Annotated in this window: 52 protein-coding genes (1 of these 52 running past the window's edge); 34 read left to right on the top strand and 18 right to left on the bottom strand. The window is 72.1% G+C overall.

The annotated features are described in order from the left end of the window. The 6 genes from dhaK to IQ251_RS17600 all read left to right on the top strand — a co-directional run. Positions 1-42, top strand: partial view of a dihydroxyacetone kinase subunit DhaK gene (dhaK, locus tag IQ251_RS17625; RefSeq protein ID WP_193929773.1) — the 3' end only. 954 nt of this gene lie to the left of the window's left edge; only the last 42 of its 996 coding nucleotides appear in the window; the start codon falls outside the window, past its left edge; its stop codon occupies positions 40-42. Between the two features lie 46 nt (positions 43-88). Next, on the top strand, positions 89-727 hold the full coding sequence (dhaL, locus tag IQ251_RS17620; protein WP_193929772.1) for a dihydroxyacetone kinase subunit DhaL: 639 nt from the start codon (positions 89-91) through the stop codon (positions 725-727). Beyond that, the gene (dhaM, locus tag IQ251_RS17615; protein WP_193929771.1) at positions 724-1,416 is read left to right on the top strand and encodes a dihydroxyacetone kinase phosphoryl donor subunit DhaM; all 693 of its coding nucleotides are present in this window, start codon (positions 724-726) and stop codon (positions 1,414-1,416) included. Before dhaL ends, dhaM begins: the two co-directional genes overlap by 4 nt. A 217-nt stretch (positions 1,417-1,633) precedes the next feature. Next, the gene (locus IQ251_RS17610) at positions 1,634-1,951 is read left to right on the top strand and encodes an Rv1322 family protein (protein ID WP_193929769.1); all 318 of its coding nucleotides are present in this window, start codon (positions 1,634-1,636) and stop codon (positions 1,949-1,951) included. A gap of 44 nt (positions 1,952-1,995) precedes the next feature. Beyond that, the gene (locus IQ251_RS17605; protein WP_193929768.1) at positions 1,996-2,745 is read left to right on the top strand and encodes an alpha/beta hydrolase; all 750 of its coding nucleotides are present in this window, start codon (positions 1,996-1,998) and stop codon (positions 2,743-2,745) included. A 49-nt stretch (positions 2,746-2,794) separates the two neighbouring features. Next, on the top strand, positions 2,795-3,598 hold the full coding sequence (locus IQ251_RS17600) for an alpha/beta fold hydrolase (RefSeq protein ID WP_370591481.1): 804 nt from the start codon (positions 2,795-2,797) through the stop codon (positions 3,596-3,598). Between the two features lie 16 nt (positions 3,599-3,614). Here the strand turns inward: IQ251_RS17600 and IQ251_RS17595 are convergent, their stop codons facing one another. Then, positions 3,615-5,060: a coiled-coil domain-containing protein gene (locus IQ251_RS17595; protein WP_228047389.1), complete on the bottom strand. Its 1,446-nt coding sequence runs from the start codon at positions 5,058-5,060 to the stop codon at positions 3,615-3,617. A gap of 165 nt (positions 5,061-5,225) precedes the next feature. Between IQ251_RS17595 and IQ251_RS17590 the strand changes: the two genes are divergently transcribed. Both IQ251_RS17590 and IQ251_RS17585 read left to right on the top strand, forming a co-directional pair. Continuing rightward, on the top strand, positions 5,226-5,609 hold the full coding sequence (locus IQ251_RS17590) for an SPW repeat domain-containing protein (protein WP_370591480.1): 384 nt from the start codon (positions 5,226-5,228) through the stop codon (positions 5,607-5,609). Between the two features lie 191 nt (positions 5,610-5,800). Then, positions 5,801-8,143: a penicillin acylase family protein gene (locus IQ251_RS17585; protein ID WP_193929765.1), complete on the top strand. Its 2,343-nt coding sequence runs from the start codon at positions 5,801-5,803 to the stop codon at positions 8,141-8,143. 59 nt (positions 8,144-8,202) lie between these two features. Here IQ251_RS17585 and mce read toward each other — a convergent pair whose 3' ends face one another. After that, a complete protein-coding gene (mce, locus tag IQ251_RS17580) occupies positions 8,203-8,649 on the bottom strand; it encodes a methylmalonyl-CoA epimerase (protein ID WP_193929763.1) in 447 nt (148 codons plus the stop codon). Between the two features lie 142 nt (positions 8,650-8,791). Here mce and IQ251_RS17575 point away from each other — a divergent pair, with 142 nt between their 5' ends. The 3 genes from IQ251_RS17575 (at position 8,792) to IQ251_RS17565 (ending at position 11,951) form a co-directional block, all read left to right on the top strand. Further along, positions 8,792-9,763, top strand: coding sequence for a hypothetical protein (locus tag IQ251_RS17575; protein ID WP_193929761.1), 972 nt, complete (start codon positions 8,792-8,794; stop codon positions 9,761-9,763). A 159-nt stretch (positions 9,764-9,922) separates the two neighbouring features. After that, positions 9,923-11,110, top strand: coding sequence for an acetyl-CoA C-acetyltransferase (locus tag IQ251_RS17570; protein ID WP_193929759.1), 1,188 nt, complete (start codon positions 9,923-9,925; stop codon positions 11,108-11,110). A gap of 79 nt (positions 11,111-11,189) precedes the next feature. Beyond that, on the top strand, positions 11,190-11,951 hold the full coding sequence (locus IQ251_RS17565) for a hypothetical protein (protein ID WP_193929757.1): 762 nt from the start codon (positions 11,190-11,192) through the stop codon (positions 11,949-11,951). Between the two features lie 5 nt (positions 11,952-11,956). Here IQ251_RS17565 and IQ251_RS17560 read toward each other — a convergent pair whose 3' ends face one another. The 4 genes from IQ251_RS17560 to IQ251_RS17545 all read right to left on the bottom strand — a co-directional run bounded on the left by IQ251_RS17560 (position 11,957) and on the right by IQ251_RS17545 (position 15,272). Next, positions 11,957-13,324: a DNA polymerase IV gene (locus tag IQ251_RS17560; protein WP_441007493.1), complete on the bottom strand. Its 1,368-nt coding sequence runs from the start codon at positions 13,322-13,324 to the stop codon at positions 11,957-11,959. Positions 13,325-13,373: 49 nt separating this feature from the next. Then, a complete protein-coding gene (locus IQ251_RS17555) occupies positions 13,374-13,781 on the bottom strand; it encodes a TipAS antibiotic-recognition domain-containing protein (RefSeq protein WP_193929755.1) in 408 nt (135 codons plus the stop codon). 173 nt (positions 13,782-13,954) lie between these two features. Next, positions 13,955-14,140, bottom strand: coding sequence for a hypothetical protein (locus tag IQ251_RS17550; protein ID WP_193929753.1), 186 nt, complete (start codon positions 14,138-14,140; stop codon positions 13,955-13,957). A 106-nt stretch (positions 14,141-14,246) separates the two neighbouring features. Continuing rightward, positions 14,247-15,272 carry a class I mannose-6-phosphate isomerase gene (locus tag IQ251_RS17545; RefSeq protein ID WP_193929751.1) on the bottom strand — a complete coding sequence of 342 codons (1,026 nt, stop codon included), beginning with the start codon at positions 15,270-15,272 and terminating at the stop codon, positions 14,247-14,249. A 180-nt stretch (positions 15,273-15,452) separates the two neighbouring features. On the opposite strand from IQ251_RS17545, the gene IQ251_RS17540 reads away from it, so the two are divergent. Then, positions 15,453-15,812 carry a DUF3817 domain-containing protein gene (locus IQ251_RS17540; RefSeq protein WP_370591479.1) on the top strand — a complete coding sequence of 120 codons (360 nt, stop codon included), beginning with the start codon at positions 15,453-15,455 and terminating at the stop codon, positions 15,810-15,812. Positions 15,813-15,842: 30 nt separating this feature from the next. Here the strand turns inward: IQ251_RS17540 and IQ251_RS17535 are convergent, their stop codons facing one another. Next, a complete protein-coding gene (locus IQ251_RS17535; protein ID WP_193929749.1) occupies positions 15,843-16,343 on the bottom strand; it encodes a MarR family winged helix-turn-helix transcriptional regulator in 501 nt (166 codons plus the stop codon). Between the two features lie 129 nt (positions 16,344-16,472). Here IQ251_RS17535 and IQ251_RS17530 point away from each other — a divergent pair, with 129 nt between their 5' ends. After that, positions 16,473-16,772: an MTH1187 family thiamine-binding protein gene (locus IQ251_RS17530; RefSeq protein WP_193929747.1), complete on the top strand. Its 300-nt coding sequence runs from the start codon at positions 16,473-16,475 to the stop codon at positions 16,770-16,772. A gap of 96 nt (positions 16,773-16,868) precedes the next feature. Here IQ251_RS17530 and IQ251_RS17525 read toward each other — a convergent pair whose 3' ends face one another. Next, positions 16,869-17,078: a hypothetical protein gene (locus IQ251_RS17525; RefSeq protein WP_193929745.1), complete on the bottom strand. Its 210-nt coding sequence runs from the start codon at positions 17,076-17,078 to the stop codon at positions 16,869-16,871. A 401-nt stretch (positions 17,079-17,479) separates the two neighbouring features. Between IQ251_RS17525 and trxA the strand changes: the two genes are divergently transcribed. Beyond that, positions 17,480-18,400, top strand: coding sequence for a thioredoxin (gene trxA, locus IQ251_RS17520; protein ID WP_228047388.1), 921 nt, complete (start codon positions 17,480-17,482; stop codon positions 18,398-18,400). A gap of 123 nt (positions 18,401-18,523) precedes the next feature. Here the strand turns inward: trxA and IQ251_RS17515 are convergent, their stop codons facing one another. Next, positions 18,524-19,939 (bottom strand): neutral zinc metallopeptidase, encoded by a 1,416-nt coding sequence (locus IQ251_RS17515; RefSeq protein ID WP_370591478.1) that lies wholly within the window; start codon positions 19,937-19,939, stop codon positions 18,524-18,526. 196 nt (positions 19,940-20,135) lie between these two features. Then, positions 20,136-21,413 carry a neutral zinc metallopeptidase gene (locus IQ251_RS17510; protein ID WP_370591477.1) on the bottom strand — a complete coding sequence of 426 codons (1,278 nt, stop codon included), beginning with the start codon at positions 21,411-21,413 and terminating at the stop codon, positions 20,136-20,138. A gap of 106 nt (positions 21,414-21,519) precedes the next feature. Between IQ251_RS17510 and glgP the strand changes: the two genes are divergently transcribed. Further along, positions 21,520-24,069 carry an alpha-glucan family phosphorylase gene (gene glgP / locus IQ251_RS17505; protein ID WP_193929740.1) on the top strand — a complete coding sequence of 850 codons (2,550 nt, stop codon included), beginning with the start codon at positions 21,520-21,522 and terminating at the stop codon, positions 24,067-24,069. 29 nt (positions 24,070-24,098) lie between these two features. Here the strand turns inward: glgP and IQ251_RS17500 are convergent, their stop codons facing one another. Continuing rightward, positions 24,099-25,256 (bottom strand): tetratricopeptide repeat protein, encoded by a 1,158-nt coding sequence (locus IQ251_RS17500; RefSeq protein WP_193929738.1) that lies wholly within the window; start codon positions 25,254-25,256, stop codon positions 24,099-24,101. Between the two features lie 346 nt (positions 25,257-25,602). Here IQ251_RS17500 and IQ251_RS17495 point away from each other — a divergent pair, with 346 nt between their 5' ends. The 4 genes from IQ251_RS17495 to hrpA all read left to right on the top strand — a co-directional run bounded on the left by IQ251_RS17495 (position 25,603) and on the right by hrpA (position 32,679). Continuing rightward, on the top strand, positions 25,603-26,391 hold the full coding sequence (locus tag IQ251_RS17495) for an ABC transporter ATP-binding protein (protein ID WP_370591476.1): 789 nt from the start codon (positions 25,603-25,605) through the stop codon (positions 26,389-26,391). Between the two features lie 123 nt (positions 26,392-26,514). After that, complete coding sequence (locus tag IQ251_RS17490) at positions 26,515-27,297, top strand: enoyl-CoA hydratase/isomerase family protein (protein ID WP_193929735.1); 783 nt, start codon at positions 26,515-26,517, stop codon at positions 27,295-27,297. Positions 27,298-27,408: 111 nt separating this feature from the next. Continuing rightward, on the top strand, positions 27,409-28,584 hold the full coding sequence (locus tag IQ251_RS17485; RefSeq protein WP_193929733.1) for a THUMP-like domain-containing protein: 1,176 nt from the start codon (positions 27,409-27,411) through the stop codon (positions 28,582-28,584). Between the two features lie 150 nt (positions 28,585-28,734). Continuing rightward, the gene (hrpA, locus tag IQ251_RS17480) at positions 28,735-32,679 is read left to right on the top strand and encodes an ATP-dependent RNA helicase HrpA (RefSeq protein ID WP_193929732.1); all 3,945 of its coding nucleotides are present in this window, start codon (positions 28,735-28,737) and stop codon (positions 32,677-32,679) included. Positions 32,680-32,997: 318 nt separating this feature from the next. Here hrpA and IQ251_RS17475 read toward each other — a convergent pair whose 3' ends face one another. Then, on the bottom strand, positions 32,998-33,840 hold the full coding sequence (locus IQ251_RS17475) for a DegV family protein (protein WP_193929730.1): 843 nt from the start codon (positions 33,838-33,840) through the stop codon (positions 32,998-33,000). Positions 33,841-34,128: 288 nt separating this feature from the next. On the opposite strand from IQ251_RS17475, the gene IQ251_RS17470 reads away from it, so the two are divergent. After that, entirely contained in the window at positions 34,129-34,911 is a 783-nt protein-coding gene (locus IQ251_RS17470) for an electron transfer flavoprotein subunit beta/FixA family protein (RefSeq protein WP_193929728.1), read from the top strand. 35 nt (positions 34,912-34,946) lie between these two features. Beyond that, a complete protein-coding gene (locus IQ251_RS17465; RefSeq protein ID WP_193929726.1) occupies positions 34,947-35,906 on the top strand; it encodes an electron transfer flavoprotein subunit alpha/FixB family protein in 960 nt (319 codons plus the stop codon). Between the two features lie 62 nt (positions 35,907-35,968). Here IQ251_RS17465 and rnhA read toward each other — a convergent pair whose 3' ends face one another. Then, positions 35,969-36,433, bottom strand: a complete 465-nt coding sequence (rnhA, locus tag IQ251_RS17460) for a ribonuclease HI (RefSeq protein WP_193929724.1) — start codon at positions 36,431-36,433, stop codon at positions 35,969-35,971. A 72-nt stretch (positions 36,434-36,505) separates the two neighbouring features. Between rnhA and IQ251_RS17455 the strand changes: the two genes are divergently transcribed. From IQ251_RS17455 to ligA, 8 genes are all read left to right on the top strand, one after another. Further along, a complete protein-coding gene (locus IQ251_RS17455; protein ID WP_370591475.1) occupies positions 36,506-37,879 on the top strand; it encodes an MFS transporter in 1,374 nt (457 codons plus the stop codon). 51 nt (positions 37,880-37,930) lie between these two features. Beyond that, the gene (locus IQ251_RS17450; protein WP_193929722.1) at positions 37,931-39,172 is read left to right on the top strand and encodes a cysteine desulfurase family protein; all 1,242 of its coding nucleotides are present in this window, start codon (positions 37,931-37,933) and stop codon (positions 39,170-39,172) included. A 3-nt stretch (positions 39,173-39,175) separates the two neighbouring features. Then, positions 39,176-40,264, top strand: coding sequence for a tRNA 2-thiouridine(34) synthase MnmA (gene mnmA, locus IQ251_RS17445; protein ID WP_193929720.1), 1,089 nt, complete (start codon positions 39,176-39,178; stop codon positions 40,262-40,264). A gap of 271 nt (positions 40,265-40,535) precedes the next feature. Continuing rightward, the gene (locus tag IQ251_RS17440; RefSeq protein ID WP_193929718.1) at positions 40,536-42,086 is read left to right on the top strand and encodes a fatty acyl-CoA synthetase; all 1,551 of its coding nucleotides are present in this window, start codon (positions 40,536-40,538) and stop codon (positions 42,084-42,086) included. A 47-nt stretch (positions 42,087-42,133) separates the two neighbouring features. Beyond that, complete coding sequence (locus IQ251_RS17435) at positions 42,134-43,159, top strand: uroporphyrinogen decarboxylase/cobalamine-independent methonine synthase family protein (RefSeq protein WP_193929716.1); 1,026 nt, start codon at positions 42,134-42,136, stop codon at positions 43,157-43,159. 90 nt (positions 43,160-43,249) lie between these two features. Then, positions 43,250-44,314 (top strand): DUF6461 domain-containing protein, encoded by a 1,065-nt coding sequence (locus tag IQ251_RS17430; RefSeq protein ID WP_193929714.1) that lies wholly within the window; start codon positions 43,250-43,252, stop codon positions 44,312-44,314. A 5-nt stretch (positions 44,315-44,319) separates the two neighbouring features. After that, positions 44,320-44,988: a hypothetical protein gene (locus IQ251_RS17425; RefSeq protein ID WP_193929712.1), complete on the top strand. Its 669-nt coding sequence runs from the start codon at positions 44,320-44,322 to the stop codon at positions 44,986-44,988. Positions 44,989-45,043: 55 nt separating this feature from the next. Then, a complete protein-coding gene (ligA, locus tag IQ251_RS17420) occupies positions 45,044-47,233 on the top strand; it encodes an NAD-dependent DNA ligase LigA (protein ID WP_193929710.1) in 2,190 nt (729 codons plus the stop codon). A gap of 1 nt (position 47,234) precedes the next feature. On the opposite strand, the gene IQ251_RS17415 is transcribed toward ligA, so the two are convergent. Next, on the bottom strand, positions 47,235-47,888 hold the full coding sequence (locus tag IQ251_RS17415; RefSeq protein WP_193929786.1) for an ACT domain-containing protein: 654 nt from the start codon (positions 47,886-47,888) through the stop codon (positions 47,235-47,237). 290 nt (positions 47,889-48,178) lie between these two features. On the opposite strand from IQ251_RS17415, the gene gatC reads away from it, so the two are divergent. Genes gatC through gatB form a run of 4 tightly spaced genes read left to right on the top strand, consistent with a single transcriptional unit; the run spans position 48,179 to position 51,709 of the window. Then, on the top strand, positions 48,179-48,478 hold the full coding sequence (gatC, locus tag IQ251_RS17410; RefSeq protein WP_193929708.1) for an Asp-tRNA(Asn)/Glu-tRNA(Gln) amidotransferase subunit GatC: 300 nt from the start codon (positions 48,179-48,181) through the stop codon (positions 48,476-48,478). Next, complete coding sequence (gatA, locus tag IQ251_RS17405; protein ID WP_193929706.1) at positions 48,478-50,013, top strand: Asp-tRNA(Asn)/Glu-tRNA(Gln) amidotransferase subunit GatA; 1,536 nt, start codon at positions 48,478-48,480, stop codon at positions 50,011-50,013. Before gatC ends, gatA begins: the two co-directional genes overlap by 1 nt. Continuing rightward, on the top strand, positions 50,010-50,207 hold the full coding sequence (locus IQ251_RS17400) for a hypothetical protein (protein WP_193929704.1): 198 nt from the start codon (positions 50,010-50,012) through the stop codon (positions 50,205-50,207). Before gatA ends, IQ251_RS17400 begins: the two co-directional genes overlap by 4 nt. Then, a complete protein-coding gene (gatB, locus tag IQ251_RS17395) occupies positions 50,204-51,709 on the top strand; it encodes an Asp-tRNA(Asn)/Glu-tRNA(Gln) amidotransferase subunit GatB (RefSeq protein ID WP_193929702.1) in 1,506 nt (501 codons plus the stop codon). The genes IQ251_RS17400 and gatB overlap by 4 nt, the downstream gene beginning before the upstream one ends. A gap of 61 nt (positions 51,710-51,770) precedes the next feature. Here the strand turns inward: gatB and IQ251_RS17390 are convergent, their stop codons facing one another. Both IQ251_RS17390 and IQ251_RS17385 read right to left on the bottom strand, forming a co-directional pair. Next, positions 51,771-52,523: an SDR family NAD(P)-dependent oxidoreductase gene (locus IQ251_RS17390; protein ID WP_193929784.1), complete on the bottom strand. Its 753-nt coding sequence runs from the start codon at positions 52,521-52,523 to the stop codon at positions 51,771-51,773. A 73-nt stretch (positions 52,524-52,596) separates the two neighbouring features. Further along, complete coding sequence (locus IQ251_RS17385; protein ID WP_370591474.1) at positions 52,597-53,751, bottom strand: PQQ-dependent sugar dehydrogenase; 1,155 nt, start codon at positions 53,749-53,751, stop codon at positions 52,597-52,599. Between the two features lie 182 nt (positions 53,752-53,933). Here IQ251_RS17385 and IQ251_RS20320 point away from each other — a divergent pair, with 182 nt between their 5' ends. Then, the gene (locus IQ251_RS20320; RefSeq protein ID WP_193929700.1) at positions 53,934-54,671 is read left to right on the top strand and encodes a DoxX family protein; all 738 of its coding nucleotides are present in this window, start codon (positions 53,934-53,936) and stop codon (positions 54,669-54,671) included. 119 nt (positions 54,672-54,790) lie between these two features. Here the strand turns inward: IQ251_RS20320 and ilvD are convergent, their stop codons facing one another. Further along, positions 54,791-56,635: a dihydroxy-acid dehydratase gene (gene ilvD / locus IQ251_RS17375; protein ID WP_193929698.1), complete on the bottom strand. Its 1,845-nt coding sequence runs from the start codon at positions 56,633-56,635 to the stop codon at positions 54,791-54,793. Between the two features lie 194 nt (positions 56,636-56,829). Beyond that, a partial coding sequence (locus IQ251_RS17370; RefSeq protein WP_228047368.1) for a PH domain-containing protein occupies positions 56,830-57,347 on the bottom strand: 518 nt, incomplete at its 5' end.

Here is a 57,347-nt window from a genome sequence, read left to right as displayed (position 1 = left end):
CTGTGGGACAGCCCGGTGCACACGGCGGCGCTGCGCTGGTGAGCCGGATGCCGATCGGGCGGACGCTGCGGTACGAGGAGTGGAGCGGATGAGTTGCACGGCCGACGATGTGGTCGCGGCGCTGCGCGCGGGAGCCGATGTGGTGGCCGCGCACCGCGGCGAACTCGTCGAGATGGACCGGGAGATCGGCGATGCCGATCACGGGGAGAACATGGACCGCGGTTTCCGCGCGGTGATGGCCAAGCTGGACACGTCGTCACCGGACACCCCCGCTGCGGCGTTGAAGCTCGCCGCGACGGTGCTGATATCGAGCGTGGGCGGCGCGTCAGGGCCGCTGTACGGAACGGCCCTGCTGCGTGCCGCGTCCGCAGCCGGGGACGCCGCTGAGCTCGACGGGCCGGCGGTCGCGGCGCTGCTCCAGTCCGGTTTGGACGGTGTGGTCGCGCGGGGGCATGCCGAGCTCGGCGACAAGACCATGGTCGACGTGCTGGTACCGGCGGCCGAGGCGGCGGGAAACGCGGCCGAGGGCGGCCAGGATTCGGCGGGTGTGCTGCGCTCGGCGGCGCAGGCCGCGCAGGAGGCCGCCGAGAACACCCGCCCGCTCGTCGCGCGCAAGGGCCGTGCCTCCTACCTGGGGGAACGCAGCGCGGGGCACGTCGATCCGGGGGCGCGTTCCACGGCGTTGCTGCTCGGGGCGTTCGCCGAGTCGGCGGGGGTGCGCTCATGAGCGTCGGGCTGGTCATCGTCTCGCACAGCGCGCAGCTGGCCGCCGGAGTCCGCGAGCTGGCCGCGCAGATGGCGCCGGACGTGCGGGTGCAGCCCGCAGGCGGGATGGGCAACGACGCGATCGGCACCGACTTCGAGCGGGTCTCGACGGCGCTGTCCGATGCCGACACGGGTAGCGGAGCGGTGCTGCTCTACGACCTCGGCAGTGCCCAGATGGTCGCCGAACTGGCGGTCGAGTCGCTGGGCGATCCGGGGAGCGCGGTCGTCGCCGAAGCGCCGCTCGTGGAAGGCGCCGTCGCCGCGGCGGTGGCCGCGCAGGGCGGGGCGGATGTGCGTGCCGTGGCGCGGGCGGCGGAGTCCGCGGCCGAGGCCGGGTCTGCCGGGTCTGCCGGGGCGGTCGCGGCGGCGCCCGAGCCCACCGGGCAGGTGGAGGAGGATCTGCAGCTGACCAACGAGGTGGGGCTGCACGCGCGTCCGGCCGCGCTGCTGGCGCGCAGTCTCGCCGGCCTGCAGGCCGAGGTCGAAGTCGTGCTCGGCGACAAGCCGCCGGTGCAGGCGACCAGTGTGCTCGGCCTCATGGGGCTCGGGGCGCAGCGCGGCGACACGGTGCGGCTGCGCGCCGACGGCCCCGACGCGCGGGAGGCCCTCGACCGGATCCGCGCCCTGGCCCAGCGCAACTTCGACGAGTAGCGCCGGTCGCAGCATGGGAACTTTCCTGTCACCCGTGACAGGAAAGTTCCCATGCTGCAGCTGCGTGACCGTGCGAGTGCGGAGGGTGTGCGGTGGTCGAGCACCGTCGTGCCGTGCCGGTCGGACCGGGGTGGGGCGTGGGAGTTGCTGCCGTCTCGGTCGCCCGGCCCCGAACCTGCCCGCCCCGCGGTCCGGAACCGGCGGCTACCGTGGGACCGTGCCCAGACGCAACCAGCCGCGCCGCCGTTCGGGCGGACCGCCGGAGAACCGCGATCGCCCGGGTCCGGGGGCCGGTTTCGGCGCCTCCCGGGTGGAGAGCGGCCCGGACGGCGAATGGATGGTGCGCACTGTGCCGGGTGCTCAGGCCACCAAGCTGTACCGCTGCCCGGGCTGCGATCACGAGATCCGGCCGGGGGTGGCGCATGTCGTGGCGTGGCCCGCCGCGGACCGCGGCAGCGCCGACGACCGGCGGCACTGGCACAACGGCTGCTGGCGGGCGCGGGAGCGCCGCGGCCCCACGCGGCGGTGGTCGTAGCAGTCACATCCGGTGGCCCCCACGTCCGTGGGATGATTGCTGCGATGAGCACCGAGATCCGCGCCAACACGATGCTGCCGGCCCGCCGCGAGCCGATCACCCTGCACACGGCGGACGGCGTCGAACTCGTCGGTGAGCTCGCGCTCCCCGAGTCCCGGGCGCCTCGGGCCACGCTGATCTGCCTGCATCCGCTGCCGACGCACGGCGGCATGATGGATTCGCACATCTTCCGCAAGGCGGCGTTCCGGCTTCCGGCCCTGGCCGATCTCGCGGTGCTGCGGTTCAACACCCGCGGTACGGCCAGCGAGGCCGGGCGCAGCGGCGGCAGTTTCGACGGTGGGGACTCCGAGCGCTTCGATGTGGCCGCGGCGCTGGAGTACGCGGAGTTCCACGACCTGCCCGAGGTGTGGCTGGTGGGCTGGTCGTTCGGCACCGACCTCGCGCTCGTGCACGGGCTGGACCCGCTGGTCGAGGGAGCCGTGCTCATCTCCCCGCCGCTGCGCTGGAGCGGCGCCGAGCACCTTCGAGCCTGGGCGGATTCCGGCAAGCCGATGCGCGGGCTGATCCCCGAGCACGACGACTACCTGCGGCCGGAACAGGCGCGCGAGCGGTTCTCGGTGATCCCGCAGCTGGTGGTCACCGGGTTCGACGACACCAAGCACCTGTGGGTCGGCAAGGCCGAGGCGGCACTGGACGCGATCGTGTCCACCGTGGCCCCGGACGTGCCCACGCCGCTTCCGCGCAGCTGGGACGGTCCGTCGGAGAACCGCCAGGTGACCATCGTGGACTCCTGATCGGCCCGCCTGTTCCGGGACGGGTGCCGAGTCGGGCACGATGGGCGACGTGCACTACATCGAATCGGGAGTCGGCGCCCCGCTGGTACTGCTGCACGCGTTCCCGCTGGACGCGCGGATGTGGAATCCGGTGCGGACCCGCCTGGAGGACCGCACGCGGATGATCGCCCCGGATCAGCGCGGTCTGGGGGAGAGCGCGCTGGACGGCTCGTCGGCGCACCCGCTCGCCGGCGGTGATCGGGCCGCGGCGCCGGACGTGGAGCTGGCGGCCGCCGATGTTCTGGAGCTGATGGACCGGCTGGAGCTGCCGCGCGCGGTGGTCGGCGGGTGTTCGATGGGCGGCTACGTGGCGATGGCGATGCTGCGCGCGGCACCGGAGCGGGTGGCCGGGCTGCTGCTGGTCGACACCAAGGCGACCGCGGATGGACCCGACCAGCAGGCGAACCGCCGCGCGGTGGCCGACCGCGCGGAGAGTTCCGGGACCGGTGACTGGCTGGCCGCCGACATGCTGCCGAACCTGCTGGGCGACACCACTCGGCAACAGCGCCCCGAGGTGGTCGAGCAGGTGCGCGGGCTCATCGAGGAGCAGCCGGCCGCGGGCGTGGCCTGGGCGCAGCGCGCCATGGCGGCCCGTCCGGACAGCACCGGGACGCTGCGCGGATTCGGTGGTCCCGCGCTGGTGGTTGTCGGTGCCGAGGACGGCATCACCCCGCCGCAGGAGGCCGCGAAGATGGCCGACCTGCTCCCGGACGGCGAGCTCGTCACGCTGCCGGAGGTCGGGCACCTGTCCGCGCTGGAGGATCCGGATGCGTTCACCGCGGCCATCGGGCCGTGGCTGAACCGGATCGGGTGACCCGCCGGGCGGCTGGTCAGGAACGCCCGGCGGTCCGGTCGGTCTCGGTCTGGTCGGCGCCGGTCTGCTGCCCCGGCGTGCTGGGCAGCTTGATCCGCCGGGTCGGCTCGTCGAACCCGGCGGCGGCCCCTTCCCCGGCGCGGTCGATCCGCTGGGTGGGGCCGTCCGGCCCGCTGCCGGACGCGGAGCGCCGGTCCGCCTTGAACGGGTCCTCCGGGTCGTCGCGCTCGTCCATCTCGACCGCGGCTTCGGCCTCCTTGCGCGCCTGTTCGCGGGCTTCGGCCGCGGCTTCCTGGAGCTTCTCCTCCTCGGTGTTCTCCTCGGCCAGCCGTTCCAGCAGCGGTGTCGTCTGCCCGAGCATCTCGGCGGCGTCGCGCAGTTTGGTCGCCACCGAGTCGCGCAGCTTCGTCAGCGAGTGGACCTGCTCGTCGGCCGTGGCCAGGCGCCGCTGCACCTCCTCGGTGGTCGAGCCCAGCCTGCGTTCGGCGTCGGCGCGGGTCGCGTCGACCAGGCGCCGGCTCTCCCGCTGGCCCTCGTCGAGCACCCGGGTGGCCTCCTCGGTGGCTTCGCGCACCATGAGCTCGGACTTCTCGGTGGCCTCCCGGACGATCCGCTCGGCTTCCTCGGTGCTCTCCTGCTCGCGCTGCTCGGCGGCCGCGGTGGACTCGGCGGTGAGCTTCTCGGCCTGCTCGGTGGCCTCGCGGACCAGCCGGCTCGCCTCGTCGGTGGCTTCCTGCACCCGGCGGTGGGCCTCGCCGGTCCCCTCGCGCAGCCTGCGGTTGGCTTCCTCGGTGGCTTCCCGGACGCGCCGCTCGGCGTCGGCCTTGCTGGTGGCCTCCTGCTCGGCGAGGGTGCGCATGGCCTCGTTGCGCCGGGCGGCCATGGCGATCTCGAAGTCCTCTTCCACCTGGGTGCGGCGGGCTTCGGATTCCTGCTCGGCGCGCTGGCGGTTCTCCTCGGCTTCCCGGGTGATGCGCTCGGCCTCGTCCTTGGCCTTGTCCATCAGCGAGCGGTGTTCGGTCTCCATCTCGCTGCGCCGCGTGTCGACCTCGGAGATCAGCTGCTCGTAGCGGGTGCGCAGGTCGTTGGCCTCGGCCTCGGAGCGCGAGCGGGTCTCGGCCGCGTCCTTGTCGGCGCGGGCGCGGATGTCGTTGGCCTCGTCCTGGGCCAGCCGCAACATCCGCTGCAACCGCTCGCTGAGCCCTTCCAGCGTCGTCGGCGGCTTGGCGAGCCGCTCGACCTGACCGCGCAAGCTCTCCAGTTCGGACCGAGCCGCTTCCAGCTGCTTGGACAGGTCGTTGGCCTGGGAGACCGCCGCGTCCCGGTCCGCGCTGAGCATGCGGATGTCGGCGTCCAACCGTTCGAGGTGCTCGTCGACCTGGGCGCGGTCGTAACCGTTCTTCCGCGCGATGTCGAATTCGGATCCCAGAGGTAGGAAGTCGCGGTCGTCGGCAAGGCCCATGGGGACCAAGCTACCTGGTCGTCGACACCGTTGTGGGAGGTGTGGCGGACAACAGCATGTTTCCGGTCGGCCCGCTCGGCCAACCCCTGGAGAGGTGCGGCACCCGTGTCGTCCGTCCGAACGGTTCGCCGCGCTGACCGGGTCCGTGGAGTGGAGGTGATCGGCGTGAGCGGTGATTCGCGTGGTTCGGCCGTCCGGCCCTGGGTCCGCTGGCAGGACTGGTTGGTGGTGGTGCTGGGCGTGTACCTGGTGCTGGCCACGACGTGGACCTCGGTGTCCGGCGGGGGTGCGGCCGCGATGGTGGTGCTGGGTGCGCTGCTGGCGGTGTCCAGCATCTGGTCCCTGGCCCTGCCCGCGTCGATGACCAGCGAGTACGGGCACATGCTGCTCGGGGTTCTGCTGTTCCTGGCCCCGTGGGTGCTCGGCTACACCGCGTATGGGGCCGCGGCCTGGACGTCCTGGGTGATCGGGGTGCTCGCCGTGGTGGCCGGTGCGGCCGCGCTGCCGGAGGCGGGTTCGTCCGGCGGACGCACAGCCGGCCAGCACTGACCTCACCGCGTCGCCTGCGCGGGCGATGCGGTGCACCCGGCCGGTCCGGTGTCCCCGGTCCGGCCGAGCGGATGCTGCTCCGCGCTGTTCTTGTGGACCCCCGCACCCCGGGTTAGAACACCTGTGGGACGGACGGACGGCGGAGGGCAGCGGTGCATGTCGGTCGGATCGAGGTGTCCAGGAGGCGGGGGATGCTCGCGGCCGCCCTCGGCAGCGTGGGGGCCGCGTTGATGCGGCCGGCCGCGCACGCCCAGGAACGGACGCGCATCCCGGTCGCCGGGTTGCGGTCGCCGGTGGAGATCGTCCAGGACCGGTACGGGATCGCGCACCTCTACGCCGAGGACACGGCTGACGTGTTCCTGGCGCAGGGCTTCAACGCCGCCCGGCAGCGGCTGTTTCAGATCGACCTGTGGCGCAGGCGCGGGCTCGGCCGGCTCGCCGAGGTCCTCGGGCCGGACTACATCGAGCAGGACCGCGCCACCCGGCTGTTCCTGTACCGCGGCGACATGGCTGCCGAGTGGCAGCGTTATGCGCCGGACGCGGAGCACATCGCCACCCGGTTCACCGCGGGCATCAACGCCTACCTGGATTGGCTCGACCAGCATCCCGAGCAGCTGCCCGAGGAGTTCACCGCGTTCGGCTACCGGCCGCAGCGCTGGGCGCCGGACGACGTGGTGCGCATCCGCAGCCACGGGCTCACCCGCAACCTCACCAGCGAAGTGGCGCGCGCCCGGGTCACCGCGGCCGCCGGGGTCGACGCCGATCTGGTGCGCCAGGTGCTGCGGCCGCCGCACCGCACCCGGGTGCCGGACGGGTTCGACCCGGCCCTGCTGCCCGCGGACGTGCTCGACGTGTTCGACCTGGCGACCCAGGACGTGGACTTCGGCAGCGGTGAGGTGGATCCGTCGGTGGTGCGCGATCCGGCCACCGAGGGCAGCAACAACTGGGTCCTGTCCGGCGAGCGCACCACGACGGGCCGCCCGCTGCTGGCCAACGATCCGCACCGCGCGCACACTGCGCCGTCGCTGCGGTACCTGGTGCATCTGAGCGCTCCGGGACTCGACGTGATCGGCGGCGGCGAACCCGCCTTGCCGGGTATCTCCCTCGGGCACAACGGCACGGTCGCGTTCGGATTGACGATCTTCCCGATGGATCAGGAAGACCTCTACGTCTACGAACTCGACCCCGCCGACCACACCCGCTACCGCTACGACGGCGGGTGGGAGGCGATGACCGTGCTGCACGAGGACGTCGCCGTCGCGGGTGCGGCACCCCGGCAGGTGCGGCTCGCGTTCACCCGGCACGGCCCGGTGATCCGCACCGACCCGGAGCACCACCTGGCCTACGCGGTGCGCACCGCGTGGCTGGAACCGGGCATGTCACCGTATTTCGGTTCGATCGCCTACATGCGGTCCCGCGATTTCGCGGAGTTCACCGCGGCGATGCGCGACTGGGGAGCCCCGACGGAGAACCAGGTGTACGCCGACGTGCACGGCACGATCGGCTGGGTGCCGGGCGGGCTGGTGCCGGTGCGGGACGGTTACGACGGACTGCTGCCGGTTCCCGGGGACGGCCGTTTCGAGTGGGGCGGGTTCCGTTCCGGTGACGACCTGCCGCGGCTGCGCGACCCGGAGCAGGGGTTCATCGCCACCGCCAACCAGTTCAACCTGCCGCCGCAGCACCAGGATCTGGGACTGGGCTTCGAGTGGACCGACCCGTTCCGGCACCAGCGGAGCGTGGAGGTGCTCAGCGGCCGGCCGCGGCACTCGGTCGCCGACGCGTGCGCGCTGCAGAACGACCAGCTGTCGCTGCCCGCCCGCAGGCTGACCGCCGTGCTGCGCGGGCTGCGGGCGCGCAGTGCGGAACAGGCGGCCGCGCTGCGCCTGCTGGGCGACTGGGACCACGTGGAATCCGCCGACTCGGCCGCCGCAGCGTTGTTCGAGGTGTGGCTGTCGGGCCACCTCGGCCCGGCGTTCCTGCGCGCCGCCGTCCCGGACGCCGCCGAGCTCGTCGAACGACCGGACACCGCAGCACTGCTCGACGAGCTCGAACGGCCGGGGACCTGGCTGACCGACGAGTCGGAACGCGACGAACTCCTGCTGGAGACGTTGCGCACCGCGCACGCCGAGCTTGCCGGCAGGCTCGGTCCGCAGCAGGACGCGTGGCAGTGGGGATCGCTGCAGCACAGCTACTTCCCGCATCCCGCGTCCGGCGCGGTGACCCTCGTGCAGCGCGGACGGCTCGACGTGGGCCCGTTCCCGCGCGGCGGATCGGCGGCCACGGTCAACCAGTCCGACTACCGCACCGGGGACTTCCGGCAGATCAACGGGCCGTCGCTGCGCATCGTGCTCGACGTCGGTGACTGGGACCGCTCGGTGGCGGCGAACACCCCCGGGCAGTCGGGCCGGCCCGGCGACCCGCACTACCAGGACCTGGCGGGCGGGTGGAGCCGCGGCGAATACTTCCCGCTCGCCTACACCCGCGGTGCGGTCGAGCGGATCGCCGAGCAGCGGATGCTGCTGGTCCCCGGGTGAGCAGGCGGTGCGAGCATGGGAACTTTCCTGGCACACCGCCCGCCACGCCCGGGAGTGGCTCAGTGCCCCGGTGCGGGTTCCACCAGTTCCACCAGCACTCCGCCGCTGTCCTTCGGGTGCACGAAGTTGATGCGGCTGTCGGCGGTGCCCCGGCGCGGTTCGTCGAACAGCAGTCGCAGTCCCTTCTCGCGCAGCACCCGGCACGCGGTGTCGACATCGGTCACCCGGTAGGCCAGTTGCTGCAGCCCTGGGCCGTTGCGGTCCAGGAACTTCGCGATCGTCGAGTCGTCGCGGGCCGGTGCCAGCAGCTGGATCTGCGCCGCACCAGCGGTGTCGCCGGGCGCGCGCAGCATCGCCTCCCGCACCCCCTGGTCCTCGTTCGTCTCGGTGTGCGCGACTTCCAGCCCGAAGGTCTCGCGTTGGAACTCGATGGCCGCGTCCAGATCGGCGACCGCGATTCCCACGTGGTCGACCGCGGTGACCAGACCGTTCAACTCCGCTCGCATGGCCGCAGCGTAACGCCCCGGGAACGAGTCGGGAACGCCGGGAAATGCGGCAAAACCGGGCGGCCGGATTGCGCCGGAAAGCGGAACCGGGCCCGCGGCGGCCGGGACAGCATGTGGCGGATTCACCAACCAGGGAGTGAGCATGGTCGACAACCGACGTTCCCGCGGGCGGGTGCTCGGCGTTCTGGCCGCGGTGGCCGCGACCGCTGCCGGTGGCGTCCCGGCCGCGGCCGATGTGGACGGACGGGACTGGGATGAGGTCCGGATGCAGCGCGCTCAGGTGGCCTCCGCGCCGCTGCAGTTCGGCAGCGAACCGCTCGCGCAGGTGCGGGCGGCCGCCGAGGACGCGGCTGCGGAGGCGTCCTGCGGCCTCGACGCCTCCGAAGTTACCGATCTCACGCTCGCCCCGACGTGGCCCGAGGTGTCCGGGGACGGCGAGGCGCCGTCGCCGATGACCTTGTCGCGTTACGACGACCAGTCGTCGCTGCTGGATCCGCAGCAGCGCGCCGAAGGCCTGTTCTTCAACCCCGGCGTGGGCATCTGGCAGCTGGATTCGGCCGGGATGGGTGCGCAGGACACCGCCGCGTCCGCTGTGGACACCGGGTCGGCCGCGCAGCGCGTGGCGCCGCAGATCGTGCAGCGGTACTGCTCGGCGGTGGCCGGCGGTTCCGCCGAGCAGCAGGCGCGCGCCGCGGCGTGGCAGCCCTGGCACGCCTGCGACGAGGGCGCGTGCGAGGACATCTACCAGCGGTTGACGTCCGAAGGGGTCACCGAGGATCCGAACGTCACCCGGTACGGCGGTGCCGAGCAGCGCACCTGCAGCTACGAGGGCGCGGAGTACGACTGCCTCTACATCGATCCGGATGCCGCGCAGGGTGAGAACTCCTGGTCCGAACCCGGATTCGGTCCCGCGCCCGTTCCGGCGCCGTTCTACTCCTTCGAGCACACCGAGGGCGGCACCACCTACGAGGTGCGGTACTGGGCCGCGGAGGATTCCGGCGCATCCACCGACGTCTCCGCGCTGCGCCCGCTGGGTACGGATGCCCGCGGCGGGCTCACCTGGTCGTCGGGCTCGGGCATGTGCGATACCACCGCCGGCCGCGGCGCCTGCTGACCCGGGCGGGCTGCAGCATGGGAACTTTCCTGTCACTCCCGCACCTATGGTGCTCCTCACAGCCGGTGCTGCCGGGCTTCGTGGGTATGGTCCCCGGGACGCCACCCCGGTCATGATGGGAGCGGCGGCAGCACTTCGAATCGCAGCGGGAGGACACCAGTGGGCAGCTCGGTGATCGTGGCGGGAGCGCGGACCCCGATGGGCAGGCTGCTGGGGTCGTTGAAGGACTTCTCCGGTGCGCAGCTCGGCGGAGTGGCGATCTCGGCGGCCCTGCAGCGCGCGGGTGTGCCCGCTGACCAGGTGCAGTACACGATCATGGGGCAGGTGCTGACCGCCGGCGCGGGCCAGATCCCCGCGCGGCAGGCTGCGACTGCGGCCGGCATTCCGATGGACGTCCCGGCGCTGAGCATCAACAAGGTGTGCCTGTCCGGCCTGGATGCCATCGCGATGGCCGACCAGCTGATCCGCGCCGGCGAGTTCGACGTGGTCGTGGCGGGTGGCCAGGAGTCGATGACCGCGGCTCCGCACCTGCTGACCGGGTCGCGGGAGGGCTTCAAGTTCGGTGACGCCCAGCTGCTCGACCACATGTCGCACGACGGCCTGTTCTGCGCGTTCGACCAGGTCGCGATGGGAGCGTCGACGGAGAAGTACAACGCGCGCTACGGCCTGACCCGCGAGGAGCAGGACGAGTTCGCGGCCCGGTCGCACCGGTTGGCCGGCGCTGCCGCGGCGCGCGGCGCGTTCGCAGAGGAGATCGCGCCGGTCGAGGTGCCGCAGCGCAAGGGCGATCCGGTCGTGGTGGACACCGACGAGGGGGTTCGGCCGGATACGACCGCGGAGTCGTTGGCCAAACTGCGCCCCGCGTTCGCGGCCGATGGCACGATCACCGCTGGGTCCGCTTCGCAGATCTCGGACGGGGCCGCGGCCGTCGTGGTGATGAGCCGGGCCAAGGCCGAGGAGCTCGGGCTGGAGTGGCTGGCTGAGATCGGCGCGCACGGTGTCGTCGCCGGTCCGGACGCGAGCCTGCACGAGCAGCCGTCGAATGCGATCAAGCGCGCCTGCGGGCGGGAGAGCCTCGATCCGGCCGAGCTGGATCTTGTGGAGATCAACGAGGCGTTCGCCGCGGTGGGCATCGCATCCACCCGCGCGTTGGGCGTGGACGAGGACCGGGTGAACGTCAACGGCGGGGCGATCGCGCTGGGACACCCGATTGGCATGTCGGGTGCGCGCCTGGCGCTGCACCTGGGTCTGGAGCTCAAGCGCCGCGGTGGCGGTGTCGGGGCCGCTGCGCTGTGCGGCGGTGGCGGCCAGGGCGACGCTTTGCTGCTGCGAGTGGCCGGGGCGTGACAGGAAAGTTCCCATGCTCGCATCCGGGGCCGGGTGCGGTAGGTGATCAATCCGGTTCGTCGCGTCTACCCTGAACGCTATGAAGTGGCTTCCAGGAGGATGGCAGCGCAGCGACTGGGCGGATCCGGGCCGCACCACGATCCCGCGCGGTTCGCGCGGGCAGCGGGGTGGAACTGCTCGGTTCAGCACCGAGCACGTCCCGGAACCGGAACCGCGGACCCGGGTCGATCGGCAGCCGCAGTCGCAGCAGCCGACGGGGTTGAGTGCGGCGGCGCGGGATGTGGATGTCAGCGCGGCCGCGTTCCGGACGCTGCTCATCGGTGGCGGGGTCAGCGGACTGCTCACCGTGTTGTGCGCGGCGACGCTGGTCAACAAGGGCAGCACCGTCGGGATGTGGGTCTGGCAGCTGATCTTCGGCGTGTTGTTCCTGTGGTTCCTCAACGCCTCGCGCGGCATGCTCAACGGGCGGGGATTCGTGTTCGACCGCACCGGTTTCTACCCGCGCACGCGTGGTGAGGTGTTCGCCGTGCCCTGGAACGAGATCACCGCGGTCGGCATCGGGTCGCTGCCGTGGGTCGAGCAGCGCAGGCCGGTCGCCCCGGAGCGGCGGCACGCGCTGGAGTTCTACCCGGCTGATCCGGGCTTCGCCGCGCGCCACCCGGAGTTGGAGCGCTGGCGCATCGAGGAGCCCGCGCCGATGCACGGTCTTCCCGGCGAGCGGTACCGCTTCCACTTCGCCCCGTTCAGCGGCCTGCCCAAGCAGTTCGAGTCCGCGGTGCAGCAGTTCGCCCCGCAGCAGTGGGTCGGCAGTTATCGGCGCAAGCTCCCGCCGCTGGACTGAGCGGCTCACCCGCCGAAGCTGTTCATCGGGTCGCCGCTCTGCAGAGCCGGATCGTCGGCGGCGAACGTGCGCACCGGCCCCGGGCCGCTGGCGGCGGTCTCGAACCGCACGGTCACCCTGCCGTGGCCTGCTCCCTGCACCCAACCGTGCCCGTGTTCGTCGTGGTGCGCGTCGTCGCCCGCGCGCCATGGTCGGGGCGCCGATTCGGGTTGCTGCGCGACGTCGTCCTTTTCCGGCCCGTGCTCCGCGGGCGGATCCGAAGGGTTGCTGAACAGTGGTTCCTGCTCGAAACTCGCGAGCCCGGAGTAGGAGACCCCGACCAGGCGCACCGGGGTGCCGGGTGGGACGGCAGCGGGGATGAGGCGCTGTGCCGCTGCGCGCAATGCGCCGAGGTCGCTGGTGGCCGACGGGAACGTCTCCGCTCGGCTGATCGTGGTGAAATCCGCTCCCCGGACCTTCACCGTCACGGTGCGGGCCGCCCGGGCCGACCCGATGAGCCTGCGGTGCGCGGCCTCGGCCATGCCGGCGACCTCGGACCGCAGCACAGCGGTGTCGGTGATGTCGGTGTCGAAGGTGGTTTCCGCGCCGACCTGCTTGGATTCGGCGCGTTCGGCGACCGGGTGGTCGTCGATACCGCGGGCGAGCCGGTGCATTTCGGTGCCGTGGGCCTGCCCGAGCAAGGCGGTGACGTCGTTGATTCGGAGCTGGGCCAGTTCGCCGATGGTGTGCACCCCGATCCGGGCGAGTTTCGACCCGGTGACCGGGCCCACACCCCACAACTTGCGCACCGGGAGCGAGGCGAGCAGGTCGTCCTGTTCGTCGGGCGCGATCACGAACGCACCGTCCGGTTTGGCCAGCCCCGAGGCGATCTTGGCCAGTTGCTTGCCGGGGCCGGCACCGACCGAGGCGGTCACTCCGACGTCGGCCTCGATGCGGCTGCGCAGTCGCGCGGCGAACGCGTCGACTTCGGCGCTGGGGCGGTCGGCGAGCTGTGTCGGTTCGAGGAACGCTTCGTCGATGGAGACCTGCTCCACCAGGTCGGACGACTCGCGCACGATCGCCAGGACCCGTTTGCTGACCGCTTGGTAGACGCGGAACCGCGGCGGCAGCACGACTGCGATCGGGCATCGGCGGCGAGCCTCGCCCATCGGCATGGCCGAGCGCGCGCCGTATTCGCGGGCTGCGTAGCTGGCGCCGGCGACGGTCCCGCGCGGTCCGGTTCCGCCGACCAGCACCGCCCGCCCGCGAAGTGTGGGGCGGGTGAGCTGCTCCACGGACGCGAAGAACGCGTCCATGTCCACGTGCAACACCCACCTGCGCATATCCCCATTGAACGGGATGGCGCCGACAGCCGGGTGGAGCGGTGACAGCATGGGAACTTTCCTGTCACGCGTGCCGCACGCGATCTACCCGGCCATGTCGCTAGCGCAGCCGCGCCCAGGCGTAGGCGGTCATCGCGTCGCGCAGGTAGGCGGCCATGCCGTTGGGCTTGCGCCGTTCGATGCGTTTGCGGAACTTGGGCTGGTTCACGTACATCTGCGCCAGCCGCAGGTACGAATCCCGGTCCGGGGTCCAGAAGTGCTGCAGCCACCGGTAGTGCTCGTCGACGACCTGCTGGGTACGGGGGTCGTTCTCCGGTACGCCCGCCGCGAACAACTCGGCGATCCGGGAGCTGATCCGGTTCCAGTCCGAGCCGATCTTCTGCGCCAGGGCTCGCCGTTCAGCTTCTTCGCGGGGGGAGCGGTCTTGTGGGGAATACCCCAGCAGTGCGGTGCCGTCCTCCTCGGCTTCGGCCTGGTCAAGACCTGAGTTCCCGAACACCGGCTGCATGCCGCTCCCATCATTCACTCACACGCACAGCTGAGCCCGCCTAGGATGGGCGGACGGACAGTGATGACCGCGGCATGTTCCGGTCGCGACGTCACCTGTCCGTGGCACCCTAACCGAGCGAAACGGGCGCTGTACGCGAATAGAGTGATCTTGTGGAGCGCGTTCGAGGGCGCTCAGCTCTGCCCCGGTTTCTCCTCATCATCCGCGGAGTCCGCGTCGTCCTGCGCGGGCGGCGCGAGGTACACGACGCCCCGGTCGAGGTCCAACGGGCCACCCGGGTCGTAGTTCTTCGAGATCCCGCCCTCGTCCTTCTCGTCCTTGAGCTTCCTGCCTGGAACCAGTTCGCCGTAACTGCTCATACCGCCAAAATAACGTGGCCGGACAACCAGAGGGGCGGTTCGCGGCGTGCCCTGGCGGCGCGGTGACAGGAAAGTTCCCATGCTCGCACCCGCCGCCGGCCGCCCGTCACAGCTGCGGGGCGGGTGGGCGGCAGTGCACGAGGGTGCAGTCGCCGACCAGGCGCACGGGTTCGGCAGCGTGCGGGATGACGATCGTCGCGCCGCGGTGCAGCGGCAGCGAGCCATCGGACCAGTCCAGCCGGCCGTGTCCGCTCAGCGCGATCAGCACGCCGAACGACGGTTCCAGCTCGATGCCGCCGCCGGGCTGCAGCCGCTCGGCGCGGAAGAACGGCACCGCGGACTCGGCCAGCAGCGGGATCCGCGCCCCGCCGCGGTCGCCGGTCCGGGTGATCAGTTCGGCGAGCGTCGCGTCGCCGAGCCCCGACCGGTTGAGCGTGTGCAGCGCGGTCTCCTGGTCCAGCCCGAGGAACGCGGCCTCGGCGCCGGACAGGAACCCTTCCCATTCGAGCGTGATCGAGAAGTCGGTGGGCTGCTGCAACTCGACCAGGAAGACCCCGGGGCCGATGGCGTGCGGAGTCCCGGCGGGCACGTGCACGGTGTCGCCCGGCCGGACCGGGATGCGGTTCAGCGCCCCGAGCATCGTCGAACTGTCCTGGGTGCCGACCCACCGCGCGACGGTCGCCGCGTCGACGTCCTCGCGGAAGCCGAGGTACACGACCGGATCTGCGCCCGCGGTCCCGACGACGATCCACGCCTCGGTCTTGCCGAACCGCGATCCCAGGTGCTGCCGGGCGAACCGGTCCGACGGGTGGCAGTGCACCGGCAGCCGCTGCCCGGCGTCGAGGAGCTTCACCAGCAACGCGGTGCTGTCGCCGAAGGCGGCGATGTGTTCGGCGCCCAGCCACTCCTGCGGGTTGCGTTGCACCGCGTCCCGCAGCAGCAGACCGTCCGGCAGCGGTGACAGGCCGGATTCCGCGAACCCGAACCGGCTGGTGGTGGAGGCGACCCAGTCCTCCGGGCCGTACTCCGCGGCGCCGTCTGTGCCGCGGAGCTCGGCGATCGATCCACCGCCCCGGTAGAACTGGCGCGGTTGGTTGGCCGGCAGCGGCAGCGGGACGGCGGTGGTGTCCAAGTCCGGTTCCTCCCAGCGGGACGCGGCCGGGAGGGCCGATCTCCCGGCTCCAGGGTCAGCGCATTGGACCGCAGCCGCTGCGTGCTGTCAACGAAACCGGCCGCGGTCGGCCCGGCCGGGGTGTGATGCGCGGCACCGGTCACACTCGGTAGTAACTGTGTCGAGGGAAGTGGGTGGAACGTGCCGCGTACGCATGGCGGTTGGTTTCGGCTGGTCGCGGTCGCCGAGGCATATTCGTGGGCGGGACTGCTGATCGCGATGGCGTTCAAGTACGGCCTGGACATGTCGTTGGGCGTCACCGTCATGGGCTGGGTGCACGGTGCGGTGTTCACCGCTTACGTCATCGCATGCCTGGTGGTTTTCAGCCCGCTGCGCTGGAGTTTCTGGGTGCTCGTCGCCGCGGGGTTGTCCTCGATCCCGCCGTTCGCCACGGTCGTCTTCGAACGGTGGGCCGGGCGGCGCGGACTGCTGGAGGTCCCGGACACCGACGCCCCGACGTTCTGGGGCCGAGTCCGCTACGTGCTGCGCGAGCTGAACTGACGCCTCCCCGCGCCGGCGCCGTCGGGCTGCTCAGAAGTCGCCGGCGGCGTGGCGCACCTTGCCCAGCAGGTCGGTCAGCTGCTGGGTCTGGCGTTCGGTGATGCCCTGCAGGCCGAAGTCGATCTCGTCGACCGATTCGGTGGCGCGTTTCATCTGATCCCTGCCCGCGTCGGTGATCTCCACGAGGGTGGTCCGCCGGTCGGTCGGATGCGGGACCCGGTTGACCAGTCCGTCCTGCTCCAGCCGGTCCACGATGTTGGTCACGCTCGTCGGGTGCAGCTGGAGCCGGTCTCCCATGACGCGCATGGGCAGGCTCCCGCGGCGGGAGAAGGTCAGCAGCACCAGCGCCTCGTACCGGGCGAACGTCAGGTTGTGCGGGCGCAGGGCGTTGTCGACAGCGGACTGCAGGATCTGCTGGACCCGCATCACGCTGGTGACGGCGGCCATCGTCGTCGACGGGCCGACCCGTTCGGACCAGATCTCGGCCGCGCGGGCAATCGGGTCGAAAGGCAGCGGATTGCGGGGACTCATGGTGTTCGACGCTAGCAGCGGGTAGTGGTCGTGGTGATGACTGCGGTGCCGCGCGGTTCGGTCGGTGCCGGAGACGTGATCCGGAGCGTTCCGGCTGAGCTGCGCCGCGGCATCGGGGAAGGAGTTGCGGTGCTGGTTGCGTTCAGCGTGTCCCCGAGCGGGGGCGACGACGGCGATAGCGTCAGCGAGGCCGTGGCGGCCGCGGTGCGGATCGTTCGGGAGTCCGGACTGCCGCACGAGACCACGTCGATGTTCACCACGGTCGAAGGCGAGTGGGACGCCGTCATGGATGTGGTCAGGCGGGCGACCGAAGCCGTCTCCGCGCGGGCCCCGCGCACCAGCCTCGTGCTCAAGGCCGATATCCGCCCGGGGCACACGGGCCAGCTGCAGGAGAAGGTGCGCCGGGTCGAGCAGCAGCTCGGCGACTGAGGGGTGCTCGGGAAGCGCCGACGGCGTCAAGACCCGCAGACGAGAACGGGGGGCGGTACCGATCGCGGTACCGCCCCCCGGTCACTGCCAGGAGGGTCAGCTGCCCTGCCCGGGGTGGTCCACCACCGGAGCGTTGACGCACTCGGAGGACTCGGGCGACAGCACCGGGACGACGAGCCCGACGGCGGCGCCGACGTCGTTGCCGCAGAGCTGCACCGGCACGGCGCTGATGTTGTTGTCGTCGAGCAGGTTGACGCCGTCGTTGTCGGCACTGTCGGCGAAAGCTGCGGCGGTGCCCAGGGTCATGACGCCGAGGGCGGTGGCACCGGCGACACCGGCAACACGGGTAGCAATACGCACTTTTTCGTACCTCTCGTTGAACTACGGGCAGGGAGGTCCCTCGCAAGGAGCCCCCGCAACGGCCCGCGGTGGCATGTCGTCCATCGCGGGCTCGGTTGCACCTTCGACGATCACGGCGCGGGAACCTGAGGGTTCGATCCGAAGATCCCCTCGGGCGAGTGCTGATCTACACCGGTTCGAGTGAGCTCCCGCTGCGCGGGTCGCGCCCGGGCGGGGTCCGTGGCGGACATCGGTGCCCGCGGGGTCTTCCGACGACCCACCGCGCAGGTGCGCCCAGGCTCCACGAGTTGCGCCGGGCGTGTCAGGATGGGGATGTGACGAGGCCGGATCCACGCCAGAACCCAGAAATGTCCGCTGCGATGGCGGGTGCCGTCGACCTCTCGGGCCTGAAGAACAAGGCCGAGGCGAATGCCCGCGGAGGCGATCAGGCTCCTGCCGGGGGGAGCGGTGCGGCCGACAACCCGGCGGTCGTCGACGTCACCGAAGCCACCTTCCAGGCCGAGGTGGTCGACAAGTCCATGCAGGTCCCCGTCGTGGTGGACCTGTGGGCCACGTGGTGCGGGCCGTGCAAGCAGCTTTCCCCGGCGCTGGAGAAGCTCGCCCAGGAGGGCGGTGGTTCCTGGGTGCTGGCCAAGGTCGACGTGGACGCCAACCCGCGCATCGCGCAGTTGTTCCAGGTCCAGTCGGTTCCCACCGTGATCGCGATCGCCGGTGGGCAGCCGGTGGACGCCTTCGCCGGAGCGCAGCCCGAGCCGCAGCTGCGGCAGTGGATCGACCAGCTGCTGCAGACCACCCGGGACCAGGTGTCCGGGGCGCAGGCGGCCGAGGCCGAGGAGGCGGAACCTGTCGAGGAGCCGGACGACCCGCGGTTCACAGCGGCCGAGGAGGCGCTCGAACGCGGTGACTTCGCCGCAGCGGAGGACTCCTACCAGCAGATCCTCGCCGCCGAACCGGACAACGAGCAGGCCAAGGCCGCGCTGACCCAGGTCCGGTTCCTGGCTCGCGCGGAGAACGCGGACCCGACCGCTGTGGAGCGCGCCGACGCCGAGGTGGAGAACGTGGATCTGCAGCTGGCCGCTGCGGACGCGGAACTCGCCGACAGCAGGATCGAGGAGGCCTTCGACCGGTTGGTCAAGACGGTCAAGCGGGCCGCCGGCGATGACCGGGACCGGGCCCGCAAGCACCTGGTCGACATGTTCGAGATCTTCCCGGAGGGCGATTCCCGGGTGCTCGCCGCCCGCAGGGCGCTGGCCAGCGCGTTGTTCTGAGCTGCCGGGTGTGCTGCGCGGGGTCGTTCGCGGTACCGGGCAGCACCCGAACGTCGGGCCGGGTCGCGGAAGCGGCCCGGCCCGCTTCATCGGATGCGGTCGATGGTGCGGCCGGGTCGCCGATCAGACGTAGTTCGTGGTGCAGGGGCTGAATCCGTCCTGGAAGCCGACCCGGAACGCCTCCACTCGCGCGAATCCCGCAGGCGCTTGCGCGCCGGTCACGTCGGCGGCGACGAGGCTGTCCTCGGTGAGCATCGCCGCCACGCCCTCGTCGACGTCGCCGGGTGCGATCCGGAGTCGGCCCACCGGATTGCGCTGGCCGATCGGGTCTTCGAGCAGCAGCCCGCTCCACGAGCCGACCAGGCACGCGGTACGCAGGCCCGCGGCCGGATCGTCCAGCGGAAGCCCCGCCGCCTGCTGCACGGACAGGGCGTAGCGCGAGGCGATCTGGGCGTAGGCGGCGAAATCTCCGCGCCCCGCGGTCGGGTCGCCCGGTTCGGGTGGGGCGCCGATCTCGCGCAGCTCGTCGAGGTCCAGCGAGACGGTGTTCGTCTCCGGGCAGTAGGCGGCGGGCGAGGTCGTCGTCCGGCCGGGGCAGTCGGCGGGGGCGGTGGTGATCACGGGTGGCTCGGCGCCGGTTTCGACGAACACCTCCCGCAAGCTCGTGACGACCGCGTCCACGCTCTCCCGGTCGACCGGGAGATCCTCGTCCTGCCCGTCCTTCCAGAACTCGAACTGCGTGGTGCGTTCGGCGACGTCGGCGAAATCCATCCGGGTGCAGCGTTCCGGCCCTTCGGCGAAGCCGAACTGGAAGGCCGTCACCCGGTCGAACGCGCTGCCGTGCGCGTCTTGGACGCGGAAGTCCGAGGTGCCCGGCACGTCCCGGATGTGGTCGAGCACCCCCAGCACCTGGTTGAGCCCGTTGCCGGTGGAGATCTCGAAGTGCTCGGAGGAGCCCTCGGCCACGTGCCGGAAGTACGAGCCCGTGTAGCAGTCGGCCTGCTGTTCGAGCACGATCACCGGGTCGTCCGGTCCGGCGGTTCCCGCGCGCTTCTGCACCGCGTGCCCCATCTCGTGGGCCAGGACGGCGACCGGCGCCATCGGCCCGAACTCCGCGGACAGCTGCGGGAGCAGGTCTCCTCGGTCCCAGGCGATCAGGTCGTCGGTCGGGCAGTAGAACGCGTTGGCCAGTCCCTTGGTGTCCGCCCCGCACAGCCGCACCCCGCGCGGTGCGCGGGAGTCGTAGGAGACCAACCGGGAGACCGGGTCGAACGAGGCTCCGTCGAACGTCGCCGGGAACGCGTCGGCCCAGAAATCCTCGACGTCGGCGACCGCGTTGCGGGCGAGTTCGTCGGTCGTGCCGTGGTCGGTCCCGGCGACCGGCTGGTCGGGCTCCGGCGCCTGGTTCTTCGGGCCGCTGGGGCCGTCGGTTACCGGCAGGCCGGCCACCTCGGTGGCCGAGGTGGTGCGCGAGCTCGTCGGGGTGCCCCCGATCGTGTCCGCGCAGCCGCCGACCAATGCCGTGCAGGTGAGTACCACGACGGCGGTCGTGGAGGCTCTGCTCCACCGGCGACGTCCTGCCGATCCGCTGAACACTGACGAGCCCCGTCCGCTGAAGGTGCCGGATTCCGCGCACAGCCGAGCAGCAGGTGCACCGCGCTGCGGTGTGCGCACCGCAGCCTATCGGTCGCGGTGCGCCGAGATCGGCCCTCTCGGCGTGCGGACGACGCGAACGTCAGCCCCCGCGGTCGTCGCAGGACTGCGGGCCGCCGGTAGCGCCGGCGCGGAACGCGGCCATCCGGTCGAACCCGCCGAGGTGGTTCGTGCCGCCCGCATCGCGGGAGACCGAGCCGGTGTGCAGGACGGCGCGCACGGCTTCGTCCAGTTCCACCCTGGTCAGGTCGTCGCGGTCGGTGGTGAACGCACCGGTCAGGCAGGTGATGCGTTCGCCCGCCGCCGCACCGGTGGTGGGTGCGCCCGACCGCTGGAGCGCGGCGGCCGCGTAGCGCGAGGCCAGCTGGGTTTCGGCGGCGTGCGGTCCGTCCTCGGAATGCACGTCCTGCAGCGCGGCCCGGTCGACGGCGACGGTGGGCGGGTCGGGGCAGTAGGCGACCGCGCTGATCTGGCGGGCGCATTCCTCCGGTGCGGCGCGCACCGGGACCACGCGTGGCGGCGGGGAGCCGGTCAGCCGGGCGATGAAGTCCGCGGCTCGGTCGTCGGCGAGCACCCGGTCGAGATCGCGCGCCGGTACCTCGCCGGGCGTTCCACCGGGCACGTCCGCCGCGGGCGACGTGCAGCTGTCGGGTCCGCGCTGGTAGCCGTCCTGGAAGGCGGCGACTCGCTCGAAGGAGGAGCCGTGTTCGGTGCCGCCGGTATCGGTCAACGGGTCCTGGAAGACCGTCAACGCGCGCAGCGCGCCGTCCAGCTGCCCGGAGTCGACCCGCAGGTGCGGTGATCGGCCGTCGGCGACCCAGCGCAGGAATCCGCCCGCGTAGCAGTCCGCGCCGGCTTCCAGCAGCGCCGGGTCCGGGCCGGCCGCCGCGTCGTCGGACCCGGCGCGGTGCTGCACGGCGTGCCCGAACTCGTGCGCCAGTACCACTGCCACCGCCGCGTCGCCGTAGTGCTCGCGCAGCACCGGCAGCAGCGCGGCCCGGTCCCAGGCGATCGCGTCCGCGGTCGCGCAGTAGAACGCGTTGCCCTCGACATCGTCGGTGCCGCTGGTGCACGGCGGTGCCGTGGCCGAGGGGTCGGCGGTGTCCACCGAGAACACGCCGCCGCCCAGGTCGTGCCAGCCGGTTGCCGCTACCTCGGGGAACGTCGCCGACCAGTAGCGCTGCACTTCGTGCACCACGGTGGCCGCCAGCTGGTCGTCGGCACCGTGGTCGGTGCCCTGGACGAACCCGGGGTCGACCGGGTCGGCGAGGACCGGGGGCGGCGCCTGCGGTGCGGGTGAACACGCCGTCACGGCGGTGACCAGGGCGATCATCCCGGTTGCGAGTCCCAGTAGGCGCACGATGTCGAGCCTGCCATCCGGGCCGGGGCGGTTGCTTGCCCGGTCCGGGTGGCGCGTGGCGCACGGTTGCACGTGTGGGCGGGTCGGCGAGATAAGGTCCGCTGCCGTGAGAGCCGTCCACCGCTTCACCGTGCTCGCCCACCTGCCGGAGCCGCTGCGCGCGCTGGGCACGCTGGCCACGAATCTGCGCTGGTCCTGGCACCCGCCCACGCAGGACTTGTTCGCGGCGGTGGATCCGGAGTTGTGGTCGGCGACCGGTGGCGACCCGCTGCGGCTGCTCAACGAGGTGCCCGCGGACCGGCTGCGCGTGCTGGCCGAGGACGAGGACTTCCTGGCGCGGACCCGAGCCGTGGACGACGACCTGCGCCGCTACCTCGCTGTCCCGCGCTGGTATCAGCAGCGGCAGGACGAGGGGGCGGAACTGCCCGGTTCGGTGGCGTACTTCTCGATGGAGTTCGGCCTCACCGAGGCCCTGCCGAACTACTCCGGCGGGTTGGGGGTGTTGGCGGGTGACCACCTGAAGTCGGCCTCCGACCTCGGGGTGCCGATGATCGGGGTGGGGCTGCTGTACCGGTCCGGTTATTTCCGGCAGTCGCTGTCGGCCGAGGGCTGGCAGGTCGAGCACTACCCGGTGCTGGACCCGCGCGGGCTGGCGCTGGAGACGGTGACCGGCCCGTCCGGGCAGGCGCTGCTGGTGCGGGTGGCGATGCCGGAAGGACGCACCTTGCTGGCCCGCATCTGGAAGGCGCAGGTGGGCCGGGTCCCGCTGCTGCTGCTGGACAGTGATCTGCCCGGCAACGACGATGATCTGCGCGGTACCACCGACCGGCTCTACGGCGGCGATGCGGACCATCGCGTGCGGCAGGAGATCCTGGCCGGGATCGGCGGGATGCGGGCGGTGCGCGCCTATTGCGAGCTGACCGGGCATCCGCAGCCGGAGGTCTTCCACACCAACGAGGGGCACGCCGGCTTCCTCGGCCTGGAGCGGGTGCGCGAGCTGCAGGACGAGCAGGATCTGCAGTTCGACCCGGCGGTCGCCGCGGTGCGGGCGGGTATGGTGTTCACCACGCACACTCCGGTTCCCGCCGGCATCGACCGGTTCCCGGTGGATCTGGTGCGCCACTACTTCGGCGACGGTTCGCAGCAGTCGCTGCTGCCCGGGGTGCCGACCGACCGGGTGCTGGCGCTCGGCGCCGAGGACAACCCGGGCATGTTCAACATGGCGCACATGGGCCTGCGGCTGGCGCAGCGGGCAAACGGGGTCTCCGAGCTGCACGGCAAGGTGATCCGCAAGATGTTCTCCGGACTGTGGCCCGGTTTCGGCACCGAGGAGATCCCGATCAGCTCGGTGACGAACGGGGTGCACGGGCCGACCTGGTCGGCGCGTGAGCTCGGCAAGCTGCTCGGCGAGTCCGAGATGGACAGCGGTGCCGGGCTGCGCGGGATGGAACCGGTCAGCGATGCGCTGCTGTGGGAGCTGCGCTGCTCGCTGCGCCAGCGCTTGGTGGAGCACGTGCGCCGCCGGTTGCGCGAAGCCTGGTTGCAGCGCGGCGCGTCGGACCTCGAACTCGGCTGGTGCGATTCGGTGTTCGATCCGGAGGTGTTGACGATCGGGTTCGCGCGCCGGGTGCCCACCTACAAGCGGGCCACGCTCATGCTGCGCGATACCGACCGACTGCGTCAGCTGCTGCTGGATTCGCAGCGGCCGGTGCAGATCGTGGTGGCGGGCAAGTCGCATCCCGCGGATGAGGGTGGCAAGGCGATGATCCAGAAGATCGTCAAGTTCGCCGACCGCGCAGATGTCCGCCACCGGCTCGTTTTCCTGCCGGACTACGACATGTCGATGGCGCGCTACCTGGTGTCCGGGTGCGATGTGTGGTTGAACAACCCGGTGCGCCCGCTGGAGGCGTGCGGGACGTCCGGGATGAAGGCCGCGCTCAACGGTGCGCTGAACCTGTCGGTCCGGGACGGCTGGTGGGACGAGATGTTCGACGGCCACAACGGGTGGGCGATCCCGAACGCGGACGGGGTGACCGATCCGAACCGGCGCGACGACCTGGAGTCGGCGGCGCTGTACGAGCTGATCACCGAGCACGTGGCTCCGGCGTTCTACGAGCGCAATACCGACGGGGTGCCGGGCAAGTGGATGTCGATGGTGCGGCACACGTTGGCGACGTTGGGTCCGCGGGTGCACTCCTCGCGGATGGTGCGCGATTACGTGGACAACCATTACGGGCCCGCGGCCTGCTCGGTCCGCGGGGTCTCCGCCGACGGGTATCGGGGGGCCAAGGAGCTGGCTGACTACCGGGCGCGGTTGCACGCCGCGTGGTCCCGGGTGCGGGTGGATTCGACCGAGATGTCGGTGGACGAGCACGGCCCGCTGCTGGGTTCGCGCGTCACGGTGCGGGCCGAGGTGGAGCTGGCCGGGCTCGATCCGTCCGATGTGGACGTCGAGGTGGTGGTCGGCCGGGTGGACGACTCCGATGAGTTGTACGACTTCGTCGCCGAATCCATGGCGGCATCCGGGGACGGCCGTTACCAGGCGGAGGTGACGCTGCCGCACGCCGGGCCCGCGGGGTACACGGTGCGGGTGCTGCCGCAGCACCGCTCGTTGTCCGGGCCGGCCGAGCTCGGCCGCGTCGTGCTCGCGAGCTGACCTGAGCCGGGCACCCGGCGACCCGCGTCCTAGGTCACCGACAGGCGTTCTCGCGTCTCGACGACGCGGGGCCACCACGGTGCGAGCCGCTCGGCTTCGGCCAAGGCCTGCCGCGCTGCGGCGTTGTCGTGCCGGGCCATGTGCGCTCGTGCGATCGTGGCGTAGTCGTCGGCCCGGGACAGCGCGGTGTTGCCGTGTTCGGCCCCGGTGGCGGCGAGGCGGACCGCTTCGTCCGGGTCGCCGTCCAGCAGCGCCAGCAGTCCGCGGGTTCCGGCCAGTTCGAACTCCGGGTAGCCGAGGGCGGTCGCGTCGTGCATGGCTTTGCGGGCCACCGGCAGCAGGTCCTCGGCGGGCAGCTGTTCGGCTTCCACGGCCGCGAAGCCCAGTCCGGCCAGTCCGGCCAGTCGGTAGGACATCTCCCGCGGTGCCAGTTCTGCCTGCGACATGCGGTTCAGCAGCATCAGGACCGCTGCCGCGTAGTCCCCGCGGGCTTCCAGCACGGCGACGCGGCAGGTCAGCGCGGCGTCCGAATCCGGGTGCAGCGCGGCGATCCGGTCGGTGACCTCCGCGGCGCGGTCGAGTTCGCCGGACATGACCGCTTCGCGCGCCGACGTCGCCAGCGGGCTGATCCGGAACTCGGTGCGGGCGGGTTCGGGCATGCGGGGCAGCGCGAACAGCAGCCACCCGGTGGAGGTGGTGAACGGAACCCGGCGCGGCCAGAGCTTGTAGAGCAGGAACGCGGTGCCGGCCAGCGCGAGACCCCGGCCGAACGGCCCGGAAGCGAGCAGCCAGGCAGTGCCGACCAGGGCGGCGCCGCAGCATGCGGACACCAGGCCGGCCAGCCAGCAGCGCAGGAAGACCGGGGCCCGCCACGGGCCGATCGCGGCGCTCATCGCCACCGGCAGCGCTCGCACGGTCAGCGTGATGCGCCCCACGGTGCCGGACCAGACGAGCTTGGTCGCTCCCAGGACGACGGCCCGCACCCGGAGCCCGAACAACACGGCCCCGACCAGCAGCCCCAGCTGCAGGCTCAGCGGCAGCGCGATGGTCCCGAGCAGGGCGCCGGACCAGCCGGTCAGCACCGAGCGGAAGCCGCCGCCGAGGGCGAGTTCGATGGCCGCGGTGACCAGGGCGCCGGCGGCTCCGGACAGCAGCCAGGGGCGGGTCAGCAGGTTCGGGGGTCGCACGAGTGGTCAACCTACGCCGCGCGGTGGCGCCGGTGGGGCGGTTCGGCGACGCCGGCCGCACCGGTGGTCCGACGGTCCACTGTGGATGGACGTGGTCGGGGGTGGATGGGCTGCGCGGGGAGGGGCGGTGGAGCGTCGCGCCGGGCCACGGCGGGCGGGCAGGCCCGGGTCCGATGCGCGAGTGGCGCCGATGCCCGGAGCGTGCGGGTTGCCGACCCGCCGCGGCCCGCGCCGGTGGACGCGGAACAATGGACCAGGCATGCGCCGGTCCCGGCGGGGTCCGGTGGAACGTGAACCGGGTGCTCCCAGCGGCGGGGCTGCGGTCCGTCACGGCGGGGAGGTAGACGTGGACGACCTGGTCATCCACCTGGATGGCGTCGGTGTTCGGCGAGGCGGTACGGCGCTGTTGTCCGACGTGAACTGGTCGGTGGAGCTGGACGAGCGCTGGGTGGTGCTCGGGCCCAACGGTGCCGGCAAGACGACGTTGTTGAAGTTGGCCAGCACTGAGATGTACCCGAGCGCGGGGACCGTTGACGTGCTCGGTGAACGGCTCGGCAAGACGAACGTGTTCGAGCTGCGCCCCCGGATCGGGCTGTGCTCGTCGGCGCTGGCCGGGCGGATCCCCGGCGAAGAAGTGGTGCGCGACGTCGTGGTCAGCGCGGGATACGCGGTCCTGGGGCGCTGGCGCGAGGAGTACGAGTCGCTGGACACCGACCGGGCCCAGGAGCTCCTGGACCTGCTCGGCGTGGGGCACCTGGCCGATCGCGCGTTCGGGACGCTGTCCGAGGGCGAGCGCAAGCGGGCGACGATCGCCCGGGCCCTGATGACCGACCCCGAGCTGCTGCTGCTGGACGAACCGGCCGCGGGCCTGGACCTGGGAGGCCGGGAGGATCTCGTGGGCCGGTTGTCCGGGCTGGCCATGGACCCGGATGCGCCGGCCTCGGTCCTGGTCACCCACCACGTGGAGGAGATCCCGCCGGGATTCACCCACGGACTGCTGCTGCGCGAGGGCGCTGTCGTGGCCCAGGGTCTGCTGGATCAGGTGCTCACCGAGGAGAACCTCGCCAAGACGTTCGACCAGGACCTGGAGTTGCAGCGCAGCGGTGAGCGGTTCTTCGCGCGGCGGCGCGGTTGACCCTCCGGTCCGACGTGCCCGGCGGCGCTGTTGCCGCCCGGTGCGGGCAGATAGCCTGCCACTCGCGCGCATGTTGCGCCGCCGGAGGCGCAACGAATGGCTGCACGACGAGGAGGATGCCGCGTGGGTGAGTTCGTGAGGCTCGAAGTGGACGGTGCGGTCGGGACGATCCGGTTGGACCGGCCCCCGATGAACGCGCTGAACCAGCAGATCGAAGCGGAGCTGCGCGACGCCGCGATCGAGGCCACCGAGCGGGCCGACATCCGCGCGGTCATCGTGTACGGCGGGGAGAAGGTGTTCGCGGCGGGCGCGGACATCAAGGAGATGGTGGACAAGACGGCCGCCCAGATGGCGCGCAAGGAGGAGCGGGGCCTGTCCGGCGCGCTGAGCGCGGTGGCCGCGATCCCCAAGCCCACCGTCGCCGCGCTGACCGGGTACGCCCTCGGCGGCGGGTTCGAGCTCGCGCTGGCCTGCGATCGCCGGGTGGCGGGCGAGAACGTCAAGGTCGGCCAGCCCGAGATCTTGCTCGGGGTGATCCCCGGCGCCGGCGGGACGCAGCGGCTGGCCCGGCTCATCGGCCCGAGCAAGGCCAAGGACATCATCTACACCGGGCGGTTCGTCCGGGCCGATGAGGCGCTCGCGCTCGGCATGGTCGACGAGACCGTGCCGGCCGACGACGTCTACGCGGCGGCCCGGCGTTGGGCCGACCAGTTCACCGGTGGTGCGGCGCGGGCGCTCGCCGCCGCGAAGGCGGCCATCGACGGCGGGCTCGACGTGGATCTGGACAGCGGCCTGAAGCTGGAAACGCACCTGTTCACCGGTACTTTCGCTACGGAGGACCAGGAGATCGGTATGCGGTCGTTCATCGAGAACGGGCCCGGCAAGGCGGAGTTCACCGGGGAGTGAACGCCTTCCGGCCGGGTTGCGGCCCGGCCGGGGCCCGGCTCCGCACTGCCCCGCTGCGCGCGGCCGTATCCTGGTCCGGTTCGTCATGCCATGCCGATGCGGGGAAGTGCGGTGGGATACTCCTTCGACCTTCGAGACGTCGCCTTCCTGCGTTCGTCCGCGGGGGCCGATGCGCTGGCTCGGTTGGACGAGTGGGAGCTGACGGCGGCCACGCGGCTCACCGATGTGGCCCGCGCGCGGTCGCTGGTCGGTGAGCGCTTCGCGGCCGCGGTGCTGGAGACGGGGGTGCTGCGGCGGCGTGCTCGCAGCAAGTTGACCGGCGCGGACTCCTGGTTGCTGACGGATCCCGCGCTGCAGCAGGCCACGGCCACCCGTGTCGCCGAGCACCGCGCCGAGCGCCTCGCCGGCCGGGACGTGCACGACGTGACCTGTTCGATCGGCGCGGATGCCGAGCAGCTCGCGGCGGTGGCGCGCACCTGCGTGGCCTCCGATCTGGACCCGGTGCGGCTGGCGATGGCCGAGCACAACCTCGCGGCCCGCGGTCGGGAGGTCGTGCTGGTGCGTGCCGATGCGCTGCAGCCGGCTACCCGGGGCACCGCGGTCGTGGCCGATCCGGCTCGCCGGGACGACACCGGCCGGCGCCGGTGGAACCCTGCGGAGCTGGAGCCGCCGCTGGACGACCTGCTCGCCGCGTACGCCGGTCGCGACCTGGTGGTCAAGGCGGCCCCCGGCCTCGATTTCGATGCTGTCCCGGATGAAGCCGAGGTGGAGATCGTGTCGATGTCCGGCCAGGTTCGGGAGGCGTCGCTGTGGTTCGGTGATCTGGCCGAGTCGGGTGTGCGCAGGCGCGGCACGGTGCTCACCGGCGAGGGTGCGTGGACCATCACCGATCGGGAACCCGATGACTGCCCGGTGATCGAGGCGGGGGAGTGGATCGTCGATCCGGACGGGGCGGTGGTCCGGGCCGGACTGGTGCGCCAGTACGCGGTCCGCTGGGGCTTGGGCCAGCTGGACCCGCACATCGCCTATCTCACCGGGCCGCGTCCGCCTGCCGGGGTTCGGGCCTTCCGGGTCCAGGCGCAGGTCCGCTTCCGGGAGAAGGCGTTGCGGGCCCTGCTGCGCAGCCACGACGTGGGCAGCGCGGAGATCCTCGTGCGCGGTGTCGATGTTGACCCGGATGCACTGCGCAAGCGGCTCAAGCTCACCGGATCCGCGTCTGCAACCGTGGTCCTCACCAGGATCGGCGATACCGCCACGGCGTTCCTGTGCCGCGCTGAGCGGACCTGATGGCGCAGTACCGGACCGCCGCTGCTCCCGACCGGTCCGCGCAGCGGCGTGTGCGGGGTCACGTCCAGGGACGCGGTGCGTCGGCCCCGATGTGGCGCTGGCGAAAACCCGCGGCAGGCGGTGGGGCGACTTCTCTATCCTGGACCGAGTATGGCTGACCCGTCCGTGAAATCCGACCTCGCCGATCTGCGCGCCCGGCTTCCCGAACTCGTGCTGGCCGATGAGCGGCGGCTGCGCCGCCGCATCGACGGCGCCCGCAAGATCCGGGACGAAGACTCGTTGCGCCGGGTCACCGACGAGATCGCCACCGACGTGGCGGCGGCGGAGTCGCGCGTCGAGCGGCGGCGCGCGGCGGTCCCCGAGATCGACTACCCCGATGGGCTGCCGGTCAGTGCCCGGCGCGACGACCTGCTGGCCGCCATCCGCGACCACCAGGTCGTGATCGTCGCCGGGGAGACGGGGTCGGGCAAAACCACGCAGCTGCCGAAGATGTGCTTGGAACTCGGCCGCGGGGTGCGCGGCATGATCGGGCACACCCAGCCGCGGCGGCTCGCGGCGCGCACCGTCGCCGAGCGGGTCGCCGAGGAGCTCGATACCGAACTCGGTGATGCGATCGGCTACCAGGTGCGGTTCACCGAACGGGCCGGGGAGGACACCTCGGTCAAACTGATGACCGACGGCATTCTGCTCGCCGAGATTCAGCGGGACCGGCTGCTGCGCCGCTACGACACGCTGATCATCGACGAGGCGCACGAGCGCAGCCTGAACATCGATTTCCTCATCGGCTACCTCAAGCAGCTGCTGCCCCGCCGGCCGGACCTGAAGGTGATCATCACCTCGGCGACGATCGATCCGGAGAGCTTCTCCCGGCATTTCGGCGGGGCGCCGGTGGTGGAGGTGTCCGGCCGCACCTATCCGGTCGAGGTCCGCTACCGCCCGCTCGTGGACTCCACGGACGACTCCGAGGACGTGCTGCGCGACCAGACGCAGGCGATCACCGACGCCGTGCACGAGCTGTGCGCGGAAGGGCCCGGCGACATCCTGGTGTTCCTCAGCGGTGAGCGCGAGATCCGGGACACCGCCGATGCCCTGGGCAAGCAGAACCTGACCGACGTGGAGGTCTTGCCGCTCTACGCTCGGCTCTCGGCCGCCGAGCAGCATCGCGCGTTCCAGCCGCACCGCGGGCGGCGCATCGTGCTGGCCACGAACGTCGCGGAGACCTCGCTGACCGTGCCCGGCATCAAGTACGTGATCGACCCGGGTACAGCCCGGATTTCGCGGTACAGCTTCCGCACCAAGGTGCAGCGGCTGCCGATCGAGCCGATCTCGCAGGCGTCGGCCGACCAGCGCAAGGGCCGCTCGGGCCGCACGTCCGAGGGCATCTGTATCCGGCTCTACTCGGAGCAGGACTTCCTGTCCCGCCCGGAGTTCACCGATCCGGAGATCCTGCGCACGAACCTCGCCTCGGTCATCCTGCAGATGGCTTCGCTCGGACTCGGTGCGGTCGAGTCGTTCCCGTTCCTGGAGCCGCCGGACCGCAGGCAGATCGCCGACGGTGTGCACCTGCTGCACGAGCTCGGCGCGCTGGAGCGTGCGAAGAAGGACCAGGGCGACCAGCTCACCGGGGTGGGGCGCAAGCTCGCGCAGTTGCCGATCGACCCGCGGCTGGCGCGCATGGTGCTGGAGGCCGAACGCAACGGGTGCGTGCGCGAGGTGCTGGTGATCGCGGCCGCACTGTCCATTCAGGACCCGCGGGAGCGTCCCACCGAGCACCAGCAGGCTGCCGACCAGCGGCACGCTCGGTTCGTCGAGGCCGACTACGAATCGGACTTCCTGGCGTTCCTGAACCTGTGGCACTACCTGCGCGGCAAGCAGAAGGAGCTGTCGGCCAACCAGTTCCGCAAGATGTGCCGCAACGAGTTCCTCAACCACCTGCGGGTGCGCGAGTGGCAGGACCTGTACCTGCAGCTGCGCCAGATGACGAAGACGATGGGGATGACGCTGGCCGATCAGCAGGCCGATCCGATCCGCATCCACCAGTCGCTGCTGGCCGGGCTGCTCTCGCACGTCGGGTTGCGCGAACTCGACAAGAAGGGGCAGCAGCGCGGACGGACGAGCAACGAGTTCCTCGGCGCGCGCAACGCCAAGTTCGCGGTGTTCCCCGGCTCCGCGCTGTTCAAGAAGCCCCCGCAGTGGGTCGTCGCCGCCGAGCTCGTGGAGACCTCGCGGCTGTGGGCGCGGGTGGTGGCCAGGGTCGAGCCGGAGTGGATCGAGCGGCTGGCCCAGCACCTGGTCAAACGGACCTACAGCGAGCCGCGCTGGGAGAAGAAGCGCGCGGCGGTCGTGGCCACCGAACGCGTCACCCTCTACGGCATTCCGCTCGTGGTGGACCGCAAGGTCAGCTATGGCCGCATCGATCCGGAGGTCAGCCGGGAGCTGTTCATCCGGCATGCGCTGGTCGAGGGCGACTGGGACACCGAACACGCCTTCTTCCACCGGAACCGGGCGCTGCTCGACGAGGTCGCCGATCTGGAGGAGCGGGCGCGGCGGCACGACATCCTCGTCGATGACGAGACGCTGTTCGAGTTCTACGACCGCCGAGTGGGCGATGAGGTCGTGTCGGGCAGGCACTTCGACTCCTGGTGGAAGAAGGTCCGCCGGCAGAGTCCGGATCTGCTCGACTTCGACAAGTCCATGCTGATCAACGAAGATTCCGCCGGGGTCAGCGATGCCGACTACCCGGACGCCTGGCGGCAGGGTTCGCACGAACTCGCGCTGTCCTACCAGTTCGAGCCCGGCACCGATGCCGACGGCGTCACCGCGCACATCCCGCTGGCGGTGCTCAACCAGATCTCCGCGGAGGGTTTCGACTGGCAGATCCCGGGGTTGCGCGAGGAACTGGTGACCGCGCTGCTGAAATCGCTCCCGAAACCGCTGCGCCGCAACTTCGTTCCCGCACCGGACTTCGCCAAGGCCGCGCTCGCGCGGATGCCTGCCGGGCAGGGTGGGCTGGTGGCCGGGCTGCAGGACCAGCTCCGGGCGATGACCGGAGTCACCGTGCCCACCGATGCGTGGGACTGGCAGCGGGTTCCGGACCACTTGACGATGACCTTCCGCGTCGTGGACGGCGAGGGTCGCAAGCTGGGCGAGTCCGTGGACCTGGAGCAGCTGCGCCAGGAGCTGAAACCCGACCTGCGGGCCGAGATCTCGGCCGCGGCCGACGAACTGGAACGCAGCGGACTGCGCGAGTGGGAGCTGGACAGCCTCCCGCGCACCTTCGAGCGGCAGCGATCCGGCCACCCGGTGCGCGCCTACCCGGCCCTGGTGGACGAGGGCGAAAGCGTCGGGGTCCGCACCTTCGACACCGAGCGCGAGCAGCAGCGCGCGATGCGGCGCGGTACCCGGCGGTTGCTGCTGCTGCAGCTGCCGAACCCGCTGAAGTCGTTGCAGCGGGGGCTGAGCGCCGGCGCGAAGCTCGTGCTGGGCAGCAATCCGGACGGAAGCCTGGACGCTGTGCTGGCCGACTGCGCGGATTGCGCGGTGGACAAGCTCGTCGACGCGGCGGGTGGGCCGGCGTGGGACCGGGAGGCGTTCGCGGCGCTGCGCGATGAGGTCGGGCGGCGGCTCGGCCCGACGACGGCGGACACCGTGTCCAAGGTGGAATCCGTGCTCGCGGTCCGGCAGCAGGTGGAGACCGCGTTGGCCGACCGGTCGAGCGGTTTCCCGCGGGAGGCGTTCGACGACGTCCGCGAGCAGCTCGACGCCCTGGTGTACCCGGGATTCGTCGCCGGCACCGGGTGGGACCGCCTGCCGGACCTGGTCCGCTACCTGCGGGCGGTCGAGCAGCGCCTGGAGAAGATCCGCCACCACCCGCAGCGCGACGCGGAGTGGATGGACCAGGTGCACGAGGTCGAGGACCGGTACCGCGACCTGCTGGCCCGCGTCCCGGACGGGCAGGCGCCGAGCAGCGGGTTGCAGCGGATCGGATGGATGATCGAGGAGTTCCGCGTGAGCCTGTTCGCCCAGTCCGTCGGCACGGCGCATCCCGTCTCCGCCAAGCGGATTCACCGCAGCATGGACGACGTCGCGGTGTGACGGCCGGGTGCTGCGCCGCGCGGTGCGCACGTGGTGCGGGTCCGGGTTCGGTGCCATGGTCGCCTCCGCCGAGCGGTTCCGGTGTCGTCGAGACCACCGCTGTCGTCGTGACCACCGCCACCGATGATCACGAGTCCAGCCTGCACCCGTCGAACCCCTGTTCGCATCACACGAGTTGGTGAGAAGCCACCCGCATCTGCGGGCTCCGTCTGCTCATCTCGGCACATGCGGCCTCGTGCGGGGGGGGATTCGCGATCGGGCCGAGCAGCCGGCGGTCCCGCGCCGGACCGAGAACCCGTATCCGACCGAGAACCCGTGTCAGGCGGGGGAAACGGTGATGCCGAGCGCGCCCGGGCCTGCGTGCGCACCGAGGACCGCGCTGGTTTCGGACAGCACGGCGCGCCGCACCCGGGGGAGTTGTTCGCGCAGCTCGTCCAGCACCCGCTGGGCGCGCTCGGCGCACTGGAAGTGCTCCACGCCCACGTCGACCGGGCCGTTCCCGGCGCGCTGCACTGCGCTGCGCACCCCCTTGGCCAGCGCCCGGTCCTGCCCGATCCCCTTGGCGAGCTGGTCGATGATGCCGTCCTTGACTTCGAGGACGGGCTTGATCGACAGCGTCTGGCCGAGCCATGCCGCCGCACGTCCGATGCGCCCGCCGCGGCGCAGGTGTTCGAGTGTGTCGACGTAGAGCAGCTGCGTGGTGGTGCGCATCCGCTGCTCCAGCACATCCATCACGTGCTGCGGTCCGGCCCCCGCCGCGGCGGCTTCGGCGGCGGCCAGCGCCGGGAAGCCGAGTCCGAGGCCGACGAGCCGGGAGTCCACCACGTAGACCGGGACGGCGACTTCGTCGGCGGCGGCCCGCGCGGAGGAGCAGGTCTGGGAAAGGCCTTCGGAGATGTGCACCGAGATGACCGCTTCGGCGTCGGCTGCCTGCGCGTCGGAGTAGTTCCAGAAGAACGCCGGGGCGGGCGGTTCGCTGGTGTCCACCGGGGTGCCCGCCTGCATGGCGTCGGCCAGCTGCGGGTGCGGGACGCGGCGTTCGTCGTTGACCTCCTGGCCGACGGCCAGTTCCAGCTGCACCACGGCGATGCCCAGCTGTTCGGCGGTCTCCGCGGGGAGGGAAGCCGTCGAGTCCGTGACGATGGCGACGCGTTGTTTCATGCGATCAGGCTACTGAGAGGTGAGCAGGATTCATATCGCCCTGCGCCACCTGCGGGGACCGATTGCCGCATTCGCCCGCCGTGCCCGCCGAATGGTGAGTACCGTCACGTGCAGCCGCACATTGCACGGGGGCTACCGGCAAGTAACATTTGCCGTGGTTGGCATCACTGTGCTCGTTGTCGAGGCGCTGTGGCAAGGTCAACCTCCCGGGGTGTATTCCGGGTACGGAAGCAAAGCCGCTGGGCGACCAGCGAGTGTCGTCAGTCCGCAGGAGGTCGGAGAGGGCCCATGAACATCGTCGTGCTGGTTAAGCAGGTGCCCGACACGTATTCCGAGCGGAAGCTCACCGATGCGGATCACACGTTGGATCGCGAGTCGGCCGATGCGGTTCTGGATGAGATCAACGAGCGCGCCGTCGAGGAGGCGCTGCTGATCAAGGAAGCGCAAGGCGGCGAGGTGACCGTGGTGTGCCTGGGCCCGGACCGGGCCACGGACGCGATCCGCAAGGCGCTGTCGATGGGGGCCGACAAGGCGGTGCACCTGTCCGATGAGGCGCTGCACGGCAGCGATGCGCCGGCGACGGCGCGGGCCCTGGCCAAGGTCGTGGGCACGGTGGAGTCGGTGGATCTGGTGATCGCCGGCAACGAGGCCACCGACGGCCGGTCGGGCGCGGTGCCCGCGATGGTGGCCGAGCTGCTCGGCTGGCCGCAGCTGACCTACGCGCGCAAGGTGACCACCGACGGGTCGACCGTGGGTGTGGAGCGCGAGACCGACGCCGGGATCACGACGCTGGAGGCGAACCTGCCCGCCGTCGTGTCGGTGACGGAGAAGATCAACGAGCCGCGGTACCCGTCGTTCAAGGGGATCATGGCGGCCAAGAAGAAGCCGGTGACCACGTTGTCGCTGGCCGATGCCGGGATCGAGGCGAGCGAGGTCGGGCTGGCCAACGCGGCCACCCAGGTGGTCGAGTCCGCGCCGGCGCCGCCGAAGCAGGCCGGTCAGCAGGTCACCGACGAGGGCTCGGGCGGCGTGGCCGTGGTCGAGTTCCTGGCCGGGCAGAAGCTGGTCTGACGGTCGTTCACGGGATTCGCGAGGAGGCGTAGTAGATGTCTGAGGTTCTGGTCCTCGTCGAGCACGTGGACGGTGAGGTCAAGAAGATCACGTCCGAGCTGCTCACGGCCGCGCGGCAGATCGGCGAACCGTCCGCGGTGGTGGTCGGTGAGCCGGGCACGGCGGGCAAGCTGGGCGAGGCGCTGGCCGCCCAGGGCGCGGAGAAGGTGTACGCGGCCGAGTCGGCCGAGGCGGGGCAGTTCCTGGTGACCCCGCAGGTCGACGTGCTGTCCGCGCTGGTGGCCTCCGCGTCGCCGGCCGCGGTGCTGCTGCCTGCGTCGGTGGACGGCAAGGAGATCGCCGGTCGGCTGGCGGTGCGCACCGGTTCCGGGCTGCTGTCCGAGGTCGTGGGCATCGACGGGTCCGCTGTGGCGAGCCATTCGCTGTTCGGCGGGACCTACGAGGCCAAGGCCAAGGCCGTTTCCGGTACGCCGGTGGTCACGGTGCTGCCGGGTTCGGTGGAGCCGGAGCCGGCCGCGGGTGCCGCGGCGGTCGAGCAGGTCGAGGTGCCCGCGGCCGATGCGGGCAAGAGCGCCAAGATCACCGGGCGCCAGCCGGTCGAGGCGGGGGACCGCCCCGAGCTGACCGAGGCCAGCGTGGTGGTTTCGGGTGGCCGCGGCGTGGGTTCGGCCGAGTCGTTCGAGGTCGTGGAGAAGCTGGCCGATTCGCTGGGTGCCGCCGTGGGCGCTTCGCGCGCGGCGGTGGATTCCGGCTACTACCCGCACCAGTTCCAGGTGGGGCAGACCGGTAAGACCGTCTCGCCGCAGCTCTACATCGCGCTGGGTATCTCCGGTGCGATCCAGCACCGCGCCGGCATGCAGACGTCGAAGACGGTCGTGGCGGTGAACAAGGACGCCGAGGCGCCGATCTTCGAGATCGCCGACTTCGGCGTGGTGGGCGACCTGTTCCAGGTCGCGCCGCAGCTGACCGACGAGGTCGCCAAGCGCAAGGGCTGAGCCCCTGCTCTGAACAACCGCGCGGGCGGGTCGCACGGCGTGTGCGGCCCGCCCGTTGCTGTTCAGCGCGCTTCGTCGCGGCCCGCGCAGGCCAGCCGGTCCGCGCGCTCGTTCTCCGGGTGGCCGTTGTGCCCTTTGACCCAGTGCCAGCGCACCTCGCCGTGCCGCTTGCACTGCTCGTCCAGCCGTTGCCAGAGCTCGACGTTCTTCACCGGTTTGCGCGCCGCGGTCAGCCAGCCGTTGCGCTTCCAGCCGGCCAGCCACTTGGTGATCCCGTTGAGCACGTAGGTGCTGTCGGTGTGCACCTGCACCAGCGGCACGGCCCGGTTGAGCGCTGCGAGTCCCTCGATCACCGCCAGTAGTTCCATGCGGTTGTTCGTCGTGGTGGGATCGCTGCCGCGCAGCTCCCGCTCGTGCTCGCCGTAGCGCAGCACCGCGCCCCATCCGCCCGGGCCCGGATTGCCCGCGCACGCGCCGTCGGTGAACAACTCGACCGCTGCCGGATTCCCGGCTCCTGCCCGCTGCATGCCCCGGAATCTATCCGCATCCGGGTGGCAGGGGTGGACCAGCACCGGGGGTCGGGTTGCACGCTCGGCGGCGTGCCGGACAGGGACAACACGGCGGGCGGCTTGCTCAGCCCGCAGCATCGCGCGTTCACCGCCGGGCTCGCGCTGGTGATCACGCTGATCGCGTTCGAGGCGATGGGTGTGGCCACCGCGCTGCCCGCGATCGTGGCCGACCTGCGCGCGCCGGAGTGGTACTCCTGGCCGCTGACCGTCTTCCTCGCGGCCAGTGCGCTGGGCACCGCGTTCGGCGGCAGGTACGCCGACCGCCGCGGTCCGGGCGGCTTGCTGCTGCTCGGGCTGGCCGCGTTCGCCGCCGGTCTGCTGCTGGCCGCGCACGCCCCGGACATGCCGGTACTGCTGGCTGGGCGCGCGGTGCAGGGTGCCGGCGGCGGGGTCGTGCTGGTCTCGTTGTACGTGATGATCGCGGGCGTGTTCCCGCAGCGGCAACGCCCTGCGGCGTTCGGCGTGGTCTCCGCGGCGTGGGTGCTGCCCGCCCTGGTCGGCCCGGCCGTGGCGGGGTTGCTGACCGAGCACGCCAGCTGGCGGTGGGTGTTCGGCGGGCTGGCGCCGTTCGTCCTGGTGGGCGGGCTGCTCGTGCTGCCTGCCGCCCGCCGGTTCGGTCGCCCGGCCGCCGAGTCGTCGGGACAGCCGGCAGCCGGTGGTGCCGCCGCGATCGGTGCGGCCGCCGGGGTGATCGGGCTGAACTGGGCGGCGCAGCGGGTGGTGCCGGAGCCGCTCGTGGCGGCGCCGGTGGGCATCGCCGCGCTGGTGCTGCTGATCGGTTCGCTGCGCAGCCTGCTGCCGGCCGGAACGTTGACCGGCAGGCCGGGGATCCCGCTGATGGTGCTGGCGCGCGGGCTGCTGGCCGGGGTGTTCTTCGCCGCCCAGGCGTTCGTGCCGCTGGCGCTGGTGGCCGCGCACGGATATCCGCCGTCCGCGGCGGGGGTCCCGCTCACCGTCGGTTCGCTGGGCTGGAGCGTCGGTGCCTTCTGGCAGGCGCGCCGTCGGCACCTGCGCCGGGAACGCGTCGTGGCGGTGGGTTTCCTGCTGGTGGCGGCGGGGGTCGCCGGGCTGGCCTGCGGCCTGTCCGCAGCGCTGCCCGCCTGGACCGTGTTCGTCTGCTGGCCGCTGGCCGGAGCCGGCATGGGCATCGGGATCGCGAGCACCTCGGTGCGCGTGCTGGAACTGTCGCCGGAGGGGCGCCGCGGGTTCCACTCCTCGGCGCTGCAGATGTGCGACATGCTCGGCCAGGCCGCGTTCGTGGGTGCGGGTGGTGTCCTGGTCGCGGCGCTGGCCGGTCCGGGTGCTCCCGCCCGCGGGGTGCCGGTGCTGGATCTGCTGCTGGTGCCCGTCGCGGTGCTCACCGCTGCCGCGCTGCTGCGCTCCGACCTCGGGCGAACGTCCTGACCTGCACCTTCCGTCCGGGCTCCTGCCCGGTTGCCGTACCCTGGAGGGGCGATGACTTACCTGGACCACGCTGCCACGACCCCGATGCGGCCGGAGGCGGTCGCTGCGATGAGCGAGGCGCTCGCCCGCGTCGGGAACGCGTCTTCGCTGCACACCTCGGGGCGGCTGGCCCGGCGCGCGGTCGAGGAATCTCGCGAGGAGGTCGCTGCGGCGCTGGGTGCGCGCCCGTCCGAGGTGCTGTTCACCGCGGGCGGCACGGAGAGCGACAACCTGGCGGTGAAGGGCATCTTCTGGGCGCGCAGGGCGGCGGATCCGGCCCGGCGCCGGGTGCTGGCTTCCGCTGTCGAGCACCACGCGGTGCTCGACGCCGTGGAATGGCTGGCTGAGCACGAGGGCGCCGAGGTGACCTGGCTGCGCACCGACGAACTGGGCCGGGTGCATCCGGAGGCGCTGCGCGAGGCCATCGACGAGGATCCGGCGACGGTGGCGCTGGCGACGGTGATGTGGGCGAACAACGAGGTGGGCACCGTCAACCCGGTCGCGGCGCTGTCCGACGTCGCTCGGGAGCGCGGGATCCCGCTGCACACCGATGCGGTGCAGGCGGTGGAGACGCTGCCGGTGGACTTCGTGGCTTCCGGGGTGTCGGCGCTGACGATGACCGGGCACAAGGTCGGCGGCCCGTACGGGGTGGGCGTGCTGCTGCTGGCCCGCGATGTGGCCTGCACGCCGCTGCTGCACGGCGGTGGCCAGGAGCGCGAGGTGCGGTCCGGAACGCTGGACACTCCCGGGGTGCTGGGGCTGGCGACCGCCGTCCGCGAGGCCGTCGCCGCCCGCGAGCGGCACGCCCCGGCACTGGCCGGGTTGCGCGAGGACCTGGTCCGCGGGGTGCGGGCGGCGGTGCCGGACGTGGTGCTCAACGGTGATCCCGGGGACTCGGTCACCGGTGGCGGGCCGTCCCGGTTGCCGGGCAACGCGCATCTGACGTTCCCGGGGTGCGAGGGCGACAGCCTGCTCATGCTGCTGGACGCGCACCGCATCGAGTGCTCGACCGGATCCGCGTGCACCGCAGGCGTTTCCGAACCGAGTCACGTGCTGTTGGCCATGGGTGCGGACGCGGCGGCCGCGCGCGGTTCGCTGCGGTTCTCGCTCGGGCACGACTCGACGGCGGCCGACGTGCAGGCGCTGACCGGTGTGATCGGATCGGTCGTGGAACGGGCGCGCAGCGCGGGATTGCCCGGGCTGCGCAGGTCTTCGGCGGACCGGGCTTCGGCGACCGCCGTCACGGAGGTGTGAGACGTGCAGGTTCTGGCTGCGATGAGCGGCGGCGTGGACTCGGCGGTGGCCGCCGCGCGCGCGGTGGAGGCCGGGCACGATGTGGTCGGCGTGCACCTGGCGCTGTCGGCCAAGCCCGGCACGCTGCGCACCGGCGCTCGCGGGTGTTGCACGGTCGAGGACGCGCACGACGCCCGGCGGGCGGCGGATCTGCTGGGCATCCCGTTCTACGTGTGGGATTTCGCCGAGCGGTTCTCCGAGGAGGTCATCGAGAACTTCGTCGGCGAGTACGCGGCCGGGCGCACGCCGAATCCGTGCCTGACCTGCAACGAGAAGATCAAGTTCGAGGCGCTGCTGGACAAGGCCATGGCGCTGGGCTTCGACGCGGTGTGCACCGGCCACTACGCGCGGCTGGCCGTGGTGGATGGTGTCCCGCAGCTGCGCCGCAGCGCGGACGACGGCAAGGACCAGTCCTACGTGCTGGCATCGCTGACCGCTGAGCAACTGCGCCATTCGATGTTCCCGCTGGGCACGTCGGAGAAGACGCAGGTGCGGGCGGAGGCCGATGAGCGCGGGCTGGCCGTGGCCGAGAAGCCGGACAGCCACGACATCTGCTTCATCCCGGACGGTGACACGCGCTCGTTCCTCGACGACAAGCTCGGCGAGCGGCCCGGTGAGCTGGTCGACGCGGACACCGGAGCGGTGCTCGGGCAGCACACCGGGGTGCACGGGTTCACCGTGGGCCAGCGCAAGGGGCTCGGCATCGACGCCCCGGCCGCGGACGGTCGGCCGCGGTACGTGCTGTCCCTGGAACCGGTGTCCGGAACGGTCGAGGTCGGTTCCGCCGACCGGCTGCAGGTGCACGAGATCGAGGCGAAGCGGCCGATCTGGCCGTCGGAGCGCGCGCTGGACGGACCGACCGAGTGCGTGGTGCAGGTGCGTGCGCACGGCGGGATGGCCGATGCGGTCGTCGAGTGCGACGGCGAGGCGTTCCGCGCCCGGTTGCAGCAGCCGCTGCAGGGCGTGGCGCCGGGGCAGGCCATCGTGCTCTACGCCCCGGACGCCGAGGGCGACCTCGTGCTGGGCAGCGGGCTCATCGCGGCTGCTCGCTGATTCCGTTCGGCGACGGTGACCGCCGCGCCGCGAACGTCGATCGCATACCCGCCGTCCCGGTTCCCGGGCGCCCGTTCCACGAGGGTCGGGTGGAAGCCGTGTTCGGGCAGCCAGTACGCAGTGCCGGGCCGGCCATGCCGGAGCCGGAGATCAGGACCGTTCGCACCATGCCGGTCAACGTAGGCAGCGGACCGGGCGGCAGCAGCGGACTTTTCGGTCGGGCCGGGTTCCGCCCGCGGTAGTGTCGGACGTCACGACTCAGGAGGTGGGCATGTCCGACGGTACGCGCACGAGCACGGTCTCCCAGGTACTCCGGCGCAGCGCAGCGCGGGTTCCGGACCGGGTGGCGCTGGACTTCGCCGCGGATTCCGGGCAGCAGCGGCAGTGGACCTACGCGCAGCTGGACGCGGCGGTCGACCGCGCAGCGGGGATGCTGCTGGGCGTCGTCGAGCCCGGTGCGCGGGTCGCCGCGTTCGGCCGCAACTCGGACGCGTACGTGATCGGGTTCCTCGCGTGCGCGCGGGCGGGTCTGGTGCACGTGCCGATCAACTACAACCTCACCGCGGGCGAGCTCGGCTACCTGCTGCAGCAGTCGGGTGCCGGTGCGGTGCTGGTCGATCCGGCGCTGAGCGATCGGGTGCAGCAGGTGCGCGCGGAGACCGGGCTGGGGGCGGTGCTGCCGCTGCGGGACGCCCCGGATTCGCTGCTGCAGGCCTGCTCGTCGGGCCCGGTCGCGGCCCCGGACGTCCCGGTCGACGACGGGGACCTGGTGCAGCTGCTGTACACCTCGGGCACGACCTCGCAGCCCAAGGGCGCGATGATGACGCACCGGGCGCTGCTGCACGAGTACACGTCCTGCCTGGTGGGTCTGGACATGACCGAGCACGACCGGCCGCTGCACGTGATGCCGCTGTACCACTCCGCGCAGATGCACGTGTTCCTGCTGCCGTACCTGCAGATCGGCGCGGTGAACACCCTGCTGGAGAGCCCGGACCCGGCCGAGGTGCTGCGCCGCGTGGAGCGGGACGGGCATGGTTCGTTCTTCGCCGCCCCGACGCTGTGGGTGGCGCTGGCCAACCACCCGGACCTGGCCGGGCGTGATCTCGGGTCGTTGCGGAAAGCCTTCTACGGGGCGTCGGTCATGCCGGGGCCGGTGCTCGCCCGGCTGCGCGAACGGCTCCCGCGGCTGGGCTTCTACAACTGCTTCGGGCAGTCCGAGATCGGGCCGCTGGCCACGATCCTGCGCCCGGAGGAGCACGACGAGCGCCCGGACTCGGCCGGGCGGCCGGCGCTGTTCGTGGAGGCGAAGGTGGTCGACGAGCAGGGCGCGGAGGTCCCCGACGGCGAGGTCGGCGAGATCGTGTACCGGTCGCCGCAGCTGTGCACCGGCTACTGGGACAAGCCCGCGGAGACGGCGGAGGTCTTCCGGGACGGCTGGTTCCGCTCGGGCGATCTGGTCCGCCGCGATGAACAGGGCTACGTCGCCGTGGTGGACCGGATCAAGGACGTGATCAACAGCGGCGGGGTTCAGGTGGCCTCGCGCGAAGTGGAGGACGCGCTGTACGCGCATCCGGCGGTGACCGAGGTGGCGGTGGTCGCCGTCCCGGACGAGCGCTGGGTGGAGCGGATCGTGGCGGTCGTCGTGGCCGGCGGGGAGGTGGACGAGCAGCAGTTGGTCGAGCACGCGCGCACCCGGTTGGCGGGGTTCAAGGTTCCCAAGCAGATCCGGTTCGTGGACGACCTGCCGCGCAACAGCGCGGGCAAGCTGCTCAAGCGGGTGCTGCGCGAGGAGTTCGCCGACGACGCCCCGGCCGCGAGCTGACCCGGCCCGTCCGGTTCCGCGGGGGGACCGGCGGAGACAATGCGGGAGTGACGGACGCAGTGTGGGGACCGGGAATCGCGACGGCGATCGGATCGATGCCGGGTACCGACCCGGTCGAAGCGGCGCGCACCGTGCTGGGCGAGTTCCCGGAGCTGGTGCCGATGCCGGAGCTGCCCGCCCGGGGAGTCGGTGCCGATGTGCTCGGCCGCACCGCCGGGATGCTGGTGGACTTGGCGGTCGAGGTCGTGCCGTCCGGGTACCGGGTGGCGGCGCCGGGGCGCGATCAGCGCCGCGCGCAGGACCTGCTGCGCTGGGACGTGGATGCGATCGAGCAGGCCGCGGCCGAGGCCGGGGCGCCGCGCGTGGTGAAGCTGGCCGCAGCCGGTCCGTGGACGCTGGCCGCCGGGATCGAACTGGCCCGCGGGCACCGGGTGCTCACCGATGCCGGTGCGCTGCGGGACTTCACCGCGTCGCTGACCGAGGGGTTGCTGCGCCGCGCCACCGAGATCGCCGAGCGGACCGGATCGCGTGTCGTGGTCCAGCTGGACGAACCGAGCCTGCCCGCGGTGCTGAACGGGTGGCTGGCCACGCCGTCCGGGTACGGCACGGTCCCCGCGGTGCCGGAGCCGGAGGTGCGCGGACTGCTGTCCGAGTTCATCGAGCACGTGCGGGACGGCACGGGTGAGCAGGTCGTCGTGCACTGCTGCGCGGCCCGCCCGCCGGTCGAGCTGCTGCGCCGTGCCGGTGCCGGGGCCGTGGCGCTGGACGCGACCGGGCTCGGCGAGGTGTCCGGCCGGTTCGCCGATGAGCTCGGCGAGGCGTGGGAGGAGGGCACCACCCTGCTGCTGGGGCTGGTGCCGGGAACCGATCCGCCGGGTGAGGTGGCCATCTCGGAGCTGGCGGCGCCGGCGCGCGGGCTGGCGTCCCGGCTGGGTTTCCACCGGCGCGCACTGGCCGAGCGCGCGGTGCCCACCCCGGTGTGCGGGCTGGCCGGTGCGTCGCCGACCTGGTCGCGCCGGGCGATGTCGCTCACCCGAGACCTCGCCTCCGCCTTCGCCGACGAACTGGCGTAGGTATTTCGTCCACAGTGGACTCGGTGTGGTCGGCGGGTGCGTTTCCCCGAACCGGCGGTGCTGGGACGTGCGTGCTGGTAGGAAAGGGGCGTGACCAGTTACTGCATCGATGACGAGGTCGGGCGGGCTGCGTGGGTCCGGCGCAGCACGATCCGGGACGCGGCCTGCCTGACGCTGGTCCGCGCGCAGGATCCGGTCCAGGTCGCCACCGCGTTCGGGGGCATGGCCGAACCCGCCCGCAACCTGGACATCGAGGAGTTCTGCGAAGAAGCGTTCGCCGCGCAGGAGCGGTATCCGATGATCGCGCTGCGCCGGCTCGGTGACCGGGTTCTGGTGGTCGAGGACGGCGGCAGGCAGGGGTCGCGGCCCGAGGTGCTGCGCCGGGCCGCGCATCAGGACGCGGTCTCGGTGTACTGGGCGGAGGATGGCGCCACCCGGTTCAGCCACGCGGTCGGCGGCTCGGTGCGGACGTCCTTCGAGGGGGCGCTGCCCGAGTACCGCGAGGGCGAGCAGCCCGAGGAGGTCGAGCGGTTCTTCGACGACCTGGTGTGGTGCCGGGACGATCCGGTCCCGGCGATGCTGGCGCTGGCGGGGCGGATCACCGGTGTCCCGTCGGAACCGGGCTGGCTGGACGGGCAGTTCTGCACCTACCCGGTGGCCGAGTGGCCGGACGACCTGGCCGCGGTACCCGATCCGCTGGACAACGTGCCCGGTTACCCCAGCGAACTCGCCGCCGTGATCCGCGCGGCGCCCGATCCGGTGCGCAGGCACGCGGCCGCCGCCGTGGCGCGGTACGTGCTCACCGCCGCGGGCTGCCTCGACCATCCGCGGGTGCGCCGCACGCTGTCCGCGATCAGCGCGGGAACGCCGGTGCACCAGGGGCGGCTGAGCGCGGTGGTGCGCAAGTGGTCCTGGCAGAGCCTCAAACACCGTCCCAGCAGCAGCGTGCGCAACCAGGTGCGCGCGATGCGGGTGCTGCGGCACGCGACGAACGGCGACGCGCTGACCGGCCTGCTCACCGCGTTGTCGGAGGCGCGGCGGGTGCGGCACGTGGACGGTGCCGAGCTCAACTGCGTCGCGTTGTCCGCGCTGGGCGCGGGTTTCCGCGGGTTGTCCGGATCCGACCCCGGCGCGGCGTCCGGACCGGCACAATGAGGGCCATGTTCCGCTTCCTGCGTCGCACCCGGACCGCACCGGACGAACCGGTCTCCACCGAGGCCGATGCCGCCGGGCGGGCCGCGGAGTTCTGGCGGCGCTGGCACGAGCTGCTGCCCGAGACCGCCGCCGCGCTCGGTGACGGCGAGCTTCACCGGGTGGAGAACCTGCTGGCCGATGCGGTGGCGGCGATGCATCCGGAGCTCACGTTCACCGTGGAGCGCGGGGAGGTCGCCGTGTACGCGCTGGTGGTCACCGGGCAGGCCGATCCGCGGCTGCGGGTGTGGACCGATGCGTGGATGGCTGCCGCTCCCGCGGCGGATGCGCTCTGGGAGTACCACGACTCGGTGCCGCCGGTGCCGGATCCGACCGAGGTGACGGTGAACCTGCGCGGCGAGAAGTACCCGCTGTCCCAGATCCGGGTGGTGGCCCAGGTCGACGAGACCGAAGGGCTGGTGGACGTGGCGGTGCACCACCCCCGGTTCGCCGACCTGGACGAGAACGCGCAGCGCGCGCTGACGTTCCTGCCGCTGGACGCGGCGCTGGGCGAGCGGTTGGCCGCCGACCGGTTGGGCAGGGTGGAGACGGCCGTGCAGGAACCGCAGGGCGCGGTGGGTCTGCTGGAGTTGCGCGATCTCGTGCGCGAACTCGCCGCGGCCGCGGACGGCGGCTGATCCGCTCGGCGAGCCGGTGCGTGCCGGTGTCCGCCCGGCTCGCTAGTCTCGGGGCGTGACCAGCAACGACCCGGGTGCCGGCCGATCCGGCGCCGCATCGGATGGGGACGGCGCGTTCGAGGAGGCAGCGGGCCCCGCGACCGCGGATGCGCAGGCCGAGGGCATCGCGGAGGTGCCCGCCGAGGTGCGCCAGGAGTACGCCGATCTGGCCGAGCAGGTGCGCGGCCACCAGTTCCGCTACTACGTGCTCGACGCCCCGACCGTCGCCGATGGCGAGTTCGACGACCTGTTCACCCGCCTGCAGCGGCTGGAGGCCGACCACCCGGCGCTGCGTGCTCCCGACTCGCCGACGCAGGTGGTCGGCGGCACGTTCTCCACCGAGTTCACCGCGGTGCAGCACCTGGAGCGGATGCTGAGCCTGGACAACGCGTTCAGCACCGAGGAGCTGGCCACCTGGGTGGACCGGATCGAACGGGAGGTGGGCACCTCGGCGGTGCACTACCTGTGCGAGCTCAAGATCGACGGGCTCGCGGTCAACCTGCTGTACCGGGACGGCAAGCTCGAACGCGCGCTGACCAGGGGCGACGGCCGCACCGGTGAGGACGTGACGCTGAACGTGCGCACCATGGCCGATGTGCCGGACGAACTGGCCGGCACCGGTGATTACCCGGTGCCGCCGCTGGTCGAGGTGCGCGGTGAGGTGTTCTTCCGGGTGGACGAGTTCGGCGAGCTCAACGCGAAGCTGGTGGAGGCGGGCAGCACTCCGTTCGCGAATCCGCGCAACGCGGCGGCCGGTTCGCTGCGGCAGAAGGATCCGCGGGTGAGCCGGACGCGCCCGCTGCGGTTGATCTGCCACGGCCTCGGCAGGCGGGAGGGGTTCGAGCCCGAGCGCCAGTCCGAGTCCTACGCGGCGCTGCGCGCCTGGGGGCTGCCGGTCTCCGCGCACACCGTCGTTCTATCCACAGTGGATGACCTGGTTCGGCACATCAGCTACTGGGGTGGGCACCGGGACGAGGCCGAGCACGAGATCGACGGTGTGGTGGTCAAGGTCGATGAGGTGCCGCTGCAGCGCAGGCTCGGCGCCACCTCCCGCGCGCCGCGCTGGGCGATCGCCTACAAGTACCCGCCGGAGCAGGCCACGACCACGCTGCTCGACATCCAGGTCAACGTCGGACGCACCGGTCGGGTCACCCCGTTCGCGGTGATGGAACCGGTCAGCGTGGCCGGGTCGACCGTGTCGATGGCCACGCTGCACAACGCCGACGAGGTCCGGCGCAAGGGCGTGCTGATCGGCGATCGGGTGGTCATCCGCAAGGCCGGCGACGTGATCCCGGAGGTGCTCGGCCCGGTCGCCGATGCGCGCACCGGTGACGAGCGCGAGTTCACCATGCCCGCGGTCTGCCCGGAGTGCGCGACGCCGCTGCACCGGCAGAAGGACACCGACGTCGACCAGCGCTGCCCGAACGCGCAGGGCTGCCCCGGGCAGCGTCGGGAGCGGCTGTTCTACCTGGCCAGCCGCAAGGTGCTGGACATCGAGGTGCTCGGCTACGAGGCCGCGGTGGCGCTGCTGTCGGCAGGGGTGCTCGGTGACGAGGGGGACCTGTTCGACCTCGACGAGCAGAAGCTGCTGCAGGTGCCGCTGTTCCGCACCAAGGAGGGGGCGCTGTCGGCCAACGGGCACAAGCTGCTGTCCAACCTGGACACCGTCAAGCAGCGGCCGCTGTGGCGGGTGCTGGTGGCGCTGTCCATCCGGCACGTGGGGCCCACCGCGGCGCAGGCGCTGGCCCGGGAATTCGGGTCGATCGAGCGCATCGAGGAGTCCTCGGAAGAAGAGCTGGCCGCCACCGACGGCGTCGGGCCGACGATCGCCGCGGCCGTGCGCGAGTGGTTCGGCGTCGAGTGGCACCGCGAGGTGGTGCGCAAATGGCGAGCCGCCGGGGTGCGCACGGCCGAGGAACGCGACGACTCCGTACCGCGCAACCTGGCCGGTCTGTCCATCGTGGTCACCGGAACACTGCCGACCTTCTCCCGGGACGAGGCCAAGGAAGCGATCATGGCCCGCGGTGGCCGCGCGGCCGGTTCGGTGTCGAAGAAGACCGCGTTCGTCGTGGTCGGGGACGCGCCGGGCTCCAAGCACGACAAGGCGGTGCAGCTGGGGGTGCCGGTGCTGGACGAAGACGGGTTCCGGGTGCTGCTGGGGCAGGGCCCGGACGAGGCCGCCGAGCACGCGCTGCCCGGCGAGTAGCTCAGCTGTCCAGCACGACGGAGACGATCCCGGCGAGGTGGGCGAGTCGGGCGAGCTCGGCGGCCCGGAACATCGGCCCGCCGGGGCGCCCGGCCAGCAGCACTCGGTCCGGTTTGCCGATCGGGGTCGCCGCGAGTTCGGTGCCCAGCTCCTGCCACGTGCCGGGGACCCATTCCTCGTCGCCGTCCAGGATCGTGGCCCGGTCCAGCGGCAGCCACGGCAGCTCCAGGTAGCCCTCCTGCGGGGCGGAGGTGCTGGCGGCGAGCTGCTCGGCGCCGCCCGAGCGGTGGCCGAACACCATCGCCCAGCCGGAGCGGATGATCCGGGGCACGCCTTCGGCGAAGATCTGCAGCCCGCGCCCGGGCTCGGCGGCGATCTCCTCCACCAGCTCCAGTTCGCGATGTGTGTCGAGCACGCCCGCGTAGGGCCGCACGGCGTCGACCTCCACGCCGTCGATGGACTCGGCCGCGGTGATCAGGATGTCCGGCAGCCTGCCGGAGGGCAGGTCGACGACCATGTCGTCTATCGCGACCCCGCCGCCGCGCTCGACGACGTGCACACCGAGGATGTCGGCACCGATCTCGCCGAGCGCGCTCGCCACCGAACCCAGCGCGCCGGGCTGGTCCGGTATCTGCACCCGGATGAGGAAGGACACCGGACTCAACGCCTCCAGATTCGTGCGCGACGCCTCGCCGGCCGCGCCCGATGCGGCGCACGGGAGCGCACGCGTGCTCCCGCACGAGGAACGTGCACCGGAATTGTGGCAGACGGCGGACCCCTGCGGTGAGCCTGTCGTCCACGCAGTGGAATGCCCGGCCGATTCGCACCGTGGCGCGATCGACACGGGCGGCGCCCGGCGCGCCGAGTCCCGGTTCGGGCTGGTCCGGACCGGCGCCATAGACTGAGGGGAGCCGTTGAACCGCATATGACCAGGGAGCCTTCCCAGTGTCCAAGATCTCCCGCGACGAGGTCGCGCACCTGGCCGGCCTGGCGCGGCTGGCCGTCACCGAGGCCGAGCTCGACACCTTCGCCGGTCAACTCGACGTGATCCTGGAATCGGTGGCCAGGGTCGGGGAGGTCGCCGCGGACGACATCCCGCCCACGTCGCACGCGGTACCGGTGACCAACGTGTTCCGCCCGGACGAGGTGCGGCCCAGCCTGCCGCGGGACCAGGTGCTGGCCGGTGCCCCCGCCGCCGAGCAGGAGCGGTTCCGCGTCCCGCGGATTCTCAACCAGGAGGGCTGATGACCACGACCGCATCCGGCGGTTCCGGGCTGACCGGGCTGACCGCCGCCGAGCTCGCCGAGAAGCTGCAGTCCGGCGCGACCTCCGCGGTCGAGGTGACCCAGGCGCACCTGGACCGGATCTCGGCCGCCGAACCCGCTGTGCACGCGTTCCTGCACGTGGCCGCCGACGAGGCGCTGGCCGCGGCGCGCGCGGCCGACGAGGACCGGGCCGCGGGCCGCGCCGCCTCGCCGCTGGCCGGGGTGCCCCTGGCGCTCAAGGACGTGCTGACCACGACCGACATGCCCACCACCTGCGGCTCGCGGATGCTGCAGGACTGGGTGGCGCCCTACGACTCGACGGTGGTGCGCAAGCTGCGCGACGCCGGTGTCGTGGTGCTCGGCAAGACGAACATGGATGAGTTCGCCATGGGCTCGTCCACCGAGAACTCCGCCTACGGGCCCACGCACAACCCGTGGTCGACGGACCGCATCCCGGGCGGCTCCGGCGGGGGGTCGGCCGCGGCGCTGGCCGCGTTCGAGGCGCCGCTGGCCATCGGCACCGATACCGGCGGCTCCATCCGCCAGCCCGGTGCGGTGACCGGCACCGTCGGCGTGAAGCCGACCTACGGCGGGGTGTCCCGGTACGGCCTGGTCGCGTTCTCCTCCTCGCTGGACCAGCCGGGTCCGTGCGCGCGCACCGTGCTCGACGCGGCGCTGCTGCACGAGGTGATCGGCGGGCACGACGAGCGCGACTCCACGTCGATCGCCCAGCCGGTCCCGCCGGTGGTGGCCGCGGCGCGCGAAGGGGCGTCCGGTGACCTGCGCGGCGTGCGGGTCGGCGTGGTGCGCGAACTGGCCGGCGAGGGTTACCAGCCCGGTGTGCAGGCGTCCTTCGACGCGGCGGTGGCGCAGTTGACCGGGTTGGGCGCCGAGGTCGTGGAGGTGTCCTGCCCGAACTTCGACTACGCGCTGGGCGCCTACTACCTGATCGCGCCGAGCGAGTGCTCGTCGAACCTCGCGCGGTTCGACGCGATGCGCTACGGCCTGCGCGAGGGCGACGACGGGGCGCGCAGCGCCGAGGAGGTGATGTCGCTGACCCGGGAGTCCGGTTTCGGCCCGGAGGTCAAGCGGCGGATCATGCTCGGCACCTACGCGCTGTCCTCCGGCTACTACGACGCCTACTACGGGCAGGCGCAGAAGGTGCGCACCCTGATCAGCCGCGATTTCAGCGCGGCGTTCCAGCAGGTCGACGTGCTGGTGTCCCCGACGACGCCGACCACGGCGTTCCGGATCGGCGAGCGGGTCGACGATCCGATGTCGATGTACCTGGCCGACCTGTGCACGATCCCGTCGAACCTCGCGGGCAACGCCGCGATGAGCGTGCCGTGCGGGCTCTCCGCCGACGACGGGCTGCCGGTGGGGCTGCAGATCATGGCCCCGGCCATGGCCGACGACCGGCTCTACCGCGTCGGTGCCGCCTACGAGGCCGCCCGCGACGCCGCCGACGGCGGCGCCCTGATCAACCGTGTTCCGCAGCTGGAGGTCGCGCAATGAATCCCAAGCTCAAGGCACTGTTCCAGCTCGCAGGCGCGCTGGCGGGGTCCATCGGGCTGATCACCCGCCTGCGCGAGGCTCGCGCGGACAAGGACCGGCTGGCGCTGGCCGACGCGGTCATCTCGGCGCTGGGCACGATCACCGGTGCCGCGCTGGCCGTGCGGACGCTGCGCAAGGGGGAGGACCCGAAGTGACCGCCACGGCCGAGATCATGGACTACGAGCAGGTCCTGGACCGGTTCGACCCGGTGCTCGGGCTTGAGGTGCACGTGGAGCTGTCCACCCGCACCAAGATGTTCTGCGGCTGCGGCAACGAGTTCGGTGCCGAACCCAACACCCGGACCTGTCCGGTGTGCCTCGGGCTGCCGGGGTCGCTGCCGGTCGTCAACGGCAAGGCCGTGGAGTCGGCCATCCGGATCGGACTCGCGCTGAACTGCCAGGTCGCCGACTGGTGCCGGTTCGCCCGGAAGAACTACTTCTACCCGGACATGCCGAAGAACTTCCAGACTTCGCAGTACGACGAGCCGATCGTCTTCGACGGGTACCTCGACGTGGTGCTCGACGACGGCGAAACGTTCCGAGTCGAGATCGAGCGGGCGCACATGGAGGAGGACACCGGCAAGTCGCTGCACGTCGGCGGCAGCACCGGGCGGATCCACGGTGCCGAGCACTCGTTGCTGGACTACAACCGGGCCGGGGTGCCGCTGATCGAGATCGTCACCAAACCGATCACCGGCGCCGGTGCGCGGGCCCCCGAGGTGGCGCGCGCCTACGTCGCCGCGCTGCGGGACCTGCTGCGCGCGCTGGACGTCTCCGACGTGCGCATGGATCAGGGGTCGCTGCGCTGCGACGCCAACGTGTCGCTGTCCCCGCGCGGTTCCGGCGTGTTCGGCACCCGCACCGAGACGAAGAACGTCAACTCGCTGCGCAGCGTCGAGCGGGCGGTGCGTTTCGAGATGCAGCGGCACGCGGCGGTGCTCACCGAGGGCGGCGAGATCCGGCAGGAGACGCGGCACTTCGACGAGTCCACCGGTTCCACCGCGGCCGGGCGGCCCAAGGAGACGTCCGAGGACTACCGGTACTTCCCGGAACCCGACCTGGTGCCGATCGCGCCTAGCCGGGATTGGGTGACCGAGCTCGGCGGGACGCTGCCGGAACTGCCCTGGGAGCGGCGCAAGCGGGTGCAGGACCAGTGGGGCCTGTCCGACGAGGAGCTGCGCGACCTGGTCAACGCGGGTGCGCTGGACCTGGTGGCCGAGACGGTCGACGCGGGTGCTTCCTCCGGCGAGGCGCGTTCCTGGTGGGTGGCGTACCTGGCGCAGCAGGCCAACACGCGCGGGGTGGAGCTCGCCGAGCTCGCCATCACCCCGAAGCAGGTGGCGCGGGTCGTGGAACTCGTCGGGCAGGGGCAGCTCACCAACAAGCTGGCCCGCCAGGTCGTGGACGGCGTGCTCGACGGCGACGGGGAACCGGACGAGGTCATCGCCGCGCGCGGTCTGGAGGTCGTCTCGGACGACACGCAGCTGCAGGCGGCGATCGACGAGGCGCTGGCGGCGCAGCCGGACGTGGTGGACAAGATCCGCGACGGCAAGGTGCAGGCCGCCGGGGCGATCGTCGGCGCGGTCATGAAGGCTACGAAGGGCCAGGCCGACGCCAAGCGGGTCCGCGAGCTGGTGCTGGCGGCCTGCGGGCAGTGAGCCGGTTCCGCCCGCGCCGGGTCCTGCGCAGGACCCGGCGCGGGCGGAGCGCGGAACCCGGTCAGCGGGCCACGTACCCGCCGTCCACGTAGAGCTCGGAACCGGTGACGAACGAGGCGTCGTCACCGGCCAGGAAGGCCACCGCGGCCGCCACCTCGTCCGGGCGGCCCAGCCGCCCCATCGGCGTGGCCTGCACCATCGCCTGCTTCTCGCCGCGCTGCTCGGCCCCGGCCAGGATCGGGGTGTCGATGAAACCGGGGTGCACCGAGTTGACCCGGATCCCGCTGTGCGCCCAGGCCAGCGCGGCGTTCTTGCTCAGCAGCCGGACCGCCCCCTTGGCGGCGTGGTAGCCGGGACTGCTGCCGAAACCGCCCACCGCGCCGAAGATCGAGCTGATGTTGATCACCGATGCGTTGCCGGACGCGTGCAGCGCCTCCGCAGCGGTGTGCATGCCGAGGAACGTGCTGTGCTGGGTCGTTTCGACCGTGCGCAGGTAGGTTTCGTACCCGGTGTCGTCGATGGGGTCCGAATCGGCGATGCCCGCGTTGTTCACCAGCACGTCGAGCCCGCCGAACTCGTCCACGACCCGGCGCACCGCGGCCTGCCACTGCTCGGCGGCGGTGACGTCCAGGTGCGCGAACGCCGCCCGGCCGCCGTCGGCGAGGATCCGCCGCACGATCTCCTCGCCCGCCTCGTCCTGGATGTCGGTGACCAGCACCGCCGCGCCCTCGGCCGCCAGGCGCAGCGAGGTCTGCTCGCCGATTCCGCTCGCCGCGCCGGTGATCAGCGCTGTCCGACCCTGCAGCCGCTGCATGGTGCGCACCTCCGCTCCTCGAACCACCCCCGGTGACCGCCACCGGAGTGCCGCCGTCCGCGTCGGCCGGCGGTCAGTCCTTGCCCGCGCTGCCCCCGCTCGGCGGTTCGATGCGCACCACGCGGTCGTCACTGGGCACCGGCTGGCCGCCGGTCTTGTTCGAGGTGCCCAGCCACACCAAGCCTTCCGGGCTCCGGGCCGACGCGGAGAGCCTGCCGTAGGTGCCTTCCAGGACCTTCTCCGGCTGCCCGGTGAACGTTCCGTCCGGGGCAGGGCGCAGGGTGAACAGCGCGGCCGCGTCCTCCAGGGACACCACCACCGAGCCGCTGGCCGCCGCACATCCGGAGACACCGGGTTTCTCGCGCCAGGTCCAGTCGGGGGAGCCGAGCTCGCGGCCGTAGTCGACCCGGTAGAGCGAGTCCTGCGCCCCGCCGCGGTCGGTCACCCAGACCCCGCCGTCGTCCGGTGCGCCGCACAGCCCGCTCGGTTCGGCCAGGCCGGTGGCCACGACCGGGCTGCCCGGATCCGGGTTGTCCGGGGCGGGATCGCCGAAACCGTCCAGGCGCAGCACCTTGCCGGCGGGCGAATCGGGATTCGCCGCCGCCTGCGGGTCCCCGCCGTCCCCGGTGGCGACCAGCAGCGCACCGCGGCCGTCGTCGAGCAACGCCCCGGAGTTGCCCGAGCTGCCGCGCGGGATGCCGGTCAGCACCGGCTTCGGGCTGTCGCCGGGAGCCACCCGCACGACCTGGTTCTCGCCGCCGGTGGTGGCGTAGGCGTAGAAGAGCTCGTCCTCGTCGTAGCTGGGGGACAGTGCCAGCCCGGTCAGCCCGCCGTCGCCGACCGCATCGACCGGAATCCGGGCCAGTTCCACGGGTTCGGCGCCCAGCTCCACCCGCAGCACCCGTCCGGTGTCCCGCTCGGCGACCAGCGCGCCCTGCCCGTCCGGCAGCACGGCCACCGCGCCGATGGGGCCCAGGCAGGTGGCGACCACCGCGGGGTCCGGGTCGGTGCAGCCGTCCGCTTCCGCGGCTTCCGGGCGCGGACCGGAGGATTCCGGCGGCGGCTCTTCGCCTTCGATCGAGGGTTTCGGGCCCGCCTGCGGTTCCAGCGAGGGCTGCTCGGACCAGTTCCCGCGGTGCTCGTCCGGGAACTGCGCGCAGCCGGCGAGCAGCGCGATCCCGAGCGCGGTCGCCACCAGTCGCGCGCGGTGTCCGAACGAGGCTGCCACGCCGCACGAGGGTAGTCGCCCCGGGGTGAACGGGAGGTGAGCCGTCCCGCGTCCGAGTGGCGGTCGGCGACCGCCCGCGCCGCGCAGCGCTTGCGCCGCTGGTCCGCGGGGAAGTCACGGCTCGTCGACGTTTTCCGCGAAGGGGTCGCACGGCGGAGTGACATACCCTAACGTCTGCCGACGTGCGAATTCACGACGATCGCCCCGGCGGAGCGGGCGGCTACCCCGACGATCGCGGTTTCGGCGGTCAGGTCGCGTCCGGCGGTGCCCAGGCGCCGTCCGGTCCGGGTGGTACGCAAAGCCTCGGCGCGCGGCGCCACAACTACTACGACGATGACGACGGCTACACCGAAGCCGAGGCCACGTCCCTGACCGGCTCGGGCAGCGGTTACGCCGATGACCTCGGCGCGATCCGCAGGCCGCTGGCCTGGACGGCCGGCGCTGACCTCGGGCTGCTGATCCTGCGGCTGGCGCTGGGCGGTGTGTTCCTGCTGCACGGTGCGCAGAAGATGTTCGGCGCGTTCGGCGGTTCCGGAACCCAGGCGTTCGCGCAGTCCCTGGGCCAGATGGGTTTCCGCGAGTCGGCGGCGCTCGCCCTGGTCACCGGCGGGACCGAGCTCGCGGCGGGCGCGCTGCTGGTGCTCGGCCTGTTCACCCCGATGGCGGCGGCCGGTGTGGTGGGGGTGATGGCCAGCGCCGTGTTCCTCAACGTCGGCAACGGCTTCTTCCTGCCGGAGGGCGTCGAGTTCGAAGCGGTGCTCGGCGCGCTGGGCCTGGGGCTGATGTTCACCGGGCCCGGGCGGGTGGCGCTGGACAAGGGGCGCGTGTGGTTCCGGCGGCCGCTGCTGTTCGGCTTCCTCGCGCTGCTCATCGCCGGCGGGGCCGCCGCAACCGTGCTGGTCCTGTTCCACCAGCCGTAGCGATTGCTGCGGGAGGCCTGCGAGCCCGGACGTCGGCGAGCGGGAACCCCTGCGCCGCAGCGGGGACGAGACCCGGCATCCGGCCCGGTGCTGCGAGAGCACCGGGCCGGATGGTTCGGTCACTTGCCGACGTCGCGCACCGCTCCGTAGGAGGCCGAGGTGGCCAGTCGGGCGTAGGCGCGCAGCGCGGTGCTGATCGGGCGTTCGCGGCCCGACGCCTGCCACGGGTGCTCGCTGGCCTGCATCTTGGCGCGGCGCTCGGCGAGCACCTCGTCGTCGACGAGCAGTTCCAGCCTGCGCTCGTGCGCGTCGATGAGCACCTGGTCGCCCTCTTCGACGAGCCCGATGTTCCCGCCGTTGGCCGCCTCCGGGGAGATGTGCCCGATGGACAGCCCGGAGGAACCGCCGGAGAAGCGGCCGTCGGTGATCAGCGCGCACTTCTTGCCCAGGCCCGAGCCCTTCAGGAAGGCGGTGGGGTGCAGCATCTCCTGCATCCCGGGACCGCCCGCCGGGCCTTCGTAGCGGATCACCAGGACGTCACCGGCCTGGATCTGCTTGCCGAGGATCAGCGAGACCGCCTGCTCCTGGCTCTCCACCACGCGGGCCGGGCCCTGGAAGCGCCACAGCTCCTCCTCGACGCCCGCCGTCTTGACCACGGCGCCCTCCCCGGCCAGGTTGCCGCGCAGCACGGCCAGGCCGCCGTCGGCGGTGTAGGCGTGCGGCACATCGCGGATGCAGCCCTCGGCGGCGTCGGTGTCCAGGCTCGACCAGCGGTTCTCGGTGGAGAACGCCTGCGTGGTGCGCACGCCGCCGGGAGCCGCGTGGAACATGCGCACTGCCTCCTCGGACGGCGAACCGCCGCGCACATCCCAGGCGCCCAGCCACTCGTCGAGCGTCGGGCTGTGCACGGTGGAGACGTCGCGGTGCAGCAACCCGCCCCGGTCGAGCTCGCCGAGGATCGCCGGGATGCCGCCCGCGCGGTGCACGTCCTCCATGTGGAAATCGGAGTTCGGCGCGACCTTGGACAGGCAGGGCACCGCGCGGCTGGTGGCCTCGATGTCCTCCAGCGTGAAGTCGATCCCGCCTTCTTGGGCGGCGGCCAGGGTGTGCAGCACGGTGTTCGTCGAACCGCCCATGGCCATGTCCAGCGCCATCGCGTTGTCGAACGCCTTCTTGCTCGCCACCGAGCGCGGCAGCACCGACTCGTCGTCCTCGCCGTAGTAGCGCTGGGCGATGCGCACCACGGTGCGCCCGGCCTCCTCGAACAGCGAGCGCCGATCGGCGTGCGTGGCCAGCGTGGAACCGTTGCCGGGCAGCGCCAGGCCCAGCGCCTCGGTGAGGCAGTTCATCGAGTTGGCGGTGAACATCCCGGAACAGGAACCGCAGGTGGGGCAGGCCGAGCGCTCCACCTCGCTGAGGCCCTCGTCGTCGACGTCCGGGCTGGCCGAGGCGGAGATCGTGGTGATCAGGTCGGTGGGTGCGTGCGCGACGCCGTCCACGACCACGGCCTTGCCGGCTTCCATCGGGCCGCCGGAGACGAACACCGTCGGCACGTTCAGCCGCATGGCGGCGTTGAGCATGCCCGGCGTGATCTTGTCGCAGTTGGAGATGCACACCAGCGCGTCGGCCTGGTGGCCGTTGACCATGTACTCGACGGAGTCGGCGATGATCTCCCGGGACGGCAGCGAGTAGAGCATCCCGCTGTGCCCCATGGCGATGCCGTCGTCGACGGCGATGGTGTGGAACTCGCGGGGCACGCCACCGGCCTCGCGGATCTTGTCGGCCACCACGTCGCCGAGGTCGCGCAGGTGGACGTGCCCGGGCACGAACTGCGTGTAGGAGTTGGCGATGGCCACGATGGGCTTGCCGAAGTCGTCATCGGTCATGCCCGTGGCACGCCACAGCGAGCGTGCGCCGGCGGCGTTGCGTCCGTGCGTGGTGGTGCGGGAGCGCAGCTGGGGCATAAACACCTCGGTGGTCGAAGAGCGCGTGTTGCGGACGGTCCCGCCGGTGCTGCGCCTGATCTGCGGGCGAAGCGGATGCGGAGCCCGGTCCTGCCGGTGCGGGTCGCGCCGCGGGCCGGCCGGTCCGCGCCTCGTGGGCGCCGGGAGTCGCCGCGCCTTGTGGGCACGACGAGTGGTCAGCGGTGCTGCCGACACTACTCCGCTGCGTACGGATCCGGCAGCCGCCCACCGCTCATCATCGCGAACCGCGGCAGGTCACGGGGGCGGACCGAGGGCAGGGTCACCCGCTTGCCGGAGCGCAGCACCGCCTGCAGCCGGGCCTGCCGGTGCACCCGCAGCGAGCCGATCTCGTCCCAGGGCATCTCCGCGCGGCCCAGCACGGTGCGCGCGGTGACCGACTCGGCGGTGACGGTGGTTCCGGTGCGCAGCAGCCACACCAGCAGGGCCAGTGGGAACAGGTAGACGAGCAGCGCCCAGCCGCCCGCCGTGGTCGCCAACGGGGTCGCGCAGGCCGCGATGGCGAGCACGGCCAGCACCGAGACCCGTGGCGTGCGGAACGTCAGCGATGCCGGCAGCCGGGGTGCGGAGCCGTCCGCGGGAGTCCCGGCGTCCGGGGCCTCCTCCGCGGGTGTGTGCGCGGCGGTCGCGTCGGTCCGCCCGGTGGACTCGCCGGGCCGGCCGGCCACCTCGGGAGTCTGGGTGCTCTCGGTGA

The sequence above is a fragment of the Saccharopolyspora montiporae genome, assembly GCF_015209505.1.
GTDB lineage: Bacteria > Actinomycetota > Actinomycetes > Mycobacteriales > Pseudonocardiaceae > Saccharopolyspora > Saccharopolyspora montiporae.
This window is presented reverse-complemented; position numbering and strand designations above follow the sequence as displayed.

Bases quoted from the DNA above. Each gene is read 5' to 3' on its own strand.
- IQ251_RS17465 (WP_193929726.1), top strand. From the start codon at position 34,947: ATGTCTGAGGTTCTGGTCCTCGTCGAGCACGTGGACGGTGAGGTCAAG.
- IQ251_RS17450 (WP_193929722.1), top strand. From the start codon at position 37,931: ATGACTTACCTGGACCACGCTGCCACGACCCCGATGCGGCCGGAGGCG.
- dhaL (WP_193929772.1), top strand. From the start codon at position 89: ATGAGTTGCACGGCCGACGATGTGGTCGCGGCGCTGCGCGCGGGAGCC.
- IQ251_RS17605 (WP_193929768.1), top strand. From the start codon at position 1,996: ATGAGCACCGAGATCCGCGCCAACACGATGCTGCCGGCCCGCCGCGAG.
- IQ251_RS17565 (WP_193929757.1), top strand. From the start codon at position 11,190: ATGAAGTGGCTTCCAGGAGGATGGCAGCGCAGCGACTGGGCGGATCCG.
- IQ251_RS17585 (WP_193929765.1), top strand. From the start codon at position 5,801: ATGCTCGCGGCCGCCCTCGGCAGCGTGGGGGCCGCGTTGATGCGGCCG.
- IQ251_RS17575 (WP_193929761.1), top strand. From the start codon at position 8,792: ATGGTCGACAACCGACGTTCCCGCGGGCGGGTGCTCGGCGTTCTGGCC.
- IQ251_RS17595 (WP_228047389.1), bottom strand. From the start codon at position 5,060: ATGGGCCTTGCCGACGACCGCGACTTCCTACCTCTGGGATCCGAATTC.
- IQ251_RS17390 (WP_193929784.1), bottom strand. From the start codon at position 52,523: ATGCAGCGGCTGCAGGGTCGGACAGCGCTGATCACCGGCGCGGCGAGC.
- mce (WP_193929763.1), bottom strand. From the start codon at position 8,649: ATGCGAGCGGAGTTGAACGGTCTGGTCACCGCGGTCGACCACGTGGGA.
- trxA (WP_228047388.1), top strand. From the start codon at position 17,480: ATGTCCGCTGCGATGGCGGGTGCCGTCGACCTCTCGGGCCTGAAGAAC.
- IQ251_RS17425 (WP_193929712.1), top strand. From the start codon at position 44,320: ATGTTCCGCTTCCTGCGTCGCACCCGGACCGCACCGGACGAACCGGTC.
- IQ251_RS17535 (WP_193929749.1), bottom strand. From the start codon at position 16,343: ATGAGTCCCCGCAATCCGCTGCCTTTCGACCCGATTGCCCGCGCGGCC.
- gatA (WP_193929706.1), top strand. From the start codon at position 48,478: ATGACCACGACCGCATCCGGCGGTTCCGGGCTGACCGGGCTGACCGCC.
- IQ251_RS17470 (WP_193929728.1), top strand. From the start codon at position 34,129: ATGAACATCGTCGTGCTGGTTAAGCAGGTGCCCGACACGTATTCCGAG.
- dhaM (WP_193929771.1), top strand. From the start codon at position 724: ATGAGCGTCGGGCTGGTCATCGTCTCGCACAGCGCGCAGCTGGCCGCC.
- IQ251_RS17525 (WP_193929745.1), bottom strand. From the start codon at position 17,078: ATGACCCTGGGCACCGCCGCAGCTTTCGCCGACAGTGCCGACAACGAC.
- hrpA (WP_193929732.1), top strand. From the start codon at position 28,735: ATGGCTGACCCGTCCGTGAAATCCGACCTCGCCGATCTGCGCGCCCGG.
- rnhA (WP_193929724.1), bottom strand. From the start codon at position 36,433: ATGCAGCGGGCAGGAGCCGGGAATCCGGCAGCGGTCGAGTTGTTCACC.
- IQ251_RS17555 (WP_193929755.1), bottom strand. From the start codon at position 13,781: ATGCAGCCGGTGTTCGGGAACTCAGGTCTTGACCAGGCCGAAGCCGAG.
- IQ251_RS17400 (WP_193929704.1), top strand. From the start codon at position 50,010: ATGAATCCCAAGCTCAAGGCACTGTTCCAGCTCGCAGGCGCGCTGGCG.
- ilvD (WP_193929698.1), bottom strand. From the start codon at position 56,635: ATGCCCCAGCTGCGCTCCCGCACCACCACGCACGGACGCAACGCCGCC.
- IQ251_RS17550 (WP_193929753.1), bottom strand. From the start codon at position 14,140: ATGAGCAGTTACGGCGAACTGGTTCCAGGCAGGAAGCTCAAGGACGAG.
- IQ251_RS17440 (WP_193929718.1), top strand. From the start codon at position 40,536: ATGTCCGACGGTACGCGCACGAGCACGGTCTCCCAGGTACTCCGGCGC.
- IQ251_RS17475 (WP_193929730.1), bottom strand. From the start codon at position 33,840: ATGAAACAACGCGTCGCCATCGTCACGGACTCGACGGCTTCCCTCCCC.
- IQ251_RS17560 (WP_441007493.1), bottom strand. From the start codon at position 13,324: ATGCTGTCACCGCTCCACCCGGCTGTCGGCGCCATCCCGTTCAATGGG.